Source organism: Paenibacillus paludis (genome assembly GCF_042610515.1).
GTDB lineage: Bacteria > Bacillota > Bacilli > Paenibacillales > Paenibacillaceae > Paenibacillus_AQ.
Genome location: NZ_JBGJZP010000027.1, coordinates 1 through 57,671, shown reverse-complemented (window position 1 = coordinate 57,671; position 57,671 = coordinate 1). Strand labels below are relative to the sequence as shown.

Sequence of the window (57,671 nt, the reverse complement as noted above, 5' to 3'; positions counted from 1 at the left end):
AGACGTTCGCCAGCACGAAGGAGGTCAGCGTCACATCGCCATGAAACCGCTCCAGCAGGCGGCAGTTTGCACGCTGGAGCGAGATTACGGCAACTCTGCAGCTTGCCGCATCCCCCTGCAACCCCAGCTCTTCGCACAAGGAAGGCTTCAGCTCCTGAAATGAAGCATGGCCGGAGACCAGATCCGAGAGCATCTTGTCCCAGTACAGCGGCCGCAGCACATTAAGCTGCATATTCTGCCGGTGACTCTGCTGCCGCTCCTCCTCTTCCTCCAACCACAGCTTGAAGGCATGCTCGGCTGCGGCAATCAGTTGTTTACTGTTCAGGGGCTTCAGCAAATAATCTGTCCCTCCGTAGACGATTGCCGGCTTTACATAATTGAAGTCCTGATACCCGCTAATGACAATTGTCTTCGTATTCGGGAAATGATGATGCAGCCATTCCAGCAGCTCCGCACCGTCCATCAGCGGCATCCGCATATCCGTGAAGACAATCGCCGGCTGTTGCTCCTGCATTATCAGCGTAGCTTCCTGCCCGTTGGTCGCCTCAAAAATCTCTGAAATCTGATATTTTTCCCACGGTACAAAATAGCGGATCGCCTCACGCACATGCTTCTCATCGTCTACAATCAGCACCTTCATCTCACTTGCCGCTCCTTTGGGTCCATTGCACTCCCTTAATTTGTTGGGTCCATCATATCCAGCGGAATAATAAGCGTCACCTTAACCCCGCCGCCTTCGACACTCTGCAGCAATAGCTCTGCCCCGCTGCTCATCTGCAGCCGCACACGCGCAAGTACGTTATACAGCCCAATCTCTTCGTGCTCTGTCCGGCCGCTCTGCTGAAGTCCGGCTGTAATTTCCTCCAGCCGTTCCGCAGTGATTCCTTTGCCGTTGTCCTTGACGGCAAGCTGCAGGCTGCCGTTCGGATCCAGAGCACAGGTGATGGAGATTACAGCCTCGCGGATCCCGTCCGTAAAACCATGCTTGAATATATTCTCAACAATGGGCTGCAGAATCATCTTGGGCACGGCAATCTCCAGAGCAGCCTCCTCTGCATCAATATCCAGCCTTAAGTTCTCTTCCCCGAAACGTTCCGTCTGCAGGATCACATAATTCTGCACATGCTCCAGTTCATCACGAAGCGGGACCTGCGTCCGCTCCGTGTTCATGGAATAGCGCATCATACTGCCAAGCGAATAGATGAGATCATACACCTTGGGTGCATTGTAGCGCAAGGACAGACTGGCAATGGACTGCAGGGCATTATACAGGAAATGAGGATTGACCTGGGCCTGCAGCGCCTTCAGCTGATTGGTCTTGTTGGCCAGCTCAAGTTTGTATTCCTTTAAGATAAGATCGTTGATCGTCCGGGTCATGCCGGTGATTTTGCGTGTCAGGAGGCCGAATTCATCCTCCCGTTCAGCATCCATATGCGCATCAAGCTGACCAATCTGCACTTTCTGGGTGAAGGAGATCAGCTTCTTGATCGGCCTTGTGAATCCGACGGAGATTAATACCGCGCTGAGTCCGCCAAGGATCAGGAACAGCACACCGATTCCGGTGTTGAACCGGGTGATAGTTCTGGCATCGCCATACAGATCTTCATAGGGAACCAGCTTGATGATGCTGCCCTTGAACAACGTATTCTCAATGTGGCGATACATTACAATACCCTCGAAACCATCCTTCTTCCAGGTGAAATGGCCACTGTCATCCTTCTCCGGCAGCTGGCTCCAGCCTGCAGTGACCGGTTTGCCGATCCAATCGGAATCAGAAGCAAACAAGGCCTGCCCCTGTTCATTCAAGATATAAAGCCGTTCTGTATCCGAATTGTACATGGATTTGACGATTCCCTCCAGCTCCCCCAAACGGAAATCAATCGACAGATCGGCCAGAACATCATCGCTCGGCGTTCGGTACATGGGGAAATGAGCAGTAAAAACCGGCACAGTACCCGATTTCAAATTAGGGAATCCGGACTTCATCCCGTATTGATGATCCATATGCGTAACCTCAATATAAGGCCGGTACGTTTCCTCCGTTTGGATCACCGGGGCGTAATCATCATTATTCTCCCGGCGGAATAGCCCGCCGAGCACCAGATTCGACTGCCTGGCCGCCCGGACATACAGGTGAATCTGAAAGGTGTTCCGGTCGGAGAGGAACAGGTTATACAGCTGGGTTGAGATGACCGCCCGGTTATCCGGCAACACGGAGTTTTCAGGAGCATTATCCGGATGTTTGGCCGTAAGCAGGGTAGTATAGAACGAGCTGGGAACATTGATTCCGCTGTACAGGGACATTGCCTGCTGATTTATTCCGCTGAAGTAACCGCTGAGATTGGCCTCCCCAAGCGTCAGCAGCTTCGTATTCTGCTTCACTGACTGTTCGGTTACCGATTTCTTGGTATAGAGATATGAGAACGTTACGGATATCCCCGACGGAATCACTGAGGCCAGCAGCACTAGCGCCATCAGCCGGGTCCGGATACTGTTTCTGAACATGCTCTTTTCCTCCTGCAATATAATCCACTTTTATAATCACCAAATTGAGTGTTGATGACTCCTGCCTCTTCCTATAATGAGGGTATGAACCCGTAGAAAAACTATACAAAGGAGATTCCATATGAGAAAAGCTCTGCGTTTGCAAAAAGGCTGGGGACAGCAAATCGTTTTCCTCGGACCCTGCCTGCTCTTCTTCCTGACCATTGTGGTCACACCCTTCTTTCTCGGCTTTTATTATTCTTCCACCGACTGGAACGGGCTGGATCTGGACAAGGCAGTCTGGACAGGCGCCGCCAACTGGAAACGGATTCTGAATGATGATAAGTTCTGGGAATCCCTGCTCTTTACCCTTCGCTTCACGATAGTATCTGTAGTTGCGGCGAATGTGCTGGCGCTTATGCTGGCCTTCCTGCTGATGACGACACTGAAGACCAAAAAATTACTGCGTACCATCTTCTTTATGCCCAATGTAATCGGCGGTATTCTGCTAGGATACATCTGGCAGTTTATCTTCACCAAGGGCTTCGGGACAATCGGCGAAATCACCGGAATCTCCTTCTTCCAGCTGCCTTGGCTCGGTACGCCCAGCACTGGCTTCTGGGGCCTTGTCATCGTATTTGTGTGGCAGACTGCCGGGTATATGATGGTTATCTATATTGCCTCGCTCGCCGGGATTCCGAAGGATCTGATTGAAGCGGCCAAGATCGATGGCGCCCGCGCACCCCAGCTGTTCAAAAGCGTCTATGTGCCTTTGATCATGCCGGCCATCACAATCTGCCTGTTCCTGACCACATCCAATGCCTTTAAAATGTTCGACCTTAACCTGTCGCTGACCAAGGGCGGACCGGGAACCTCCACCCAGTCGCTCGCCTATAACATTTACGCGGAAGCGCTGATCAACAACCGGTACGGTCTCGGCACAGCTAAAGCGCTGCTCTTCTTCGCTGCTGTATCACTGATCACCGTTACTCAGGTATGGATCACTAAGAGAAAAGAGGTGTCGGCGTAATGAACAGCAGCAGATACCGTCCCAGAAATTTCATTCTGGAAATTGCCGCCATACTCCTGGCCCTTGTCTTCCTGTCTCCGTTCTACCTGGTGCTTAGCAACTCTGTTAAAGGGCTTAAGGAAATTCTGACTGATGCTGCATCGTTTCCGCAGGTTTTTGTGTGGAGCAATTATTCTAAGGTCTGGGACGCCATAGACTTCCCGCAGGCTTTCTGGAACTCTCTGCAGATTACCATCCTTAGTGTTATCTTTATTGTTCTGTTCAGCTCCATGGCCGCTTATCAGATCGTTAGAAAGCCGTCGCGCTTCAATTCCTTTGTCTTCCTGCTGCTCATCTCGGCGATGATTATTCCCTTCCAGTCGCTGATGCTGCAATTGGTCCGGGTAACCAGTATCCTGGAGCTGCGCGGAGAGCTGTACGGTATTGTGGCTTGCTATCTGGGGTTCGGGATGCCTCTGTCAGTCTTCCTGTTCCACGGCTTTATCAAAACCGTGCCCTTTGAGCTGGAGGAAGCGGCCCGGGTCGACGGCTCCAATCCTTACGGCGTTTTCTTCAAAATCGTCTTCCCGCTGCTGATGCCAATTATTGTTACTGTAATTATTCTCAACACCCTTTGGATCTGGAATGACTACCTGCTGCCTGTGCTGGTCATCGGCGGTAATAAGGATCTGACTACACTGCCGGTAGCTGTAACTAAATTCTTCGGGCAGTACACTAAGAAGTGGGATCTTGCGCTCGCGGGACTGGTCATGGCCATTACACCGATTCTCCTGTTCTTCCTGACGCTGCAGCGGTATATTGTTGAAGGAGTAACTTCAGGATCCGTCAAGGGATAAAAGGGTTGCAACAATATCCACTTTTTCGAGCAAAATATTAAGTGTAAGTGTAAGGTCATATGCATTACGATCAAGTTGTAGGAACCACAGACCAGGGAGGTTATTCTATGAAAAGAAAGTTCGCGTTTGTTATCGCAACCGTTTGCACACTCATTATCGCAGGTTGCGGCAATGGCGGCAATACTAATTCCGGGAACAATGGAACCGCTACCAATGCGCCGAAAGAGTCAGCAGCAACTGAGGCGACAAAAGCCCCTGCCAAAGATGTGACGATCAAAATGTTCCAGTTCAAGGTCGAAATTGCCGAACAGCTGAACACATTGGCTGAACTGTATGAGAAAGAAACCGGAGTCAAGGTTGAAGTCGAAACGCATGGCGGCGGCGAAGATTACGGCGCATTGCTCAAAGCGGAAATCGCTTCAGGCTCGGAACCGGAAATTTTCAATAACGGCGGCTACACCGCTCTGGTTCCTTACATGGACCGCGCTACCGACTTGTCAGACCAGCCTTGGGCCGCAAAACTGATCCCTACCTCCAAAACTCCTGCTACTGTGGACGGCAAGCTTTACGGCATGCCGATGAACGTCGAGGGCTATGGCCTTATCTATAACAAGGATCTGTTTACCAAAGCTGGTATTACTGAAGAACCAAAAACACTGTCCCAGCTTAAGGACGCTGCCGCAAAGCTGAAAGCTGCCGGCATCACTCCATTTGAAGCAACCAACGAATGGTGGTCCATGGGGATGCACCTTGTGAATGTTGGTCTTGCCCACCAGCCTGATCCGAAGAAATTTGTCGATGATGTCAAAGCCGGTACGCAAACCTTTAAAGGCAATGCCGTGTTCGAGCAATGGCTTGATCTGGTGGATGTAATCTTCGGTAACGCCCAAGATAACAAAATGACTACTGACTATGCGACTCAGGTTGCTGATTTCGCCTCCGGCAAAGCGGCAATGATGATGCAGGGCAACTGGACTCAGGGTGACATCGACAAGATTGACCCTGCACTGAACCTCGGCCTGCTCCCGCTACCCATCAGTGATGAAGAAGGCACCATTCTGGTAGGAGTACCTAATAACTATGTTGTAAACAGCAAATCCGCGCATCCGGAAGAAGCCAAAGCGTTCCTGAACTGGCTCGTATCCTCGGAGACCGGCAAACAATATTTGACGAAGGAATTCAAGTTCATTCCGGCTGAAACTGATATTGAAACAGCTGCAGAAGATATCGGCCAGGTTGCCGTTGCGGTCCAAGAAAAATCCGCAACTGCACTCGGCTGGAACTGGGATATGTTCCCTGACGGGGTAACTCAGGGCTTCGGCGCTGCGATGCAGGAATATCTCGGCGGACAAATTAACCACGATCAGCTACTGGAAAAATTGGATAAATCTGTACAGGATATCGTGAAGCAATAATCAGCCTAAAGCTTATACAACCTTATGTACAAAAAGCCCCGCCTTCCGGTGTGCTGTCAGGTTATACCTGACAGTCGCCGGGGGAGCGGGGTTTTGTCTGATTCTGCATTTTAGATGAACATTTCAACAATCAGGAACAGATTGAGCGATACGACCAGCGCAGAGATGATCCAGCCCAGAACCGTAGTAATCCGGTGGTTGACCAGCCCCTTCATAATCTGGCGGTTGCTGGTGAAAATAACAAGCGGGATCAAAGCAAAGGCTATCCCGAAGGACAATACCACCTGGCTCATCACCAGTGCACGGGTCGGATTGATGCCAAAGGCGATAATCGCCAGCGGAGGAATAATCGTAATCGCCCGCCGCAGATACAGGTTGATTCTCTTATTTATGAATCCCTGCATAACCACATCACCGGCCATTGTCCCAACCGAAGAACTCGACAGCCCTGCGATCAAGAGTCCAAGGCCGAACGAAACTGCCGTTACCGGACCGGCCAAATGGCGGAACTGCTGGAAGGCCACATCCAAGTCTTCAACTACAAGCCCGTTCTTAAAGAAAAGGGCAGCGGCAACGATTACCATCGCCATATTCACAGCACCGGCAATAACCATCGCAATAACGATATCAATCATTTCCAGCTTGAAAATCTGTTTTTTCTCTTTTTCGTCAATCCCGACCACACGGCTCTGTGTCAGTGAAGAATGAAGATAGATCGCATGCGGCATGACCGTTGCCCCAAGAATCCCTGCTGCCAGCAGGATGCTGTCCACACCCTCGAATGCAGGGGTGAATATTCCGGCGATTACTGCTCCGGCATCCGGCTTAGCCATAATAACCTGGAAAGCAAAGGCTAAGACGACGATCAGTACCATCGAAGCAATCCCGGCCTCAAGCGTCCGGTAACCACGCCGCTGCAGCTCAAGAATAGCGAATGAACCGACAGCGGTAATTATTGCGGCAGGCAGCATCGGTATCCCGAACAGCAGATATAGTCCAAGGGCTGCCCCGATAAACTCCGCCAGGTCCGTGGCAATAATGACCAGTTCGCTTTGTATCCATAAAAAAATGGAAGCGCCCTTCGGGAAGCGTTCACGCGCCACTTCCGGCAGATTCTTTCCGGTAGCTATGCCAAGCTTGGCGGATAAGGACTGTATCAGCACGGCCATTAAATTCGATGCGGCAATGACCCATAACAACAGGTAACCGTATTTCGATCCGGCCGTAATGTTCGTGGCGAAATTCCCGGGGTCCAGATACGCTACTGAGGCAATAAAGGCCGGGCCCAGAAACGGAAGGAGTCTCTTCAATCCTTTGACGTCCCCGTTAAGTACTGCTTGTGCTGAAATTGTATTCTTGTGCTTCGGATTATTTATCATTTTGGGTGTTTCCACCACGTTTTGCTCGATCATTTCAAACCCTCCTCTTGCCCGGAAAAAGTTGTCTTCACACATGAAAGTTTCCCTGGTGCAACATTTAACTTATTTTTATTATAATCTGCTTAATGAAAAATGTAAATGTAATTTTCATGGAATTTTCCAATCAAACTATTACCTATTCTTAACTCAAATTATTGTCCGGCAATCATAATTAATCATATGTACCATAAGCCCAGTAAGTGAGCCTCCACTGCAAAGCGGATTTTGGGTATTTTGCGGAGCTTCCACAACATAAGATTCCACAAGTGGATACGCCTTCCCCGTCCTCAAAAGGACGGTATCCGTTTCAGCGAGAAATAGAAGAATAATTTATAGCGTGAAGCATATAAAATCTTGAATTTTAAAAAAACGGGCAAGATTCAGGATGAAATCCCCTGTTCTTGCCCGCTTCCTCAAATAGCTATTTCTTCCCCTTCCAGCTATCCTTCAGTGGAACAATTCTGTTGAATACCAGCCGGTCTCCGCCGCTGTGCTTGCTGTCGGCACAGAAATATCCATGGCGCATAAATTGGAATTTCGCCTCCGGCAATGCCCCTTCCACAAATGGCTCCAACAGGCAATTCTTCAGAAGCTTCACCGAATCCGGGTTAATGACATCTCCCCATGTCCCGGTATCTCCCTTAGGACCCTCGTTGTCTTTGAGCAGCTTCTCGTACAGATATACATCTGCCCGAATGCCGTGACCGGCAGATACCCAGTGGAGCGTTCCTTTCACTTTCCGCCCGTTACAGCCGCTTCCGCTCTTCGTTTCAATGTCATAGGTACAGCGCAGCTCAGTGATCTCCCCCGTTGCCGCGTCCTTGATCACTTCATTGCATTTGATAATGTAAGCCCCCTTCAGCCGCACCTCTCCGCCCGTCGTCAGACGGCGAAAGCCCGGAGACGGTTCTTCCATGAAATCCTCCCGCTCGATATATACGACTCCGGAGAAAGGGACCTTTCTTGTGCCTAGCTCTGGATTCTCACTGTTGTTATCTATCTCCAGCAATTCAAAGTTCTCTCCGGCTTGCCCGGCATAATTGGTGATCACAACCTTTAAAGGATCAAGCACCGCCATTACACTAGGCGCTTTGGCTTTCAAGTCCTGTCTCAGGCTATGCTCCAGCATCGAGAAGTCAACCATTGTCTGATTTCTGACCATGCCAATCCCCATCACAAAGCTCTTGATGCTCTCCGGCGTAAACCCTCTTCTCCGCAGTCCGCGAAGCGTGGGCAGTCTTGGATCATCCCAGCCTTCCACATAATTGCCGGCAACCAGCTGCCGGAGGTAACGTTTGCTGGTGACAACACCGGTCAGGTTAACCCTGCCGAATTCCCTTTGCTTGGGCGCTTCGGCGGTCTCCAGCTCATTCAGCACCCATTCGTACAACGGCCGGTGATCCTTGAATTCCAGAGAGCACAAGGAATGTGTTACGCCTTCAATGGCGTCTTGAATGGGATGGGCAAAATCATACAGCGGATAAATGCACCACGCCTCCCCTGTCCGGTAATGTTCGGCATGAATGATTCTGTACAGTATGGGGTCCCTCAGATTGATGTTGGGCGAGCCCATATCTATTTTGGCCCGCAGCACCCTGGACCCGGAAGGATACTCACCGTTTCTCATTCCGCTGAACAGGCTCAGATTCTCTTCCACCGTGCGCTCCCGGTAAGGGCTGTTCGTTCCCGGTTCGGTTAAAGTCCCTCTGAAGGCGGTGACCTGCTCAGGAGACAAATCACAGACATAGGCTTTGCCCTTGCGGATCAAGGCCACCGCGCTGCTGTAGATTTGCTCCGAATAGTCGGAGCCGTAATAAATATGCTCACCCGGGCTGCAGCCCAGCCACTCGATATCTTCAATGATGGCCTTCACATATTCCATATCTTCTTTCAGCGGGTTGGTATCATCAAAGCGCAGATTAAATACTCCATTGAATCTGCGGGCCATGTCATAGTTGGTATGAATCGCAAACGCGCTGCCGATATGAAGATACCCGTTCGGCTCCGGGGGAAACCTTGTGCAGACCGCTCTGCTGTAGACGCCGCCCTCCACATCTTCCCTGATCAGTTTCTCCATATAGTTCTCTTCATTCTTCTCTTCTGGCATCTCATTTACATTACTCATAGCTAAACCCTCCTGTGTGTGTGCAATAACCGCTCCTAAATAGTAATTCTGCGCAACAAAAAAGAACCTCACCTCCAAGACTTTGCGTCTTGGGGACGAGATTCTCGCGGTACCACCCCAGGTTTATTAATATGTCGCCATATTAAACTCATCAAGTACGGCATTGCTGAAAGCAAGGCTTATACTCTAGCTCTGTAACAGGAGCACCTGTCGTACCATCCCCGGCTGCCGGTTCCGATACGCCGCTCAGAGGCTTGTTTCAACAAAACATTCCCTGCCCCTTTTCAGCATCCGGGGCTCTCTGTGAAGGAATGAAATTATCTACTCTTCTCATCATCGCGTGTCATTATTTTGTATAGAATACCAAACAATCCCTGCCCCTGTAAAGAGGCGGCTTACCCTTCACTGAGCGCGGCCAGCAGGTCCAAGGCTTCCTCATGTTCCGGCTCCAGGACAAGGGCTTTGCGTGTATAATCCAGTGCCGCCTCCAGATCCTCCAGCTCATAGCTGCAAATCGCCAGACAATAGAGCACTGTAATTACCGGCTCTTCCTCACTCTCATGAAGCGAGCGTTCCAGGAACATGCGGGCATCGCGGTACATATCCATTTCAAACAGCAGCAGTCCGCTATCCAGCGCCAGATCATACCTCTGGGGCATTGGGTAATATCCTGCCCACATCTGCTGTATGCCATGCTGGAGATCCAGCAGTTCTTCGTCATTCGCATCCTCCAGCAGGCTGGAAATACGCTCAGCGCTCTGGATGAACAGCTCAGCATCATATCCGCCGAGACGCCAGAAAGCGAGAATTTGCTGCAGCCCGATGCTATCGAAGTTCTGATCCACCCATACCTTCAGGCTGAAGAAGTCATCCGGTCCGAACCGGTCGACAAATCTCCGGTAAGCCAGCCGGGTATGCACATGGCTCGCCGGATCTTTAAGCTTCAGAATACAGCCAACGTTCAGGTTCTTATAATGATGCGGGGTGAACAGCGAAAGTGCACCCTTTTGCTCAAAAAAGTACTGCATCGCGTGATAATTGGCCGTTAAGGAGATACTTCCGTGATGCATCAGCTTAGGGGGCTCTGCAAACTCCCAGTTCTCCAGCCGGTGATCGCCCTTGTCGGCGGTCAACAGCAGAAAGCCCGCTTGGGACAGACTGTCCAGCCGTTCCATACAAGCCAGCGCCGTAGCCGGGAACAGAATATGGGTATCCTCCAGCTTCTTCCGGTAGTAGTCCGCCACCACGTGATACGGATACGACTTCTCTTCATACCCGGCTGCACGGCTGTAATGATATTCCGGAATGATCCCCTTCAGCACCTCTGAAGTCCCCATCGACTCGGCTTCCTCCGGATACTTTAGGGAAACCTCGCATTCATAAATTTTGCCTTCGTCGATATAGAGCAGTTCTTGCTGAATGCTGTCAAAGAAATAGTTGGCGATTACCAGCAGCGGCTGCTTCAGTCCGCCCACCTGGATCACGTTGCCGCTGTGCGTCAGGTGCAGCTCGGTATCATGGACCGCGTCAAAGCGCGCGAAATCAAGGATTCCCTGCTGAACAAAAGGGATCAGGCCGGGATGCTGCTGCCAGCCGGCAATATTTTTGACCGGCAGATCGCTCATTACATATTGGAATGGAGGCAGCTTAATCCCCGCATAGTCGATCAATTCGCTTAGCTTCTGCAGCACCTGGAAGGCTAGTCTGCCTGCCCCCGCACCCATTTCCAGAATAATAACCGGCTCATCGGTCTGGCCAAGTGCATAACGGTCTTGCAGGAAGCCGAAGATCATCTCAGCATAGGCTGTTCCGATCATCGGGTTGCTCGTAATATATTGCGGAACCTGGTCGTTTTTCCAGGCTTGCAAGCCCAATTCCTCGTAATATGACCGCTGCAGCTCCCAAATCGGCGCTTCACTAAAGCGGTAGCGTTGTTGTTCGCTATTCGTCATGTTCTCTAAACCTGCTCTCTATAATTCTTGTTGAATATTAATAATTATATCCAATATCATGTCCAGTGTCCCACATTCCGCTGCCATTCATAAAAATCGGCTTCCGGCATATATATTCCCATTGATGTATTTTCGGATATGGAAAGGAGCTTAATCTATGGATTCCACTGAACAGGATTCAGCCGGAACAATGAAAATCCCCCAGCCGATAAGAAGCGACGGTGCAGGCAATATCGACCGCGGGCCGCGCGATATTATGCGGGACCGCGAGAACCCGGATATGTTCGTTCCTCCCCCCACGGACAACGGACTGATTCCGAATCTGAAGTTTTCCTTCTCCGATACCCATATGCAGCTGAACTGCGGCGGCTGGTCACGGGAAGTTACGGTAAGGGAACTGCCTGTCGCCACGACTCTGGCAGCGGTCAATATGAGCCTGACGCCCGGCGGAGTGCGGGAGCTGCACTGGCATCAGCAGGCGGAATGGTCTTATATGCTGATCGGGAGCGCGCGGATCACCTCCGTGGATCAGAACGGCCGCAACTTCATTGCCGACATCGGCCCCGGAGATCTATGGTATTTCCCTCCGGGTATTCCGCATTCCATTCAAGGACTTGCCGAAGGCTGCGAATTCCTGCTCGTCTTTGATGATGGCAGCTTCTCCGATTTGAATACACTGTCGATCTCCGATTGGTTCGCCCATACGCCCAAGGAAGTCCTGGCGGCGAATTTCGGCGTGCCCGCTGCCGCCTTTGACTGCATACCGAACGATCAGGTCTATATCTATCAGGATCAGGTGCCTGGTACAATACAGAGTCAAAAGGTGCAATCGCCTTATGGGGAAATCCCGCTGAGCTTTAAACATCAATTATTGGCCCAGCCTCCACTGAAGACCCCGGGAGGAAGTGTAAGAATCGTCGACTCCTCCAATTTTCCGATCTCCCGGACCATTGCCGCGGCACTGGTGGAGATTGAACCCGGGGCCATGCGGGAACTGCACTGGCACCCGAATAATGATGAGTGGCAATATTATCTTGCCGGGCAAGGACGGATGACCGTCTTCGGGGGAAACGGCGCAGCCCGTACCTTCAATTATAGAGCCGGAGACGTTGGGTATGTCCCTTTTGCTTATGGACATTATATCCAGAATACCGGCACAGACACGCTCTGGTTTCTGGAAATGTTCAAAAGCGACCGCTTCGCCGACGTCTCCCTGAACCAGTGGATGGCCCTGACTCCCCATCAGCTGGTGGGCAGCAATCTGAATGCCGGGCCGGAGCTGCTAAATGCATTGCGTAAGGTGAAATGGCCTGTAGTGGAATATCCGGGCTACGGATTCCCGAAACGCGAGGAGTAACAACAAATAAGGAACGGCTAGGACAATGCTGTCCAGGCCGTTCCTTATTATGCAGATTGATGATTTTATTTGGCTAATCCTTGTTTGGTCAGAATATAACCTGTTCCTTGAGCAGTCATCCCCACGGCATAGCCGCCACTGAACGATGAGGATTCTCCCGTATAGATAAGCTTGGTCAGCAGTTCGCCCTTGGTGTTGATGTAACCATATTTGTCTTTGGAATTGTCGGCCGGGTTGCTGATGCCAACTAAAGCTATGCCTTCTTTGAACGAAAAGGCTCTATTGTATTTCTGGTAACCGATGACCAGCTTGCCTTGTTTATTGATGAAGCCAACTTTACCTGCAGAATTGTATACGCTGGCCAGGCCTTCACTGAAATCACCGGTATTCTCATATTGAAAAGGAAGGCTGAGCTTGCCCTGCTTGTTAATAAATCCCCATTTGCCCTTCGCATTCATCACGGACGCCAGTCCTTCTGAGAAGTCGCTTCCCCCTTTGTACTTAAACGGAATCACTGGTTTTCCCGCCGTATTGATATATCCGTACAGCCCCGCACTGTTCTTCACAAGAGCCAAACCTTGGGAGTATCCTCTCGCTTCGGTGTATTGATAGGGAATAACCAGTTTGCCGGAAGTATTGATAAATCCGATCTTCCCGCCCTTTGGCGCGTAAGCTAATGCCAGTCCGTCCGAAAAATAAAATTCCGAGCTATATTTCTCCGTTAGTGTAGTAACCACCTTGCCTGCCCGGTCAATAAGGGCTTCGCCCGCCCCCTCTGCAAGCACCACATGGGCTACACCACCCGACAGATTTCCGGCGGATGCATATTGGCAGGGAATGGCTACAACTCCCTTCGTGTTAATATAGCCATACCGTCCGGTTGCCGAATCCATCACAACAGCCCGCTGCTCAGCAAAGTCTGTTACTGGCACTATACCCACCGGGAGGACAAAAGCCTGTTTGCCGGTACGATCATAATAAACAAGATCTCCATCAGCCTGCACTGCAAGCAGCAGCCCATGATGAAACTCTGCGTCACTGTTTGGCTTAGCGGTATCAAAGTCAAACGACGTTTGGGAGACATCAATCTGTGCCGGAGAAGGAGCTGCCCATCCGGTTCCCGCAATTGCGGTAGTAAGACTCAAAGTCAATAATGCCATTCCGATTCTTTTGAACATGTCTGAAAGCCTCCACTTCCTTATTTTACCTAATATATAGACGTGTTGATTATGGAAAAAGTTTCGTTGACTGTTGTGCAGCTTCTGTTGCATTCAATGTTAATTGGCCAAAGTTGCTGTATGAATTATTTATTTCGTGAAGTACTAACAGCGTGTAGGAGCTCATATTCTGATAATGGGGAGCGAAGCAGCATCTTGGAGAGGAGATGCCGGTCCGAAGAGCCATTCTTTCACAGGAATGGAGGTCGGACTCATGAGTACAGATCAGCTCATTGCACTGCTCGTTCTTGTCATTATGATCGTACAGCTCGCCGTCAATAAGGGGAAATTCTAAAGAAATGCACTCCTGAATCCGCTTGCTGCCCGGGGTATCACTGGGGCAGCAGGCTTTTTTTCTGATAACAATCTGCCGGACACCGGACAAGCTTCTCGAACAGCGGTTAGCTCAAGCTCGCATTCGCTTAATCTGCACTTCCACAAAAATCCGCATCTTTTTCACTTACTAAAGTTGAGAAACATTAAAAAGTATAGTAATATAAAAAGATGAAGGAGGCGGATTACAATGGCCCAAATGGAAAATAGTATGGAGATAGGAATCAGCACTTTTTTGGAAACTACGCCCGACCCGGTGACCGGCAAGGTGATGAGCCATGCGGAAAGACTGCGCGAAGCGGTCGAAGAAATTGTTCTCGCCGATCAGGTCGGCCTTGATGTATATGGAATAGGCGAGCATCACCGTGCAGATTACGCGGGCAGCTCTCCCGCGGTTGTACTCGCGGCAGCTGCGGCTATGACGAAGCAGATCAGATTAACCAGTGCTGTTACCGTTCTGTCCTCAGATGATCCGGTTCGCGTCTATCAAGCCTTTTCTACCCTGGATGGCATTTCGAACGGAAGAGCGGAGATTATGGCAGGCCGGGGGTCGTTTATTGAATCCTTCCCCTTGTTCGGCTACAGCCTGGAGGATTATGACGAATTATTTGAAGAGAATCTGGAGCTGCTGCTGGCAATCCGCGCATCAGAGAAGGTAACCTGGCGCGGCGGCCATCGTCCGGCCATCGATAACCTTGCAGTATACCCCCGCTCCGTTCAGGACCCGCTGCCGGTCTGGATCGCCACCGGGGGAAATCCGGAGTCGGCGATCCGCGCAGGGACGCTGGGGCTTCCGGTCGCTTTCGCCATCATTGGCGGAATGCCGGAGCGGTTTGCCCCGCTTGTGAAGCTTTACAAAGATGCCGCCGCACGCGCCGGACATGATCCTAGCAAGCTGCAGATTGCCACACATTCACACGGCTTTGTCGGGGAAACCACCGAGCAGGCCGCAGCCTTGTTCTATCCTTCCACCCAGGCGCAAATGAATGTCATTGGCCGGGAACGGGGCTGGAGCCAGTCGTACAACCGCGCAGCTTATGATGATGCCCGCAGCCTGCGTGGAGCTCTATATGTCGGTGACTCCGAATATGTCGCCGAGAAGATTATTTTGCTGCATAAGAACCTGGGCGTTACACGTTTCTTCCTTCACGTCAATGTCGGCACCATGCCGCACCGTGAAGTCATGCGCGCCATCGAGCTGCTCGGCACCAAGGTTGCGCCAATCGTGCGCAAGGAGCTTGCCCGCGGCTAAGTCAATCCTATTAAGTTCTCATACAAAAGGGATGTCCGGTAAGCCAGGAAATACGTGGCCGCCCAGACATCCCTTTTTTTGGGGGTATAAGAATCCATCCTTATCAGCCGCCTACGGAATCAAACACGGCTGATTTTCCGTTTTTGTGAATCTGTATACTCCCATAGTCCTGGGCATTGCCCAGCTCGAAAATCCTCATTCCCTCCAATCTTTTATCCTGATAGTCCATCGTCCCGAGTTCTTCAAGGTTTATTGTGAGCGTCTGATCTTCCGCCTCTGCTTGCAGCGAATTCAGAAATTGGGCTTCCTCTCCTTGAATTACGCTTGAATAATTAACANTCCATCGTCCCGAGTTCTTCAAGGTTTATTGTGAGCGTCTGATCTTCCGCCTCTGCTTGCAGCGAATTCAGAAATTGGGCTTCCTCTCCTTGAATTACGCTTGAATAATTAACAATCAGGTACTGATCTTCAGCGGCCGGAGAATATAAATACAACCCATTCTTTTCTTTGATCTGCTCAACAAAGCTCTTTGCCCCGTTACCTAGCTGCTCCAGCTTCACTTCATGTACCGGCTCGGCGTCAGTACGGCTGCATCCCGCTAATACCATTACGATAATGGAACAAAGGTATAATAAAGTGCCAGCTTTCTTCATGATTTAACAACTCCCGATTTCCTTGATTTCCTGATTTCCTTCATAAGCTTTAATAAAGTTCATTCATTCCCAGATTATTCGCGAAAAACCCGCAGCAAGTACGGGTTCAGGTTATCAACTAATCTACAATCTGCAAACAGTGATTTGTACAGGGGTATCACTAAATTCTTTCATTATAATCTCTTTCACTTTTTCCCATTGCAATTTATCCAGGCCGCAGCCAATTTCAGGCATAGCTATTTGATTGACGGCTTCCTGCAGACATATTTCCTTCATTGCTCTTAAGGACAACGTTAACGTATCATAAGTAGGCTTCTGCCAGTACTTTGACTTCGTTATCAAGTTAAACACTCGCTCCACTTTGTAACATTCACCTACGAGTAATTCATTCCTGTTGGCCTTCTCTTGAAGGGAGGACAGCTTGAATCTTTTCCTAAACTGTACAGCAATTCCAGCCCCCATCTTAGCATCCGCTGAAATACAATGGGCCAGACAGTAATCTTCCGGCATTGAAAACAAGTCTTTCTTTATCTCCTGAAATTCCATCGGCATTCACTCCGTGCAAGGATATAGTGAAATCTATCAATTTTCAAAATCCGTGTTATTTACTTTATTGTACTCTTCCAATAGCTCCTTGTACTTCCCTTCCTGCTGGCTTAACATCCACTCGAACAATGTTCGGACCGCTTCAAAAATATAAGGCTTAATCTTATATGGAATAGCTTGCAGAGTCATCTCATCCTGAACTAAATGCTCATAGAAGCCGACACAAATTGCATTATTCAGATACGGACTTCTCCGGTATTGGTTAAAACACCACTCCGCATAATTATAAATCTTATCTTGTTCTTTCCAATCCTTATTCCTATGTGCTTCAACAAGTCTATCTCTTAACCACACTAATAAAGAATAAATCGAGTCCTCTTTTTCATTAAACTGAAACCTAAGATCATAAAATAACTCAAGCCCTATTCTTCTCCAGGCACTCATGTATCACCTCTATTTGTATTCAGGTTCTGCTACCTTATCTTTAGGATTGTTCCCCGGGAATTTCCGAGATAAAATCCTTAGCTCCAGCCGGAAAAGATTTGGAAGCACTAAAAATCACATTACCCGCTTCGTCAAACGTACCGTATTTCACTTCCTCCATTTTCCACAGATCCATGAAATAATTGACCTTCCCGCTGTAATCAGGACGGGTTCCCCACTCTTCTCCATTGGGTTTCATCATATTAATCTTAAATCCGTTTCCGATCTGAAGTACCTCCTTCCCTTGCCATACCCCCCAGGCCGCTCCATTGATGACTTTATAGTAGGTGGAGATACCTCTGTATTCATAGATAAAGCTATTGCTTTTCCCATATTGAAAATAATAAGTTCCGCCCGCTCCGCCTTCTTGATCCGGGATTAGGTCATCCTGCAGCGTAATACGCGGCAAATCAAGCGCTGCATTTCTGGACTTGACCAGATCAGCACTGACCGAATCCTTCAACAACTCTTGACTCGTCTTATAAATAACTACAGTTTTTGTTGGCGCATCCCATACCACATTTGCCTTAATCCCTTCCCCAATCCACCGAAAAGGAACATACACCGCTCCATCTCTGATTACAGGAGGCGTCTTAAGCGTTACCCGTTCCCCGCTTACAATTGCTTCCTTGCTGCCCACTGTTAATTTCAGACTATCCTTTGTTACAGAGTCAGTTACCGTGATAGTTTTGGTTTTGCTGCTCCAATCTACATTTACATTTGGAATAATGGAAACCGTACGAATCGGCACTAACGTTACATTGTTCACTACGATGGGTTTCTGATCCCCCGTCTGCACCCCGTTTATGTTTAAGTGAAGTTCATTTTGAAGCGCAGCTGCCTGGGCAGAGTGCATCGTAAACATAGTACACCCTATAAGAGTACAAATGAGGAGCATCATTTTTCCCTTCATTTTATCTGCCTCCGCAATTAGTTTTCATTATTTATAGACGCCGCTAAAAGGAAATTTTTTCTATAAATTCAAATAGTCCCGTTGCATGTGATTAGTTCGACTATATAAATTGAATTCAAGGATTTTCCATCTTGGCGAGGACGTAACTACGGTGAATATTTGGACTTCCGGCCGCTGTTGTCGTAAGAATTTCTTGATTTAATCCGCTATTTGCGGTGGAAATCCGGTGACAAAGGCGGTCGCTATCGCTCCTACAGTTCCAAAATCCCCCTCCGTTACTTTTGCCTTTTTGGATAGTTATTAAGTTCATTCTATATAATTTGAGAAACGGCAGCAGCAATATCGCCTGCTGCCCTTCGCGCTTATGTATGATTAAGCACAGACCCAATACCTTTCCATTCATAAACTAATAGGTTCAATTCAGAACCTGCAATCTTCACCTTTTCCGTTTGAATCCATTCAGCACCAAAGGCTTCATAGAAGTAACGAGATTTGTTGCCCTCCAAAACCTCAACAAATACCCTGTTTATACTCAGCTTTTCAAATTGTAAAAATAGTATTCTTAAAAGCTGCCTTCCTATCCCCAATCCTTGATATTGTTCAAGGACATAAATCGAGGTTAAGTCCCCTGAGTTTTCTACTGTATTCGTTTCTCTTTTTCCGCCATCGGCAAATCCAATAACTTCTCCAAGGTTATTTTCTGCTACAAAGACATAATTATCATCTTTTGATAAATTCCTCATCCATAATCTGGTCCTCTGTTCATAAGACAGCTTCTCTAAAAATTCGTCAGGCATTATATTTCTATAAGTGGTTCTCCAACAATCCACATGTACTTTTGCTATCCCTTTAGCATCTGAAATCTTGGATTCTCTAATAATCATTGCTAACCCCCTCTGGATATTACCAATCCATCCAATTTTATTTAACGCATATTTTACCATGTTCAGTTAGGGCGTGTCTTCAAACCACTTCACTCGCCAAAACCTGCTGATGTATGCATTCTAAGGAATCACGGGTACAGTACCATTTTCTGATCACACGCGATGAAAGGCGTTTCGCCACTAGGTAGTTTTTTCGGTGGAGGCTTACGTCTCGGGGTTTCAGAGACTTCGCTCTTCTTCCGAAGACGTGTGTGTGTCTGGAAAGTGTATTCCTGGCAGTACAAACGGACCGATCTGCACTTATTTGGGGCTTTTAGCCTGTTACAGTAGGGAAACGGACTCCAGTGCAGTTATTTCTCCCCGATGGCCATTTTTAGATAGAATGCAGCGCAGATAAGGTCCGCTGGGTCCGCAAAAGAGAATAAACAGGGGTTTTACTCTTCATAGCGTCTCCTGAGTCCGAGTAAACGAACCCGCTGCGGGCTTGAGGGACCCTACCTTCAATACTAAATCCCTGCTTCCCCAGAGCTCTTCCAGTTTAAAGACACTCTCTAGTGCCCCCACTTAGTCAGCTTCATTTAAGAACTACAAAAAACCAGCCCTCAATGGGCTGGTTCGCTGCAAGGTTAGCTAATGGAACGACAGCCGCCCGCCAATTTGGCGGATATGGGTTACGTCGGCCCACAGAATAAAATAATTGTAGAACATTCCCCCGATTTGGACTGGGCGGGGGTATGCCCTTCATACCTCACTTCGCTGACCGGGCGCCAGTCTGAGGGATACGGAAAGGATACCCGGTACACGGAGTTTGTGTAGATGCTTTTCGGCACCCTGACACGAGGAGACCATTGCAGGGCGGTAATATGACCACCGCTGAGGACATTCACCGGCATCGGCGCTCTAATATCGACAATCCAGAGTTGAGCTGCTCTTCCTGCATCAGTGCATCCCGATAAATACGCGATTCTGCTGCCTTCCGGCGACCAGCTGACGGGAGTCGCGAAACAATCCGAAGCCGCTATAGTCTTCTGCTGCTGACCGGTACGGCTGTCCATTTGGATGAGAGAATAATAATTTGGTGCCTTATAATCGGTTGCGCTATAAGCGATGGTTCGGGAGTCCGGGGACCATGCTGGAAAATAGTTTTTGGCGAGCGGTCCCCCTTCCAGCGTGTAGATGGTGCCGGTGGCCAGATCCACCGTGGAAATGATTGAGATGCTGCTGCCGGGAAACGTATAAAGCGCGAAGGCTCCGTCCGGGGAAAGCCTAACATCATGCAGCGGCCCTTCCGTATTCTGCGTGATTTGTCTCCTGACTGTACCATCTGTCCGGATGCGGTAGAGCTGGGTGTTGCCGGTGGAATCCGGAGCAGCAAACAAAAGCTCCGTGCCCGAAGGGAACCATTGGACATCACTGGCATCCGGCTCCGGGATGCTATTGCTGTTATGGGAGAATGTATCGTAGATGACGATTCGCCCGTTTTTGACATACGCCAGAAATTTGCTGTCGGGGGACCAATCCAGCAGCGTGTAGGGTTCGATTTGGTCGATCCGGGCAGCCCTAAACGTGACGGTATCTATTAGGTAGACCACGTTGCCAACGCCAATGAAAGCGACTCTCCTGCTGTCAGGAGACCAATAAGGAACGGAAAACTCTGCACCCAGTCCCTTGGTAAGTTGAAAATTAAAACCGTCCTGCGGTCGGTACAGCCAAATGTCGAACGTTCCGGCGCGGTCCGACGTGTAGGCGATCCATCCTTGAACATAATCATGAGGAACAGCTTGCACGGCCAACATCCTCTCCTGAATCATCTTATCTTTCAAATGTATTCAGTGGAAGGCGATTAGGCTACAGTCCCGGACCGGCGGTTTATTTATAGATCAGACCCCGCCTTCATTGAACTCCTCTCTTCCAGAAAAAAACACAACGGCCTTGGTCCATGAACTTCAGGACCAAGGCCGGTTTACGGCTTTAATAAGCCTAACGTACTATTTCTCTTCCGTTCCCACGCTTGAAATGAAAAACTCATATTCAAGACTTTGCTCTGCAGGGATGGTGTATTCCTTATATACTGGCGCGCCCCAGCTATCGTCTCCGCCTACGCCCATTTGTCTTCCTGCTACTGTCACTACGGTGTAATGAACCGCCGGAAGCTCGAACGCATGGCTGGCATGCTCCAGCTCGAATGCGGTATACGGCGACAAATTACATTCCACAGGCGCGGTTGCCGGGGCCGAGATTTGCAGGCCCACTCCCGATTTATCGGTAATCTTCACGCGGCGTACACCGGTGCGGTTACCGGATTCCTGCGGAACAAGGTAACGGGACGGCAGCTCCTGTACGCTCCGGCTGAACACGCCAAGTCTGGCACCGTACGCACGGTCGATATAATTCTCTTCCGGTCCCATCGCATACCATTCCGTCTGGTCGTAGTCGGCCGGCATTTTGAAGGACAATGCCAGGATCGGCAGATCCGGAAGCCCGGCAGCACCGTTGTAGCGGGTACGCACCCGCACTTTTCCGTCGCCGTAGACCGTATAGGCGGTTCGAACCGACAGCCCGGGATGGATACTGAACCGGTAATCAAAGCTCACCGTGACTGCGCCTTTCTCCTCTGCAAGGCTCACCTCCACACATTTACGCGACAGGCTGGCAGCATACCAGCATCCGGCATTGTAGCCGAGATTGGTTCCTTTGTCGTTGTCGGTCGCCGCCCGCCAGAACAGCGGGGCCGGAGGAGCCGCAATCATTTCGCGGCCGTGGATGTTCAAGGACACCAGAGAACCAGCCTGTTTAGAGAACAGCACGGTGAAGCCCTCGCCGAGGACGCCGATTTGCACATCCCCTTCCACAACCTTCAGTTGGCCGGCTGGCTGCTCCGCTTCTGCTTCCTCTTGCACTACGAAGATGGACTCTCCAAAGGCAATTTCATATCCGGCCTTGGCCCAGAGCTCCGCATCCTTCAGCAGCAATGAGGCCTGAATGCTGTATTCGCCCGATTTTCCGTCTGCTTGCGGCAGCTCGACCGGCACCAGCACCTCGCTTTGCGGCGCGGCATTGACGTCAGTTGTCCAAGCGCCGAGCAGCTCGCCTTCACGATACAGCCGGTATTCCAATGCCAGATGTCCGGTTCCTGCGAACAAGCTCTCATTAATGAGCCGAATGCCAGTTTTACCAGGCTCCAGCTTGTAGTTCTGGTACAGGAATTTAACCTCCTGCATCTTCGGCGTCCACTGCCGGTCGGCGTAGACAATGCCATTGCCGCAGAAGCTGTAGTCCGTCGGACGGTCCTGGAAATCACCGCCGTAAGCAAAATACTCGCGGCCGTAGCGATCCTTAGTAATAATCGACTGATCGATATAATCCCAAATGAAGCCACCCTGGTACATCGGGTACTTATTCTCCAGCTCCGTGTACTTATGCATGCCGCCCACCGAATTGCCCATCGCATGCATGTATTCGCAGCTGAGATAAGGCTTGTCCGGGTTGCTGTTCAAATACTCTTCGATATCCGCCGGTTTGGCATACATCCGGCTCTCCATATCGCTTGTGGCATTGTAATTACGGTCATAGAACACACCTTCATAATGGACAAGACGGCTATTATCACGGCTGCGGAACCAATTCGCCACATCCAGAATGACCTGACCCGCATACGACTCGTTGCCGCAGGACCAGATTAGAATGGATGGATGATTCTTATCCCGTTCCAGCATAGACTCTGCCCGGTCCAGCACGATATCGCGCCAATTCGGATCGTTGCCGGGAATGTTCCAAGAAGGCTCAACAGCCCCCATCTTTTGCCACGAACCATGGGTTTCCAGATTCATTTCGTCGATGACGTAAATGCCGTATTCATCGCACAGCTCATACCATAGTGTTTGGTTGGGATAATGCGACGTACGTACGGCGTTAATGTTGCTGCGCTTCAGCGTACGAATATCCCACAGCATGTCCTCGCGGGTAATCGTCCGGCCGGTGCGGCAGTTGAATTCATGCCGGTTGACGCCTTTGAATACAATCCGCTTGCCGTTGATGCACATCAGCTTGTTCTTCAGTTCGAACCGGCGGAACCCCGTCTTCTGGACAATCGCTTCAATGAGCTTCCCCTGTGCATCGAGCAGCGAGATGCAGAGTGAATACAGATACGGATTCTCTGCACTCCACGTCAGAACATCCGCAATGTCTCCAGACAAGGTCAGTTCACGTCCGATGAACCCGCCCTCCGCACTCAGACGGACCTGTCCTGCTTTGTCCTTGAGCTCAATTCTTGCGCTAACGTTCTCCTGCAGAGTATCCAGCAGCTGCATTTGAACATTCAGGCTTCCTTGCGTATAAGTATCGTCAAGCTCCGCCCGCACCGCGAGATCCCGGATATGTTGCTTCGGAACAGTATACAAATAGACGTCGCGGAAAATACCCGAGAACCGCCAGAAATCCTGATCCTCCAGCCAGCCTCCGGTACTGCGCTGGTATACCTCGACGGCCAGCTTGTTTTTGCCTGTACGCACATACGGGGTCAGATCAAATTCCGACGGCGTAAAGCTATCCTCGGCATAGCCGACAAAATCCCCGTTAAGCCAGACATAAAAAGCCGACTCCACCCCTTGGAAGGAGATATAGAGCGGTCCGTCCTCCAGGTTCGCCGGGAGACGGAATTCCTTCACATAACTGCCGACCGGGTTATGCTCCTGCGGGATATGCGGCGGGCGGACATCACTTAGTCCATCCCACGGATACATCGTATTGACATATTGTGGCCGGCCGAAGCCCTGCAGCTGGATATGTCCGGGAACCCGGATGCTGTCCCATGCGGAGCAATTATAGGATTCCGCAAAAAACGGCTCTACACGGCTGGCCGGATTCGGCGCATAGCTGAATTTCCAGCTGCCGTTCAGGCTATAGCGCATATCCATCGGCGCACCCGCCTCTGCCTTAGCCATGCCTGCATAATAACGGTGGTCCGAATGGGCCTCGAGCCGGTTCACCTTGAACACACCCGGGTCCTCCAGCCAGCTCAAACTTGGGGTAACTGCCAATTTCATTTCCTCCTTTAGAACGTGAACATAAGAATGTTAGCTGCTTCATTCTTATGTTCAGCTTATTAGTCATTGTTATTTCACGGAACCCACCATGCCGGCAACGAACTGCTTCTGCATCAGGAAGAAGACAAGTGCTGTCGGAAGCGTTGAGATGACAACCGCGGCCATAATCACGCCGAAATCCGGCGAATAGCTGGAGCCGAGATTGGAGATCAGCAGCGGAATTGTCCGTTTCTCCGGAGTCTGCAGCACAATCAGCGGCCAGAGATAATTATTCCAGCTGGACATGAACGTAATAATGGCGGCAGCCGAGTAAGTTGTCTTCATGGTCGGAACATAAATTCGGAAGAATAATCCCAGCTCCGACAATCCGTCCATCCGGCCGGCTTCCAGAAGTTCCCGCGGAAACATCTTGGAGCTCTGACGGAAAAAGAAGATCAGAAACGCCGTTGTGAAGGTCGGAAGAACGACCGCGGCCATCGTGTTGACTCCAATGAGCGGAGCTGTAGCGGACAGCTTTGAGAACATTTGATAGAGCGGTACCATCAACGCGGCGAAAGGAATCATCATGGATAACAATAACAAATTGAAGACGATATCCTTTGCTTTGCTGCGATAAATTTCGAATCCGTATCCGGCCAGTGATGAGATCAGCAAGGCCAGAATCGTTGTCGTCACAGAGATTTTGAGCGTGTTCCACAGAGCAGGCACAAGATTGATTGAATCCGTCAGTTTCTTGATATTCTCGATCAAATGACTTCCGGGAAGCATTCTTCCCTGAGTTACATCTACCGAAAGGTTCGTCGCACTAATAATCATCCACAAAAACGGGAAGATCGAAACGATCGCTACAATGGACAGAAACACATAAATAGGTGCGCGGCGTAAGGTTCTCATTACTTATCATCACCTGCCAATTTGATTTGAAGGAAGGCCAGTACAATAATCATGACAACGATGGAGTAAGACACAGTAGCTGCGTATCCAAAGTCAGGGGTGTACTTGAACGAAAGGTTATATATATATTGGGAAATGGAGAGTGTCGCGTTGCCGGGACCTCCCTTAGTAATATTCATGATTTCATCGAACAATTGCAGCGTCCCGATAGTCGAGGTGATCGACGTAAAGAGAATAATCGGCTTAAGCAACGGAGCGGTGATCGAGAAAAATTGTCTGACCCCCGAGGCGCCGTCAATCCGCGCGGCTTCATAAATGGAGTTGTCGATGTTCTGCAGCGACGAGAGGAAGAAGATCATGTTGTATCCCGTCCACCGCCATGTAATTGCGATAATAATTGTGACCTTTGCCCAGAAGGGATCGGAGATCCACTGAATCGGTTCGGATAACAAATGCATGTTCATTAAAGCCAGATTCACCAGTCCGTCATTACCAAACAGATATTTGAATACGACGGAGTATGCCACAAGCGAGGTTACGCAAGGCAGGAAAATAGCGGTACGGAAAAACCCTTTGAAGCGCAGCTTACTGTCATTAAGGAGCACCGAAATAATCATCGCAAAAGTGATCATGAGCGGTACTTGCACAATCAGGAACAGAAAGGTATTCTTTACGGCGGTAAAGAAGGTTTTGTCGCTGAGCAGCCGCTTATAGTTGCTTAATCCGTCAAAATGAAGATTGGCTCCTGCGCCCGTTTTGAAGGAGAGCAGCAAAGCCTGAATCATCGGATAAAAGTAGAACAAGCAAATCATGAGGACGGCCACAGCAATAAATAACCAGCCGGTAAGCTTAGCGCGGTTGCGCATGGTATGGTTCACAGCTCTCAATCCTTTCTCTATACAGGCGTGAATCGGAAAACGGATAAGCCGCCGTCCCCCCGAAAGGCTTAAATCGGCCGGTACGGGGGGACAGCGGAGTAGTCAGGTCCTACAAGGGGTTACTGGATTTGAGACTCCGCTTGGGACTGAGCATCGCCGAGCGCTTTATTTATATCCGTACCGTTCAGGTAATTCTGCATTTCAACCTTGAGGATATCCTCGATAGCATAGGTGTGCATGCCGTAGTTAACATTCGGAATTTCCGCAGTCCATTTTGCGAAGTCGGAAATGACCTTTTGTCCGCCAAAGTAGTTGTCTGCGGCAGTGTAAGCTTCGCCTTCAGCAGCCGGCTTATAGGTTCCGATAACGCCAACGTCGGTCACAAGCTTCTGGTACAGGTCAGTGTCGGAGCCGAGTGTTGCGCCCAGGAATTCAATTGCCGCTTCTTTCCCGTCGTTGTTAAGTACATACCAGGAGCTGCCGCCCAGGTTGGAGGCATGCACGGAGCCTGTCGCATTTTTCAATTTAGGGAATGGAACAACCGCCCATTTACCGGACTGGTCAGCTGCCGATTTCACCGATGGTGTAATCCAGTTGCCTGTTGGAATGGATGCAACGGCACCGCTGTTGAAGCCGGCGAGGAACGAGCTCCAGTCGGAGTTAACCTTAACGATATCCGCAGACATCAGCTCTTTATAGCTTTCGAACGCTTCCTTCAGTACAGCATTGTCCTTCAGGTCAGGTGTTGTACCATCGCTCTTCAGATACCAGGAGCCGGCGGATTGGATCATCATCCGGATCAGCCCCAGATCGTTCGGGTCCTGGGTCAGCATATCTTTGCCGGTTTTAGCTTTTACCGCTTTGCCGATCTCAATGTACTTCTGCCAGTCGATATCCTGCAGATCGTCAACTGTGTAGCCCGCTTCCTGCAAATAGTCTGTGCGGACATACAGGCCTACAACCCCGGAGTCGAAAGGAACGCCATATTGCTTGCCGTTAAAGCTGGTTGGTCCGATCTTATAATCGGCGAAATCAGCGGGTTTAATGGCATCACCGAGCTCCTGAAATGAGTCTGGATACGTTTGCAAAAAGCTTTGAGCACGGTAATCTTCAATCAGAACGATATTCGGCAGACCCGATGCGCTTCCCGAGTTGAGGCCGGTGTTCAGCTTCTGGATAATATCATCCTGGGCATATTCGATAACGTTGATTTTAGCATCCGCGTGGTCTTTCACATACGCATCCTTCGCCAGATTCATCGCGGCGATATTAAAGTTTTTGTCCCATGCCCAGACCGTGATTTCCTTGGAGGTGCCTGTAGCTTCCCCCTTGTTGGTATTTGCCTGGTTATTGGCGTTACTGGAGCAGGCTGTCAGCAGCATAAAGCCGGCGAGCAGAAGAGCAGTAGCTTTTTTCTTCATGATGTATATCCCCCTAACGTATATTTGAAAGTGCTTTCTTTATCAAGAATATCATCCTGGTCCTTCATTTCGTTAGAAATTAATTTAGTTAAAATAGTGATAATATTGTCTTTGTATCCGCTTCCACGGAGAGTGAATTAGCATTTATTTTCTCCTTTCGCACTTTTTTTAGGTAAATCCCCGTCCAACAAACATCGCACATACAAAAAACCGGCGCCGTTTATAGGGCGCCGGTTCATGGCGTGGCTTGGATAGTATGCTGCAAAAACACCGGTTCAATCCGTAGTCAGCAGGGAATTTTGATAGAAACCTTCGTCCCCTGCCCCGGTGTGCTGGAGATGGATACGCCGTAAGGCTCACCGTACAGCAATGTCAGGCGGTCATGAACGTTGCGGATGCCGATGCCGCTGAACAGCTGCCTGCTGACGGACGAGGCAGGAATCGAATCCTTGTTGTCCAGGTCCATCCCGTCTCCCGTATCAACCACCTCGCAGTGCAGCGTATCCCTGTCCTTCATTATGGTGACATAGATATAGCCGGAGGTTTTGATATTGAACGCGTGAAAGAAGGCATTTTCGATAAAAGGCTGAAGAACCAGCTTGGGCACTTTAGCAGACATGCAGTCCGGTGAAACGAAGTAATCCACCTTAATGCGGTTGCCGTTGCGAACCTGATTAATATATACATAATGCTTCAGGTTAATAAGCTCCTCTTCCACTGTAATCGTCTCGTTCACATTGCTGATGGTATTCTGGAGCAGGGAAATCAGCGCATGAATCGTCTCCGTCGCCTGTTCCTTGCTTCCTCTCTGCACCAGAATATTGACTGACGCCAGTGTGTTGTATAGAAAATGGGGATTGATCTGCTGTTGAAGCGCAGCCAATTCCGCCTTCCGCTGCTCCTTTTGGGTCTCCACAAGCTGACCCACATAATCGTTCAGCTCTTTGAGCATATAGTTGTATGCGGTGCTGAGCTGTCTTGTCTCATAGGTACCGGTAACCGACATGTAGTTATGGAAACTTTTTTTGGTCACATTGGACATTTTTTTGACCAGTGTGCGCAGAGACTGCGTCAGCCTCTTCGTCAGAAAATAGATGACGAGTACGGCTACGGCGGCGATTGCTGCAACGATCAGAAAAATCGCCTTTTTGTCCAGCAGCGTGCCGATTGTCTGTTTCTTATCAATCAGATTCACAATATACAGGTTGTACGAAGGCAAATAGTCCGCCAGCACGATGACCTCCCGCCCGCCGATGGAGAGCTCCTGGCTGGATTTGCCCACCTCGGCGATCTGCTGCGCACTCTCCAGCAGGTCGGGAGACATGCTGCCGATTTGCTCCGTCCGATTACTGGACACGATCAGGCCCGATGTATCCAGAAACATTACATCGTTTCCCTGACTCGTAAAGCTGGCGTAGTTCTTGCGGAAATCACTTTCACGGGTGAACATATACAATGTGCCGTACGGCTTGGATAAACCCGGGGCGGTCAACGCCTTGGCGGCGACAAGATAACGGCTTTGTGAATTGAACGGGCTGGCGTCCATAAAGCTGTAGAAGAGCTGCCCATTGCGTTCCTGAGCGGCCTTTGTAATGGGATTGTTCTTCAACTCTTCTGAGGAGCCCGACCAGTAGGTAACATCGCTGGTGTAGCTTCTTCCGTTCACACCCAGAATGGAGAGGCCGATATTGGTTCCTCCGATACCGGATTGAATGCGGTCCATCTGATCCCGCATACTGTAATACCGCTTGAAGTTCGCCAGTGAATTGATATCCTTCTCCGTCATGAAGCTTCTGATCACGCCGCTCTGCCCGACTTCAATAGCGCTGTTGACGGTTGCATAATGGGAGTTCTCCAGCGCACTTTTGATCTGGTCGATAATCTTGGAATTGGTGATGCTGAAGGTTTGCACGAACAGCTTTTGGGACATTTGTACGGTCACTCCGGTAATCAGGACGGTAACCAGAATGATGCTGATGACCATGACGGCGAATATTTTACTGAACAGGCTTTGATCCTTGAGCTTTGTGAGCCATTTCTCCGTTAGTCCCATTTCGGGCTCCTTCCCGCTGCATTAGCCTTTCCGGTATTGACTAGGCGAGCTTCCCATCAGCTTGCGGAATACTCTGGTGAAATAGCTGTGGTCTGAGTAGCCCACAAGACTGCTGATTTCAGAAATGGATAAACCGGCATTTTCTTTCAGCAGCAGGCACGCTTTTTCGATCCGCACCCGGTTTAAATATTCGTTGAAGCCCTCTTTGTTATGTAGCGCAAAATAATTAGACAGATAGGACGGGTTGAAATGAAACTGCCTTGCCACTTCGGTCAGCGTAAGCTGGCGTGAATAATGTTCGTCGATATACAGTAAAATTTTTTGAATGGCCGGTACTCCGCCGCGGTTCTTGGTTACGCATTCCGTCGCAGCTTGCAAAAACTGCTCAAGCCGTATCTCCGTTTCACCGATATGCCGTGCCTCATGAATGGAGCGGAAGAACTCATATTTGCTTTCGTCCAAGGCGCGGGCCTCGTAATGGAAATGCAGCAGCATTCCGATGATCTGAAACATACTGTGGCATAAAAACGATTTGAACTCGAACATCCCTGTATCTCTCCGGCCGGACATGGACGCGACATATGCGCTTAAGCGGCCGAAAGCCAAGTCGAACTCCTGCCGGTTCAGCTCTGCACCGAAGGCATCCTGATCGAAAGCGGGACCCTGCCGCCCCTCCTCGCCGTTATCTACCAGCAAACAGTGATCCGGGAGAAAGAAGCGGCGGTCCAGCAGCTTCATCAGATCATCCGTATAGATCGTATGCAGTTCACTCAGCTCAGTGAAAACCCGGCTGACCGCGAGATTCAGGAACATATTTGCACGGATGCCCGCGGTGAATACCTGATCTGCAAGACGGACGAGCGCCTCATACCCAGCCTCCTCCAGATTAAACAACAGGCGGACATGCCCCTCCAGCGGAGACAGCCGGCGGAAGGTCACCCTGCTGCCGCTGCTTTGCAGCAGAGAACGAATGCTGTTCTCCAGCCACTCCTCTTTGCGGCTATTCGCAGCGGGTTCGTCGCCCGTATCAGCAATTAGCAGCACAAATCCCGGAAAGGGGAATGTTACCCGCAGCGCTTCCTCGTCGTACTCCACTGGAAAGCCGGAAACCAGTTTGTCCAGAATATAGTCCGCAGATTGCCGCTTGTCGCTTCTCCAGTCCACATGCTGAAGCAGCGGAATCCGCTGCGCCGTTTTTTTCAGAACGGCAAGCAGTGAAGCGGCCTCCAGTCTGGGCTTCAGGATATAATCGGCAACCCCGCTTTGGAAGGTCGAACGCACATATTCGAACTCACTGAAGCTGCTGAGCACGATCACCTCAATTTCCGGATACATCCCCTTGACGAGCCGGATCAGCTCTTCCCCGTCCATCACAGGCATAACGATATCGGTCAGGATGATATGCGGACGCTGTAATTCAATTAATTCAAAAGCCTCTCTTCCGTTGGAGGCCTCGCCCGCAATCTGAAACCCTTCCCCTTCCCAGTCCAGCAGATGGATTATCCCCTGCCGTACCAGCATTTCATCGTCCACCACCAATATTTTGCAGAACGTTGTGTCCATGGCTTCTCCTTTTTACGAACAAAAATACACTAAAAAACAAAATGAAACCCGCTTGATTAAGGGGTTCCATCTCATTGAAACAAACTTATCTATCAGAAATGAAACAGCTTTCATAATCTGATTTACATTATAGGTATACGCCCGGAGACTGTCAATTGAGAGGGAGGAGGGCGATTAGGCTATAGTCCCCGACCGACAGTTTATTTATAGATCAGACCTCCGCCTTCCTTAAACTCTTCTGCTTTGTCCCGCATCCCTGCGGCAATCATCTCTTGCTCCGGTTCTTCTTGTCCATCCTGCAACCTCGCCGTATCGCGGATACCATGAGAAATGCGCATACTACAGAACTTGGGTCCACACATAGAGCAGAAATGAGCCGTTTTGGCCCCTTCCGCCGGAAGGGTCTCATCATGATATTCCAGCGCCCGTTCCGGGTCGAGTGACAAATGGAACTGATCCCGCCAACGGAACTCGAAGCGCGCTTTGGAGAGTGCGTTATCCCGATCCTGCGCCCCCTTGTGTCCTTTGGCCAAGTCGGCTGCATGGGCGGCAATTTTATAGGTGATGACGCCTTCCCGCACATCATTTTTGTTAGGCAATCCTAGATGCTCCTTCGGGGTAACATAACACAACATCGCCGTGCCGAACCAGCCGATCATCGCCGCTCCAATAGCCGAGGTGATATGATCATAGCCGGGTGCAATATCCGTAGTCAGTGGACCCAGTGTGTAAAAAGGAGCGCCATGGCAGAGCTCAAGCTGTTTATCCATATTCTCTTTGATCAGATGCATCGGCACATGGCCCGGGCCTTCCACCATCACCTGAACATCATGCTTCCAGGCAAGCGAGGTTAATTCACCCAACGTCTCCAGCTCGGCAAACTGGGCTTCATCATTAGCATCGGCAATGGAGCCTGGCCGCAGCCCGTCACCCAAAGAGAACGCCACATCATAAGCCTTCATGATTTCACAAATATCCTCGAAATGTGTATAGAGAAAGTTCTCCTGATGATGGGCCAGGCACCAGGCCGCCATAATCGAACCCCCTCTGGAGACGATGCCCGTCATTCTTTTGGCCGTTAATGGGATGTAACGCAGCAGTACCCCGGCGTGAATGGTGAAATAATCCACTCCTTGCTCCGCCTGCTCGATCAGAGTGTCCCGGTATACCTCCCAAGTTAAATCCTCAGCCTTGCCGTTTACCTTTTCCAAAGCCTGATAGATAGGCACTGTCCCGATAGGTACCGGAGAGTTGCGGATAATCCATTCACGGGTGGTGTGAATATTTTTGCCTGTCGACAGATCCATAATATTATCCGCTCCCCAGCGGGTAGCCCATCTCATCTTCTCAACTTCTTCATCAATGGAAGAGGACACCGCCGAATTCCCGATATTGGCATTGATCTTCACCAGGAAATTCCGCCCGATAATCATCGGTTCACTCTCAGGATGGTTAATATTCGCTGGAATGATCGCACGGCCGCTGGCTACTTCCTCTCTAACAAACTCAGGGGTTACATTTTCCCGGATTGCGATAAATTCCATCTCCGACGTAATCAGGCCTCTGCGCGCATAATGCAGCTGGCTGACATTGCCGCCTTCTCTGGCTCTCAAGGGCCGACGCTGCAATCCCGGAAACACCTCTGCCGCCGACTTCTCCGTGAGATTCCCGTTATCCTCCGGCTTGACCGTTCTTCCTTCGTAAGATTCGGCATCTCCCCGCTCCGCGATCCACTGAAGCCTGTGAGGCGTTAACCCCTTGCGGATATCGCTATAGGCTTCATCGTTAGTATAAGGCCCGCTTGTATCATAGACACGGACAGGAGCATTCTCCGCTTCTCCGGCCGTACCCGAGGTTCGGCTTAATGTAATCTCGCGCATCGGAACTTGAATATCAGGCCGTGAGCCCTCCACATACACCTTGTGACTTCCCGGAAAAGCACACAGATCGACCTCATGTTTCTTCTCTTGATTCGGCATCTTATTTCCTCCTTAAGGTTTGAGTAAATAAGAAAACGCGCAAAAAAGCCGCTCCACATGGAGCGGCTCAAAAATCCATATAAGGCTAACGCCAACAATGAAATAAAGGTCCGGCTCCACTTTCCTACGCTGGTATGATCCAGATCAGGTTCAAGGGTCCGGGAATGCATTTTTCCCGTCTCAGCCTATTCAGGCTCCCCTAGTGGTTTCTTATTTAGTTATGTTTAAGTTACAGAGAAATCCAGCAAATGTCAACGGTGTTCTTAATAGAGCTTTGGATAAACATGTCCTCTTTTATGAAAAATGCTGAGCTATATTACTTAGATACTCTTCCTCAACCGTATTTTTCTTCATGCTTATGAGCATTTTCGCATCTTCTCCCACTACATAACGGAATTTGCTTGTACCGTCTGTGGCCGCTTGATAAATAGTGTCAGCTACAAGTTCTGGTGCCGAGGCATAGTCTGGAGCTTTTTCCATTTCCCCTAATTTACCCAGAAAGGCAGTAGTAAATGATTTATAATCCGTTAAGCCATCATTAAAAAAGAACTCCATCGATCTTCCGCCAAAGTCCGTGCTAATGGCTCCTGGTTCAATCAACTTTACTTTGATGTTTTGTGATGCTAATTCAAAAGATACGGATTCAGAAAAACCTTCTACCGCGAATTTAGTGGAGTGATACAGAGACATCGTAGGAAAGGTCACGATCCCTCCCATTGAAGAGATGTTGATTAGCAACCCTTCCTGATTAGATCTAAAATGAGGCAGCATGGCTTTAGTCATACTAATAAGACCAAACACATTCACTTCAAATTGTCTGCGGATCTGCTCATCCGTAGCTACTTCTATAAGCCCCATTGACCCATATCCGGCATTGTTCAGGAGAACGTCAATTTTACCAAACCGCTGAATAGCTTCAGCTAATGCAGATTGAATGGTATCTGTTTTCTCAACATCTAACCGCAACACCAACACATTGTCCAATGTAATGAATTCAGTTTCTTTTTCAGGTGCACGCATCGTGGCTACTACGTTCCATCCTCTTTCAGCAAAATGTTTTACTGTAGCTCTCCCAATGCCAGATGAAGCACCCGTGATAAAAATTGTTTTCATTAAAATTCCTCCTAAAAGTATCTGAATTCGCTAAATACTGCTCTTCTCTTCCTCTAACTGCTCCATGCTTAACAATCCCTCGGCAATGGTTGCAAGTTTAGCTTTATATTCTGCTATCCCAATCTGGATGCAAATGATCTGGGCCGGGTGCATTTCATCTTTATAATGTGAATACTGCTCTAATAACTGATCTAACTTTTTTTGTGATTCCTCTTGTACTTGCTTCAACCAGAAAATCACCTTGTCATACCCCACAAATCGGCCAAAATATAGCCTCATCATAAAATCGGATTTCTTACTACTGTCTCCCTCTAGTGGCGCTAGTAAATAGTCGTTAAAACAATCTCGCCCTTTAGCCGTTATGTTATAAACATTCTTGTTTGGCTTACCTTTCTGGGGCACAATTTCCTTGGTTATTAATTCTTCCTTCTCCATTCGGGCAAGCGTAGGATAAATCGTGCCATAACTAGAGCTATAGAAATTAGACAACACATTCTCCAATAACTGCTTTATTTCGTAGCCAGTCAACGCTTCTTTCATGAGCAAGCCTAAAATAACATCCTGACTGTTCAAGAATAGCTCCTCCTTATTTAAAAACATCTACATATTACACTCAGTAATATATCAGACCAATATATATCACGTCAATATATAATATTTAAGCAAAAAAAACCGAGTGAAGTCAGCAGTGAATGCCTGAAATCAACTCGGCTTGTCATTTGTACTTAATTTGCTGAACTAAAATATTCTGATAAAATCCCCACCAAAACTTGCTTATAATCATTTAAGTCATAAGAAGAGTTATTTACTTTTTTCTTGGCTATGTTTATGCCGTTAAATATTTCTTCTTCCAATTCCCTTCTTGCCTTTAGTACCTCCAAGGTTCCTTCTAAACCTGTATAACCCTGTTTTTTTCCATACCCTTGGTTAGTATAATATTCAATAAATCCCTCCGACCATTCTTTAGGTCTTTCCTTAACGGCCTTTCTGAAAGAATGATCAAGATCATTCTGCTCTACGTAAAGCAGCAATGGATTCAGCCGCTCCACAATCGCTGCCAGTTCTAGAACATAATTTATAACGTCTTCCTTCTGTGCACCATATTTAATCATTCCAATGGTCACAGGGTTTTGTATAAAACAACAATCAAAAATAAAGGTGTCTGAGTCATTTAAAACACTCGCCGAAAATCCCTTCCAACGCTCTGTTATCAGTTTCCTGTTTTGAGCTAGCGACAATTCATAAACATCATTTTTGGCAACTGCCTGCAATAACTCATCTGGGAAATCCGGCCCATATTCATTTGCGATTTTTCGATATTCCAGGAAAGAATGGCTACCTTGTTTAATCACACGATTATTCAACAAATCCCGAAACTTCTCATGGGTACCCAATAATTCATCGAATTCATTTTGCTCGAGACAGGCGACTCCCTCATAATCCGCTGGATGCTCCAAATCCCCTTCTAAAAACAGCTGAGATTTAAGGTTCATTTCCGTAAGAATTTCATGAACTAATTGAGCCGTTGTTGTTTTCCCGAATCCTGGTAATCCCTCAATCAAGACTAACTTCGGTTTCATAATAAAATCCCTCCAATCATTAGTAGGAGGATATGTAGGTTAGGAGCGATAGAGATGCGGTTTCCCACGACAATAAAAGCGGATACCCTAAGGTATCCGCAGAATGGGTTTAAATTACACCTTTCCCTGCATACCCTGTAAGATTAAAGAAAAGCATGCCGAATAAAATAGTGTAATCACTATTACAGGCATCCTTTCGCATTGTTAATCTTTACAGAGTAATCCACATGATCAGGTTAACGCTCCTTTGTATGCATCTCTATTAGTTAGATTAACATTGAGCAGAGATAAATACAATCCGGGAGCCTTCTTCAAACCTCCCCCGCTAGTCTAGTTGATACAGATTCCACTTTTGCGCGTTTGTACCATTGTCATCCCAAATTTGAACGTTGGTTCCATTTGCAGTACCAGCAGCAGCAACATCCAGAGCTTTCCCACTGTTGCTGGCAATCAATTTATAAGCACTTCCAACTTTAACAATGCTCCACTTCTGATTGGAACCGCCGCCATAACTCCATAATTGCACATTCGATCCATTGGCAGTCCCCATCTCAGCTACATCCAAACCTGTATTACTATTGACGTTAATAACCTTATACAATCCTCCGCCAACATCTGTGATTATCCACTGCTGAGCACCCGTTCCGTTATCGTCCCAGATCTGTACATTTGTGCCGTTTGCAGTGCCTGCAGCAGCTGCGTCCAATGCTTTACCGCTGCCTACGTTAACCATTTTGTAGGTTTTACCAGAAACGATACCATCACTTGGAGGCGTTGCTGACTTTATCTGCTCTCTGACAAATTTACCGGATGCCGTTAACTGCGCGTCAGACCATCCACCATAAGGGCTTGCGCCAGGCGTCAATGCAGCGGAGGCTTCCGTCTTATCACATAACGACCAGTTGGTCCAACTCAGTTTTCTGTCTTTCATAAAATCCGTCCATACTTTAGATTCGGCAAGGAAAGGACCACCATCTCCGGAAGCGTCACTCGTTCCCCACTCTGTGATGAATACGGCCACACCTTTGCTCCTTGCATAATCAATACGATCTCTCAGCAATGAACCGTGAGTCCCGGCATAGAAATGTGTTGTATACATAATGTTGCTTTGGGCGATAGGGTTATTGGCGGCATCATGCACATCCTGGCTCCATGTTCCGGTTCCTACGATAATGATTCCATTCGTATCAATGGATCGGATAACCGGGATCATTTCCTCTGCATATGGCTTAATGTGGCCGTTCCACGTAGCATACCCATTAGGCTCATTGGCGATTTCATAGATCACATTCGGATAATCCTTATACAAATTGGCCATTTCTGCAAAAAAACCTTTTGCCTGTTCTTTATAAATATTCGGATCCTTTTCACCCAGCACATGCCAATCGATAATCACATAGATTCCCAGATCAATCGCAGCCTGTACAGCTTCTTTCACCTTGTTTTTTTGCGAAGGATCATTGATATAGCCGCCATCTTGCGTATACATAGCTGGCCGGAATAAAGTTATTCCCCAATTGTCTCTCATCCATTTCATGCTATCATAATTCACGTACTGCCCAAACCATTGCAAACCATGGGAACTCATCCCCTTTAATTGGATCGCTTCTCCCGCCTGATTCACTAATTGGTTCCCAGAAACTCGCAATTGGCCATTTTGGGCTACGACCGAATTAGCTTCGGCATTCACCTTTTGCGGGGGGACGAAAGATACAGTCATGAAGGTGATAATTAATGCACAAAAAACCGCAATCATTTTTTTGAACATATAAAGCTACCTCCTTAAATGGTTTGCTGTACTTTCCCGTGCTCTATTTTCCGAAAAGATCCATCCCCCTTCACAAAGTTTGCAAATCTATGGGGTATGTCTTGGTGTTTCATTAACAATGTAAAAGGGTGAAAGGAATGGCTTGAGGGATGGTAGTTATCTAATCGTTAGGGTGTAGTCGATAGGCATTATGAGGTGCATTAGCATATGGAGGCGGTTAGATCATCAGATCTAAGAAGAATTATCGTTCTAGCATAGCAGATATGATTAAGACACATAACATATGGGGGTTTCTTATGAAATCCCTATGCTCAGAAAACGCTTACATATTCTGTTATATTATACAATCATCAATCGGTTTTTAATACCAAACGACATCAAATTTCCATAAAAAAAGTGAAGCGCTGTTTCATTCAGCACCTCACTTTTACTATGATGAAATTCAAGCAACACGCTCATATCTTGACGACTTTATTTCCGCCAAAAGCTTGAACAGTCTGCCTTATCCAAAATATTAAACTCGATCATCTTCTCAAGTAATGAGAAATCAACCGGACTCTCCCAACGGATACGTACCAACTGCTTGGTATGATCATAGCCAGCCTGCACAATTTCAGCAGAAAAATGATTAATCCCTGCGATTTCAGGGGCAACAGCCATATGATGTTTGGCTACGCTAAAGCCAATAATGTATGTGCCATGATCGGTGAACATAGGCTGGTTCCAGCCAATCTTCGGCATTAGGTTTGGAAATTTCTTGATTACCCAAGCCAAAACCTCTTCCACTCGGTCCCGATGTTCCGGGTTATCAATTTGCGCTAAATATTCTGCAAAAACTTCCATGTCATGCCCCCTAAAATAAAAATTTATTTAATGCATTAGCAATTATCCGTTTTTGATTTTTTGTAGGCTAAGGGTGTCATATTCATCTCCTTTCTGAATCTTTCTATAAAATAGCTGGTGCTGTTGAATCCAACCTTATAGGCAACTTCTGTAACATTAGATTCTGCTTGTTGCAGTAAGACTAAGCTTTTTTGTATTCGATAATCCATAACATAATTCAACGGAGTTATCTTTAACATTCGTTTAAAATATCGGCAGCATTCAGAACGACTCAGTTGGCCTGCTCTTGCAATATCATCTAAAGTGATTTTTTCAGCGTAATGCAAGTATATCCAACTCAACATTTGCTTCATCCGATGGCTCTTTACCATTTCCATCTGGTCGTACTCTAATTGAAAGCCATTGATGATTAAGTTTTTCCAAATTAGTGCCAGGTGCATGGTAATATCAATTTCAAAGCAGGGGGATTTTTGTTGAATCCATTGATTTATTTTCACAATGGCATCTAATATATTTTTCCCCCAAGGCTTATCAGCATCTATAAATAAATAGGGTAAATTAGTCGCTTGAATATAAGGAGTTACATAGGTTGTATACAGCTCTTGTGATAAAACGAAATGAGGAGAAACATTTAAACAGATATAGACACAACCCGATTTTTTCTTTTCTTCGGCCATGTGTAGGCAGCCACTATTTATAAATACCCCATTACCTTGTGGTACTACTAATTTATCTTCATTTATTTGAAAGATTGCTTCCCCTTTTATAACCAGAACAAACTGAATTTCATCATGCCAATGAAGCGGTATATATCCATTTATATTTTGATTAATCGTTGTTTCGTAACATGCAACCGGTAGTACGACCGTTCGATGCTCAGTAAGCTCTTTTAAGCTTTGATCAATCATGAAATTTTTAATTTGCAAATGACCACAACCTCAATATATTTATACTTTAACATCCAATATAGATATAATAAAAAAGATTTTTCACCTATTATAACACTATTATTATATTATAAGGTGGGGAATCATCATGGATAGATCAGCCAGAAGAACAGGATTGTTTCTTGTTATAACAGGGGCTATATTTTGGGGGATTAGTGGTACCGTTTCAAAAAAACTCTTTCAGCAATTCACAATCGATGTAAATTGGCTTGTAGCAACACGTTTGCTCATAGCTGGTGCTTTACTCTTAACCGTTCAGTTTTTCATAAAAGACCGTTCACAACTATTCAGTGTATGGAAAAATAGAAAGACAGCTTGCCAACTCCTTGTCTTCGGTTTGGTTGGTATGCTCTCCGTTCAATACACGTACATGGCATCGATCAAATCCGGTAATGCTGCTGTTGCAACACTATTACAGTGTTTAGCCCCTATAATGATTATCATCTATTTAATTCTTCGCAAACACATTGTCTTAACACGAAATGATTTGGTAACTATTTGCCTTGCTTTAGTTGGTTGTTTCTTCTTACTAACAAACGGCTCGATCTCTCAACTATCCGTGCCAAAAATCTCAATAGTTTGGGGGCTTTTATCAGGAATATCCCTAGCTTTTTATACCCTATACGCAATTCCTCTCTTGAAGCAATACGATTCCCTCGTCATTGTCGGTTGGGCTATGATAATCGGTGGTTTCGGATTAAGCCTTATCCATCCACCTTGGCAGTCAGACTTTAAAAACTGGACGCTAGAAACCTATTTATACTTAATCTTCGTTATTCTATTCGGCACAATGATAGCATTCTGGTTCTATATAGAAAGTTTAAAGAGCCTTTCAGCAAAAGAAACAAGCCTTCTAGGTAGTTTGGAACCACTAGCTGCTATATTAACAACTGTATTTTGGTTAAAAGAGCCTTTTGGCTTTTTCCAATGGATTGGTACAGCATGTATCATCGGACTGATTTTGTTAATGACATTGAATAAGAAGTCTACTTCAAATAATCTATGATTTTAAATATGAGGAATTCACCATCAGGTCTCCCAGAACAGACGGTTGCCCGAGGCGAGCTGTGCGGTGACCGGCCACACTGAATCGTTGAAAATTCGTGAAGATTCTGCAATACTATCTATAAAATTATGAATTACGGGGGATTCGATTATGGAAACCGTTGCGCCTAAAAGATATGACACACTGGTCGGCGCGCCGGCCGCCATCGCGGCGGGTTATCACCATACCGTCGGGCTTAAATCAGACGGCACTGTGACGGCTGTGGGTGATAATAAATATGGCCAATGTGAGTTAAGCGGCTGGTGCGGCATCCAAGTACCCGCAATCGGATTTATTTAATGGATTATCGTTAGGTACTCAGTCTACAACTTTATTTTCCTAGTCTACTGTATTTTCTCCGAACACCTATTTTCTCTTTGTAAGCATAAAAAAGTCGCTCAAATGAGTAATTACAATCTATTTTTTCAAGACACAAACCTTATTGTTAAGTTACTCACATAAATGACAATTAATAACTTTAATGTAATACTACAACTGAATAAAGAAAATAAAGTTGTAGACTGGTCGTGGGATCGAACAGTGTTATAATGCCAAAGTTTTATAAATAGAAAAGCCACATTAAGTATTTAACTCTAATGTGGCTTTCAGACACGATCACGAACCCTCACTGGCTTAAGGGGCTTAGCCCCAGGTCCGACGGACTTAGCCAGTGCAGGGTTATCTGCTGAGTTCACTTGCCCGAAAAATCTCTTACAGACCAAGGGCCGTATGGGCTGCAGCGTGAATACCTTGTTAGATGATGTATCTGCCTTCTTGAACTACAGGCATAAGGTCTATATGGTGTTATAATAAATGTTCTTCATGTATTTTTGATCCCCATAACGAATCTCTTTTGGATACTCTTCGCTGTTGATCTCTAACTTCAGTAAATCATCATTACTCTCTTTTATTTTACTTTTAATCTCTGCCCTTGAGTGTATATTATTAAGTATATTCCTTACCCGCTTATCGTTATCATGTTTAATTTCACAGCGGACTCCTAATTTCACCATGTTATGCTGATCAGTAAAGTCATTAAACAAATCTATTAATATAAAACTATCCCTATCGTCTTTCGTAAAAAATACAAAAACATCTCCCTTTCCTGCTCTGCTAGGTCCTTCGCCATATGATAAATACTGGTCACATAATTCCATGAAATTAAATCTTATATTTAATTGTCTCATTAATTCTTCTAAACTAAATACCTCAAACGTGTCATCTATCAAATCAAAAAACGGTAGATAAAAAGAAAATTCAATATATCTTTTCATTCTTAATTCCTTTCATTATTTAATAAAGCCTGCCGGACCGAGGGGTGAATGCCCGAAGCGTGAACATGGTGTTATGCGATGGTGCCGGCTTCTTTGAGATACATTCAAGATTTTCTTTTGTATAAATATGTAAGATTATTTAAATGGTCATATTCAATTGTTATATCTTCATATCCCTCAATCTTTTCCAATTTAATTGGTACAACTAGTCTTTCGTAGTTATTTTTGTTGTTGATTACCATAAAATACGCCATTAATATTCCTTTTATCATGTTTTCGTGCATTGGTTCTCTAACTAATAATTCAGAAATAAAAACATCTTTATCACTATCTCCACAATTCAGGGCAACATGATAGTCCCAAAAAGGAATTGTACTTTTGCTTCCTGCAGAACAAACAATAGGATACTTTGCACTAATAAAATTGAAAACGATTGAATTAACCTCGTCGATTGTTAGATTCTTTGGTTTTTTTATTGAATGGGTTTCATCGTTGTGAATTATTATGCAATAAGGGATTTTTGAAATATGATCTTTAAACTTTGTAACTAGTCCTTCCCTAAGATATATCGGGCCTATCAAGAGGATTCCTCCTTAATAAGATTTACAGCACTTTCGCATAACGTCTTATTTACGAACTTCGTAAATAACTCTATGTAGAGTATTCGCGAAATTATTGAGCTATCCTGCCCGTTCGTTTAATCCCCTCGACGGTCTAATACTTTATTTTCTCAGTCTAAAATATTATTTTCTCCTTACACTTCCATTTACAAAAAAAGAGCCACCCTGGGATTTTAGGACGGCTCTTGATATCTGTGTTGCTTTTCCACTTATTCTGATGGTGATAAAAATCCGTGAAACTAATTTAATTAACTGAACTTTCGCAGACCAGCTTGTTTTCTTTGATAAACGCTCAAAGCTGCTCTTTTATCCAGACTCTAAATTCAGTCAAATCCAGCAATGCATGTTGCCTCAGCTACATCGAAGCTTGTTTGCCAATTAAGTGCTGCGAAGTTCCTTTCAACTATGTATTCTTCTGCTTGGCAACTTGCATACCGCCGATGATAAGCATGATAATCCCAATTACTGCTAGAATAATCCGAACTAAGAATGGACTCAATGAAAACACAGTTTCACCTTGCCAGTACAATCCGAACAACCTTTCATTCAGCCCCACAATCGCCAATAATGGCTTAAAAAACAAACTCAGCGCTAATAATACTATCCCGCAAATAATATTGCTATTCATTGATTCAAAACCCCTTTTCCAATTAAGATAAATGAAGATTATTTCACAATAATACTTACCCTTGCATCAACTCTCCCCGTTTACGCACAATTCTGGCAGCATCAGCACTTTTTTGATCTACCACAATTGTTTCTATGTTCATTCACGTCCTTACCTTTTCATTCATCAACGTAGACTTCCCAGCCCCATTAGGTCCTAGCAACCCAAACATCTCACCGATCCTGAGTTTAGTCAGAAAAAAGTCGCGTCACGGTGCACCTGTGGAAGTTAATTTTTCAGCAATGGTCTATTCTCTTGTTGCTCGAATTATTGAACGCATCCCGACGGGGATTTGCTTAGTTGCCGCACAATATATTGCCAAAGCAAGTTCAACAATCCAAGCGATGATTAATAGTAAAGCTCCCATAAGACTGCTCCTCCTCCAGTTATTCTAATGAACTCATCATAAAAAACTGCGAAAAGGATGTATATAGAAAAACGACAAGCTGCATCCACGAACCAATAAGATGCAAAAAAGCAGTAAGCATAGAGCTTCCGCCTTCTCTTACAGAGCCTTAGGACAATAGACGAACTATGGCATAAACCACTGCAATTTCGATTGCAAGAGTGAGTGCGCCGGATACACTACTTACAGCACCAATTAAGCTGCCAAGAGAAATCAAAAGGATCTCTAAGGTGAAGAAATCTTCTCACTTATTCCAAAAGGAGCATACAAAATAATTCCCATTTGGCATGATTTAAAGGTACTTAGCAGTCGGAATAAGGAGTCAGTATATTCTTGGAGGCTTGCTTTCTTCTGGGGATTTAAATGACAGAAAAGCTGCAATTCCATTATTGAAAGGGATCACTTCACAGTATCCAAACTACACATTTAAGTATGCAACTTTGGATGCAGGTTATGACTACGAAGCAATTTACCAAGAAGTGCGTAAAACTAAAGCACTTGCTATTATTGCATATAACCGATAGCGAGAAGCTGAATTACTTTAGCTTGTGACCGCATAAACAAACAAGCTCAGTTTAATGCAGCATAAAATTCAAAAAATGAAGTTGATGAGATTGGAGTAGTCTATTGCTCTTTAAGGCAATGCATTATGAAATTGATTCATCTATGTATTCTTTATATTTGAAATTTTTAATCCCTATGAACTCGACCCTTTCTTATAATTTAGTGATCTTTCATTGATTAAGAACAAATTGAATGATGGGAGCTTATTTCCGAAATCCCTCGGGCAGACCGAGGGACGATAACCCCAATGCTTGAATATGGTGTTATCTGATGGATACGCCATCTAGGAAACACTAACATTTCTTTTACGTAATTTCTTAAATACCGAATATTCCTTATTGGACTTAATAAAACTTAATATCTTTTCGGCACATTCTGTTGGATTCATCTCTTCCGTATTTACTTCGAGGTCATATTCATCAAAGCAATATACTTGGGTAAACTGTGAATCTGCTAGTCCAATCGGTCTATCTCCTCTTGTTTGCTCTCTTCTTATGAGTTCTTCTTTCGAGCATATTACACCTGTAAATAACGTAGGCTGATCGAAAAATTGATCAAGAAACTCATTAAACCTCTTTTCAGTGTTGATTATGGTATCTGCTATTACATTAAAACCCAATTCTAATAACAATTTAATTGTCGAATGGTACACAGTGAATATAGAATCATCAACTATTTGAGAGACAACTTGATGATCTATTGCTTTTGGAGGTTCATCTGGAAATTTATTGTTAATAAAATCATTGTAATTATTAAAAAAATCATCAATTGATAAATGATAAAAAAGAATCTCTTTCTGATTTATCAGTTCAGTCGATATGGAGGTCTTTCCGGAACTTGAAGTTCCATTTAAAAAAACTAATATCCCTTGCTTCAATTTAATCATCCCTTCAAAAAATAATTATTTCGTATCTTTCAGAAAACGTTATATTCACAAAGTTCATAGAATTATCCAACTCATAAAATATTCGAGAAATGATTGAACTATCCTGCCCGTTAATGAAGCGCCCGCCAGTCTAATACTTTATTTTATTTGGACACTGACTACAATCCCTTCTAAAAAAAACAGCCCCGATGACCTAAAAAAGCATCATCGGGACTGTTGTAGAAGTTCCACACATTTTTTACTGGTTCCATAGTTTTTTAACTAGTTCTATACTTTCTTTACTGGTTCCCTACTTTCTTATCACCAGACAAAGAATTCGTATCAAAACCTCTACTACTCCACCGTAACGCTCTTCGCCAGGTTACGTGGTTTATCCACATCGTGGCCCAGGGCCAGCGAAGCATAGTAAGCCAGCAATTGCAGCGTTACTACGGACAAAGCAGATGTCAGCAGCGGCAGGGTCTTAGGAATCACGAATGCCTGATCTACCGATCTCAGCAGGTCGGTTACATGCTCTTCATGAGTGATTGCCAGCACGTCTGCGCCGCGGGCTTTCACTTCTTTGATGTTGCTGACTGTTTTCTCCAGAACGGATTCCTGGGTGGCCAAGGCAATGACTGGAACGCCTTCTTCGATCAGTGCCAGGGTACCATGCTTCAGTTCACCCGCAGCATAAGCTTCGGAGTGAATGTAGGAGATTTCTTTCAGCTTCAGCGAGCCTTCCTGAGCTACCGCATAGTCTACACCGCGGCCGATGAAGAACAGGTGTTTGTGCTCGGAGATTTGCTCAGCATAGGTTTTAATTGCTTCTTTCTGTGCCAGAATTTCTTCCACTTGCTCAGGCAGTGACTGCATAGCGGCGAGAATCTCGGCAACCTGTGCTTCGCTTTGTGTTTCGCGTACTTCAGCCAGATACAGACCAAGCAAAGTGAACGCGATAATCTGCGAAGTATATGCCTTAGTGGACGCTACAGCGATTTCCGGTCCAGCCAGTGTCACAAGCACGTCATTGGCTTCACGGGCGATGGAGCTGCCCACTACGTTGGTGATTGCCAGTACATGCGCACCGTTTGCTTGACCTTCACGCAAAGCAGCCAGTGTATCAGCAGTCTCACCGGATTGGCTGACTACGATGACCAGTGTTTCCGGTGTTACGATTGGTGAACGGTAACGGTATTCCGATGCGATATCATTCTCTACCGGGATACGCACCAGGGATTCAATCAGGCTGCGTCCAACCAGACCCGCATTGTAGGCTGTACCGCAAGCCACGATCTGGATGTTGCGGATATTCTTGATTTGCTCAACGGTCAAGTTTAGCTCCGGCAGAATAACCTTGTTGCCTTCGGCATTCATGCGGCCGCGCATAGTGTCGCGGTAAGCCTTAGGCTGCTCGTGAATTTCTTTCAGCATGAAATGCTCATACCCGCCTTTTTCTGCGGTAACTGCATCCCAATCGACAGTAATCATTTCCCGAGAAATAAAGTTGCCTTCAATCGTCATCAGTTCGACAGCATCCCGTGTCAATACAGCCATTTCGCCGTCGTTCAAAATATATACGTTGCGGGTGTATTCCAGCAGTGCTGGAATATCAGACCCGATAAAGTTTTCGCCTTCGCCAAGGCCGATAATCAGCGGGCTGGCTTGACGCACAGCTACCAATTTATCCGGCTCATATTCAGTCAGAACACCCAGTGCAAACGCACCGCGCATGAAAGTGATCGCTTTTTGAACAGCTTTTACGATATCTCCTTCATATTCACGGGCGATCAGGTGAGAAATAACCTCTGTATCTGTTTCGGAAGTGAAGTGGCATCCGCCGGCAATCAGCTCTTCTTTAAGGTCCAGGTAGTTTTCGACAATCCCGTTGTGAACTACCGAGAACTTCTGGCTTTCATCGGTGTGAGGATGGGAGTTCTCATCAGAAGGTTTACCATGAGTCGCCCAGCGGGTGTGCCCGATTCCGGCACTTCCTGTCAGCGGAGTGGTTTCAAGTCTCGACTCCAGGTTTGCCATACGGCCCTGAGCCTTCACGACCTGCAGTCCTTCCTTGGTAAATACGGCAATACCTGCCGAATCATAACCACGGTACTCCAGCTTCTTCAATCCTTCAACCAAGATCCCCTGCGAATTCTGATTACCAATATATCCTACAATACCACACATTATATTTTCCTCCGTCCATTTTATCGTAATGTGGGCGGCATAAGGAAAGAAACGTGCCGTGCGGCATGTTACTTGAGAAAAAGCAAATATTCTGTTGTAGTCATAAGTCCAACAAAATAAACCTGTCACCTGCTAGGTGTTCATGAAATGCACAGTCTTCTCCTCTGCCGCAGCAGACCTCTGTTTACTTTCCAGATCGCACATACCCATGAAATAACATTTCTAATTTGCACCCATAGTCGCGTTGTAAGAGTGGTCGCCCGCTCATTTTCCGCTTCCATTTACGGCTCTGGTGCATCACCGGGAGGTCCCCGCCGAACATTTCGAACGCCTCCACCTCGTCAGCTTACATCTGCCGTGATCCGTTCAAGCCTTGCCCTGATTGGCAACTTGCAGGCTTTCCCTTCTCCCCCGCGCAAGATCAAGCTCTGGCGCTTGCTATTGCAGTAACCTTACTATCCCCGCTTTCCTTCTGGAATGACACTTAATCATTATATGCACCTTACATCACTTTGGCAATGCTATAACTCGTGAAACCTTTTGGAACGCTTCAACAAACTGGATATATTGATCAGGAAGCCGGTGAATAAATCTGTCGATTACATCCACCAGCTGCCAGTAGAAATAATAAATTAGACCAATTCGCGCTGTACTACATCAACAATCTGACCGACAAAAAGATCCAGTTCAGCCTTATCCGGTCCTTCCGCCATTACACGGATCAGCGGTTCGGTTCCGGAAGGACGTACCAGCACACGGCCATTATCGCCAAGCTTGCCTTCTACCTCATTAATCGCCGCTTCAATTGCCGGATTGTTAGGGTAGTTGGTCTTATCCTGCACACGTACATTCACAAGCACCTGCGGATATTTGGTCATCATTGATTTCAGCGCACTCAGCTTCTTCCCTGAGGCCTTCATCGTATCCACCAGCTGAATCGCCGTGAGAATGCCGTCTCCGGTTGTATTATAATCGAGGAAAATGACATGCCCGGACTGCTCTCCGCCCAGGTTGTATCCTCCGCGGCGCATTTCTTCCATCACGTAACGGTCGCCGACAGCTGTCTTGGCTGTGTTGAGCGATAATTTCTCAGTCGCTTTGTAGAAACCGATGTTACTCATTACTGTAGAGACAATAGTTCCATCCTTCAGCTTACCTGCACGGTTCATGGCATCTCCACAGATGCAAAGGATAAAGTCACCGTCAACCTCGTCGCCCTTCTCGTCGATGGCAATCAGGCGGTCGGCATCGCCGTCAAAGGCAAGTCCTAAATCCGCACCTTGGCGCAGTACTTCCTCACGCAAGGTTTCAGGGTGGGTGGAACCGAAGCCATCATTAATGTTCAGCCCGTCAGGCTCTGCTCCAATGGCAATGACCTCGGCGCCAAGCTCTCTGAATAGCCGCGGGGCCAGCTCATACGCTGCACCGTGAGCGCAATCAAGCACCACTTTGATTCCTTTGAAGCTTTGGGAAATGGTTGTCTTCAAATATTCCAGATAAAGATATTTAGCATCGTTATCTACCGTAACTGTACCTAAGCCAGATCCAACAGGACGGGGCAGCTCATCCTTCTCCGCATCCATCAGTTCTTCAATCCGCAGTTCCGTCTCGTCAGTCAGCTTGAAGCCGTCTCCGCCAAAAAATTTAATGCCATTATCCTCCACCGGATTATGTGACGCAGAGATCATGACGCCCGCATCGGCCTTAAGCAATCTTGTAATATATGCAACAGCAGGTGTACTCACTACACCCAGACGTATAACATGGGCCCCAATGGACAACAGGCCGGCTACAAGCGCCGATTCCAGCAATGGACCGGAAATCCGTGTATCCATCCCTATGACTACCTTAGGCTTCTCTACGTTACCCGCAAGCACATACCCTCCGCAGCGGCCAATACTGTAGGCCATTTCTGCTGTTAATTCCCGGTTTGCAACTCCGCGTACACCATCTGTTCCGAAATACTTACCCATCTTTATTTCTCCTTTGATTACGCTGGTTCAGCTTAATGAATTATTGTATGAAAGTTTAATTATTCCGTGTACCAAAATACATCTAAATAGACGTATTCCAGTTTATAAAGTTACGTTCCGCCTGTGCTTCCGGCATTATTGCTATTCCCGTTGCCAGTGGGGATACTGCTGCTTTCTGCCGTACTCTCAGTCGGGGACGGTGTGGGCGTGGCTGCACTATCGCCGTTGTGAGAGGGGGAGGGCTCGGCAGTAATTTCTTCACCGGCAGCGGGCTCAGAACTCGGCTCAGGAGTGACTGCCGACTCGGTAGCTGGCGCCTCCGTACTTTCTGGCGTTGAAGGTACTTGCAGATCCACTGTTGCTGTAAGCGGCTGAGCGGAATTCACCAGCGAGATGAACCTTGGCAGTGAGACCTGAAGGGTTATCTGATGAACACCGGCGGCATAACCGCCGACATCCGCGACCACACTGATATTGTCCTGATCCAGTTGATCCAGCAGGGTAGGTGCCCCGGATACAGTCAGTGACACAGTTTTGCTGGACGGATCCGTCATCAGGGCTGTAAGTCCGTTGGCCACCCCTTGCAGCTTAATGGGAACCGCCTCAATCGTCCGCTGGGCAATTTCTGCGGTCGTCACCGACACCTTCACCGTTCCCGGATCGACCTTCGTGGCTCCCTCAGGAGGCTTAAGCTCCAGTGGCAGCTGCTGTGTACCCGCAGAAGTGATAGAACTTAAATCCAGGGTCGCCTCATAGGAGGACAGCCCTGCCAGCACCTCCTTGTTCCCAAACACATTCACCGCATCGACCTCAGGAGTTACCCTGGATACGACGAGGGAGCCGGGAAGCTGACCGCTGAAGCTAATATCCAGCGGCAAGCTTTTGAAAGGCAGGGTGATCGGCAGCTCCACAGATACGGAAGCAGGCTCGATCACTGCATCTTCTATTTCCTTGCCGCTGCTGTCATAGGCATACAACTTTAGTTTCTTCTCTTTGAAGGTTTCACTTTCGCCATCCAGCTCGATGATCCCCTGCACCTTAGCCACCCTGCTCAGCTCGCTGTCAGCCAGCGTAACCTCAGCCGTCTCCGGCTGAATCACCGGGGTGCCGACCTGATAACCCGCCGCCGGCTCGCCCTTCGTACTTATTGTGACCGGAAATGACTTTGTAGTCCGCAGTTCCACATGCACATTCACTTGTTTAGGCTCCATGGATTCATACATCACCCCGCTGGGCAGCGAATAGTTTAGCGGCAGCGTTGTATCCCCCGGCTGTAATCCGCTTAAATCCACCGAAACCTTATAGGCATCCGACAACTTAAAGTTAAGGTCGGATCTTTTGCCCCGAACCTCCAGCCTTACGCTGTCAACGTCCATGGTGTAGATATACTTTTCGTCATCAAATCCGCTTCTCGCTATCTTAACATTCTCAATGATTTTCGATTCAGTATTAACTGTAGTCTGGTTCGTAGGCTCCGTATCCACATGTACAATGGTCCATAAAATCACACCGAAGACAAGCGCAAGAATTTTGTTGAAGTTATTGTTCTTCATCCACTTATCCATTGCTCTTGCCCCCTCTCCGTTTCCAGAAAGCAGAACTTTTCTCCTTCAGCGGGGAAGTCGCACTAAGCTCCTGGTGCAGCTTCGAGATGAGCGATTCTTCCTTAATGTCCCTTACAATTTGCCCGTTAATCGCCAGCGAAATTTGCCCGGTCTCTTCGGAGACCACAACAGACACAGAATCCGCGACTTCGCTGATCCCAATGGCTGCCCGGTGACGTGTCCCCAGCTCCTTGCTGATGAACGGATTCTCCGACAACGGCAAATAACAGGCTGCTGCGGCGATTTGACCATCCTGCATAATCAGCGCACCGTCATGCAGCGGGGTGTTGGGAATGAAAATATTGATCAGCAGCTCAGAGCTGACAACAGAACGCATCGGAATGCCGGATTCAGTAAATTCATTAAGTCCAGTCGCCCTTTCGAAGACAATTAAGGCCCCTATCTTTCGCTGGGATAAATAATTCATGGCTTTAATGACTTCACCGATTAATTTACTGACTTCCTCATCATTCTCCGAGGTTCGTCCAAAAAATTTCCCCCGTCCAAGCTGCTCCAGTCCCCTTCGCAGTTCAGGCTGAAAGATAATAAAGATCGCAAAGATCCCAAAGGTATAAATCTGATTCATCAGCCATTTCAGGGTATACAAATCCAGCAGGGTGCTCAGCGCCCAAATAATAACCAGCACCAATATCCCCTTCAGGAGTTGAACCGCCCGCGTTCCGCGAACCATATTGAGCACTTTATAAATAATATAACTGACAATCAGAATATCGATTATATCTTTAATGGACTCTTTCCATGTAAGGTCAGTAAAATAACTCATTGCCTAAAACCCCCGTCATTTCATATTAGCTGGGTTTATGTAAAATGTCTGTAAGTTCTGTATCAATATCTAGGTTATAACGTTCACGCTCAGGTTGCAAGTTTAGGTCGTTGGGGTTTTATGTTTCAGACGTTTAAAGACAACAAAAAAGCGCCATCTTTCCGGAAAAAGAGGCGCAAATGAGTTTTCTGCTAAAAGCAACCATATCTAATTAACGGTAGGCAACTTCAGAGAACATGTTCGTCACTTTATACCAGAGCCAACTTACCGCTTGGTCTATGCTTTTGACTTGCCCGGAAATATGAGCGGTTGAAGCCTTGTACAGAGTGCCGTCGATCACAGTCACATTGCCGTTGACTTCCCCATATACTTGAGTTTTACCGTTCTCCACCGTAAGATCGCCGGAAATGATTTTGCCGGAAGGTACGATAACCGTATCTCCTTTGATGACAACCTGATCGAGGTCGCTTCCTCTGACTACAAGCTGTCTATCCTGATTCCAAAAAGTAACGGAGCTCATCAACATCACAAAAATAAACAAGGACGCCGCAGTAAGCGCGGGATGTCGCTTGATCCAGGTGATGAAGGCTCTTTCCTTCTTGGATTTCGGTAATGAATTCATAATCCGGCCTACAAGATCCTCCGAGGCAACAGGGTTCTGGTGCATCAGCGAGAACATCAGCATATCGGTCTGTTCCAATTCTTTGAACTTCGCACGGCAATCCGGACAGGATAGAAGATGCTCCTTCAATTCCCTCTGCTGCAGTTCGGGCAAGTCGTCATCCAGGTAGTCGTGCATCATAGAGACGGCCAGTTTGCATTCCATAGGAGCCAATCCTTTCATGAGTGCTATTTAATTATTTCAAAACAAAGAGACAGGGCGCATAAGACTTGCTTAACTTACATACGTCGCTCCCTGAAGGACGTTTCATAAAAATAAATCTATTTTTACATTTTAGGGCCTAATTTTTTACGTAAAAATTCACGTCCGCGGTGAACCCGTGTCTTGATCGTCGTTACGGGCATATCCAGCACGTCACTGATCTCCTGAAGCGACAAATCCTGCAAATAACGCAAAATCATCACGGACCTGTATTTGACGGGCAAACTGTCGATAGCCTCATAAATCAGCGACTGTGTCTCAGAGAGCAAAAGCTCTGTCTCTGGTGTTACATTGTCGCTGGGAATCATCGAATAGCCGTCAATACCTTCCTGATCGTTCATCTCGGCATCCAGCGAATACGTTGGTTTGCGCTTGCGCAGCCTATCAATGCAGAGGTTCGTGCCAATCCGGTAAATCCAGGTTGAGAACTTCTGCTTATCATCATAACGGTCCAAATTTCGATACACACGCAAAAAAGTCTCCTGAACGATATCCTCCGCTTCATGGCGGTTGTTCAGCATCCGGTAAGCCAGATGATATATCTTGTCTTTATATAGTTCCACAAGCTCGGCAAATGCCCTTTGGTCGCCTTTCAAGGCGAGCTTTGTCAATCTGCCTTCCAAATTCTCCACCTGTTAACTCCCCCAGACTTGCCGCCCTTGGTATTTCATCTCTTGAATGTCCACGGTACAAGCATTTAAATCGTAATTCATGTTCCGGCAAAAATCAAGGATTGTATTGTTACCTATAGGTATATTGGGCAAAATCCACGCATTGCTTAGACGGTGATTAATCGCAGCTGCGGGAAACATTTGGACTTCTAGTCGCTGTTATTGTCAGATTCCCTGATTTGAACCGCTGGCAGCGGTAGGAATCCGACAATAAAGGCGAACGCTACCGCTCCTCCAGTTGCAAATTTCCTCTTCGCTGCTCCATCACCGGTATTGGAATGCCATGTAATTCAGCCCAAATTACATTTCAGCAACAAAGGCTGAGAGGCATGGGGCTGGAGCAGCTTCAGCTAATGTAAAGGGAACAAGATCTGGTTCTCTTGCCTGGCCCTTAAGGCCGGCTACATAGAAAACACAAAAACCCGTCCGGCCTCCATACCAGAGGTGGACGGGTTTGAAGGAAGCGGCTTTGCCGGCTTCGAAAAATCAACGACTAAGAGAGTGACATCATGAATATTAACTACAGTAGATCAACTTCAAAGATCTACTTCTTGAAGATCAAATATTGCAAACCATCAAGTCAGATCAGAGTATCAGCCCGTGTTCCGCAGACCGGCGGCAATACCATTGATCGTGAGCAGCACCTCACGCAGCAGTTCGGCGTCATCGCCTTCAACCTCGCGAAGAGCTCTCAGCTCGGACAACAACTGCACCTGCAGGTAGCTGAGTGGATCAACGTATGGATTGCGCAGCCGGATAGATTCCTGAATCACAGGAACGTTATCCAAAATATCCTGCTGGCCGGTAATTTTGAGAATGAGTTCTGAGGTCAGCTTGAATTCGGCTTCGATCTGGCCGAATATCCGCTGACGCGCTTCCTCATTCTTACCCATGCTTGCGTATTCCTTGGCGATAATCAGATCGGCCTTGGCAATAGCCATTTGCAGGGTGTCAATGAGCGTAGTAAAGAAGGAGAAGTTCTCATACATATGCTGCATGATCTTCAGGTTCTCTTCCTTATCCTCATAGAAGCTCTGCAGCCCTGTTCCAGCGGCGTACCAGGCCGGGAGCAGATAACGGCTCTGCGTCCACGCAAATACCCATGGAATGGCGCGCAGATCCTCAAAACGGTCACTATTCTTACGCTTCGAAGGACGGGAACCGATATTGAGTTCTCCAACCTCGGGCAGCGGTGTTGATTCTTTGAAATAAGCAAAGAAATCCGGATCACGGAAGATCAGATCCTGATATTTATTAAGCGAGACTTCGGAAATCCGGGCCACAATCTCTTCCCACTTGCTTTCGTACAGATCAGCCTCAGGCATTCTGGCATTAATAGCTGCCGTCACAAGCGCCGAGGTTGCCTGCTCCAAGCTGCGGTAAGCAATACCTTGCATCGAATACCGGGAAGAAATAACCTCTCCCTGTTCCGTAATCTTGATGCCACCGCCAATGGTTGAGGCCGGTTGAGCAAGAATACTGCGGTTCAGCGGCATCCCGCCGCGTCCGAGCGCACCACCACGTCCGTGGAAGAATTTCAGCTTAATCCCGAATTCCTCTGCAGTAGCCGTAATTTGCTTCAATGCAACGCGCAATTCCCAGTTCGCGGTAACTACCCCGCCGTCTTTGTTGCTGTCTGAATAGCCAAGCATAATTTCCTGCACATCGCTCATCGCACTAACAGCATCACGGTAGATCGGCATACTAAGCAGTGTACGCATAATTTGTGGCGCATCATGTAAATCATCAATGGTCTCAAACAGCGGGACTGCCTGCAGTGTACATACGACAGTTCCATCATTATCTTTGCGGAACAAGCCGACTTCCTTCGCGAACACCATAACCTCTAAGATGTCGCTCGCTGCTTCAGCCATACTGATCAGATAACTGGTGATGCATTGCTTGCCGTATTCCTCCTGCGCAGTGAAGATTGTACGGTACACCGCAAGACATTCCTCTGTGCTCTCACTGTAAGTCTGATAAGGTGAAGTCAGCGGACGAGGATCATTCAGCAGATTCTCCAGAATTCGAATTTTTTCATTTTCCTCTAGTTTAGCGTAATCCTGCGTGATGTTCATTTTGGCCAAAATTTCTGTCATCGCATTTTCATGCTCCTGACTGTGCTGGCGAACATCCAGTGTAGCCGTGTGGAAGCCAAACAGCTCCACCTGGCGGATCAGCTTCTTAATGTAGGTATCCGCTACATAATCCGCATAGTGATGACGCAGACTGCGGTCTATCACGTTCAAATCATCTATAAATCGTTCTGGTGAGGAGTAGCGCTCAGGCGTACCCTTTTTCTCATCATCCAGCACGTTCTGTATCTTGGAGATCATGTAACTTAGTTTAATCCGGTACGGCTCGTTGTCATTGCGCCAGGCATCAACCCGGTTAAGATTGATAATGTTGCGGTCCTGTTCAATGGAATCCACCAGTTCCTGCGTCACCTCAACGATGCTTGTACTAAAACTCAGGTACTGCATGAGTTCGCGCATGATACGCTGATATTCCCGGATAGCCAGCTTGCGCTGCAAGCGCAGCGTCTGCAGCGTAACCGCAGCAGTCACTGAAGGGTTGCCATCGCGGTCCCCGCCGATCCATGAGCCAAAACGCAGATACGTCGGTACATGCCAGTTCTGGCCTGGATAGTATTTGCTCAGACATCGCTCAAGCTCTTGGTACACATCCGGCAATACTTGAAAAATCGTCTCATGGAAATAATACATTCCATTACGCACTTCATCGAGTACCGTAGGCTTGCGGTCACGCAGCTCATCGGTCTGCCACAACGTGATGACCTCGTTCAGCAGCTTCTCGCGTAACTGTTCGCGTTCCCGGAAGGTCAAGGTAGGATTATCCAATCCCATTACATCATCGGAAATCCGTTTATGAATATCAAGGATCGCCCGGCGCATAGCTTCCGTAGGGTGAGCCGTCATGACCAGCTCTAGTGAGAGGCCATTCATGATTTCATGGACATCCTCATGGGAGAAGTCACGCTCGCGTAGTTCCTGAATAGCGCTTTCTATGGACCCGGGCTGTACAGTCTCCCCGGCTGAACGTTCATAGTCGCGTTTTCGGCGAATGCGGTGATTCTGTTCGGCGATATTCACCAATTGAAAATAGATGGCGAATGCCCGTATCACCAGGTGGCGATTCTCCGGATCCAGTGAATTAATTAGCTCTTTAAATTCATTGTGCAGTTCAGGCAAAAACAATGAGCGCAGCGATTTACTGGTCTCGCGGATCTTCTCCACGATTTCCAGCAATTCGTTACCGCCTTGATGAACCAAGACTTCGCCCAGAATATTCCCCAGGAACCGTACGTCCCGCCGCAGCAGATTGTTGGAGTTGCTTTTGCTAACGGTAGTCGTAAGTTCGGTCATGCTGCTCCCCCCATCCTCTTCCGGATCAATGTTCTTAACATTGTCTATTTGAAGCTTTCCACATATCATACAATAAAACCGCCCGGAAATCTTCAACTTATTGCGCTGTAAAGCGTCGCAGTAATTACGATTATACACCAATTTGGCGTTTTATACAGTCATAAAATACTTATTATATTGGCTAACTAACAGGGTATTTATGTAAAGACAATGGCTGGCATAAATTTATATAATCTATTCATATAAAGGGCCATTAAAATTGGGGGTTTTCATTTCGTGGCATTATGAGGATTTCCTGACGCCCTAGCATTCTAATAACAAGACCCTGTTCAATCGAACAGAACGGCTTGGATTGCCTAACCTTCCAAATACCTAAACCTATCATAAAGCACGGTCAGAGAGCCTTGAGCGAGTTCTCCTGCCACATCAGGCGGATGTTAGGTCCTCCCCGTCCAAAGCGCGCATAAAACCCACTTGGGTTATGGAGAGCTTCATTATCACTCTATCATTCACTTAAGTAAACAAAAAACTCCTACCGGAGTAAGAGTTAAATGTCAGCTGATTAGCTGAGTATCGGGATGACACGATTTGAACATGCGACCCCCTGGTCCCAAACCAGGTGCTCTACCAAGCTGAGCTACATCCCGAAACTATGAAATTATGGAGCGGGTGATGGGAATCGAACCCACGCTATCAGCTTGGAAGGCTGAAGTTCTACCATTGAACTACACCCGCATAGGTGTACAATCGGGATGACACGATTTGAACATGCGACCCCCTGGTCCCACACCCGGTGCTCTACCAAGCTGAGCTACATCCCGTTAATATGAAAAATGGCGCGCCCTGAGAGATTCGAACTCCCGGCCTTTTGATTCGTAGTCAAACGCTCTATCCAGCTGAGCTAAGGGCGCAAAAATTATGGAGCGGACGACGGGAATCGAACCCGCGACCCTCGCCTTGGCAAGGCGATGCTCTACCGCTGAGCCACGTCCGCAAATAAGTGGTGCGCGTGAAGGGACTTGAACCCCCACGTCGTAAGACGCCAGATCCTAAGTCTGGTGCGTCTGCCATTCCGCCACACGCGCATAATACTAATAAAAGTGAGCCATGAAGGACTCGAACCTTCGACACCCTGATTAAAAGTCAGGTGCTCTACCAACTGAGCTAATGGCTCGCATTTGGCAGGGGATATAGGATTCGAACCTATGATGACGGAGTCAGAGTCCGTTGCCTTACCGCTTGGCGAATCCCCTATGATGGATACCTTTATAATGCCCATAATTTCTATAAATATCAAGAAGTTTATGGTGGAGGCTGAGGGGATCGAACCCCCGACCCTCTGCTTGTAAGGCAGATGCTCTCCCAGCTGAGCTAAGCCTCCATATGTATGCCTTCAAAGGGTAATGATAAGTATTGTTGGTGACCCGTATGGGATTCGAACCCATGTTACCTCCGTGAAAGGGAGGTGTCTTAACCCCTTGACCAACGGGCCATGTAAATCTGTGGAGCTCTCAACCGGATTCGAACCGGTGACCTCTTCCTTACCATGGAAGCACTCTACCTACTGAGCTATGAGAGCATGGCTCCCCGAACAGGACTCGAACCTGTGACAACTCGATTAACAGTCGAGTGCTCTACCAACTGAGCTATCAGGGAATATCCGCTTGGCGGCGTCCTACTCTCCCAGGACCCTTCGGTCCAAGTACCATCGGCGCTGGAGGGCTTAACGGTCGTGTTCGGGATGGGTACGCGTGGAACCC

Annotated in this window: 44 protein-coding genes, 12 tRNA genes, 1 rRNA gene, 1 pseudogene, 1 riboswitch and 1 other annotated feature (1 of these 60 running past the window's edge); of the genes and pseudogenes, 9 read left to right on the top strand and 49 right to left on the bottom strand. The window is 47.3% G+C overall.

Annotated features, from left to right (window positions below; translation table 11 throughout):
• Together ACAN56_RS31730 and ACAN56_RS31725 are read right to left on the bottom strand one after the other, a co-directional pair.
• Window positions 1-640 carry the 5' portion of a response regulator gene (locus tag ACAN56_RS31730; protein ID WP_038596728.1) on the bottom strand. It extends 941 nt beyond the left edge of the window, so the window shows 640 of its 1,581 coding nt (coding positions 1-640); the start codon lies at window positions 638-640; its stop codon lies beyond the left edge, outside the window.
• Between the two features lie 35 nt (window positions 641-675).
• Window positions 676-2,505 carry a sensor histidine kinase gene (locus tag ACAN56_RS31725; protein WP_379147790.1) on the bottom strand — a complete coding sequence of 610 codons (1,830 nt, stop codon included), beginning with the start codon at window positions 2,503-2,505 and terminating at the stop codon, window positions 676-678.
• Between the two features lie 121 nt (window positions 2,506-2,626).
• Between ACAN56_RS31725 and ACAN56_RS31720 the strand changes: the two genes are divergently transcribed.
• From ACAN56_RS31720 to ACAN56_RS31710, 3 genes are all read left to right on the top strand, one after another.
• On the top strand, window positions 2,627-3,514 hold the full coding sequence (locus tag ACAN56_RS31720; RefSeq protein ID WP_379147788.1) for a carbohydrate ABC transporter permease: 888 nt from the start codon (window positions 2,627-2,629) through the stop codon (window positions 3,512-3,514).
• Complete coding sequence (locus tag ACAN56_RS31715) at window positions 3,514-4,350, top strand: carbohydrate ABC transporter permease (RefSeq protein WP_038596735.1); 837 nt, start codon at window positions 3,514-3,516, stop codon at window positions 4,348-4,350. The genes ACAN56_RS31720 and ACAN56_RS31715 overlap by 1 nt, the downstream gene beginning before the upstream one ends.
• 107 nt (window positions 4,351-4,457) lie before the next feature.
• The gene (locus ACAN56_RS31710) at window positions 4,458-5,765 is read left to right on the top strand and encodes an ABC transporter substrate-binding protein (RefSeq protein ID WP_038596738.1); all 1,308 of its coding nucleotides are present in this window, start codon (window positions 4,458-4,460) and stop codon (window positions 5,763-5,765) included.
• Between the two features lie 110 nt (window positions 5,766-5,875).
• Here ACAN56_RS31710 and ACAN56_RS31705 read toward each other — a convergent pair whose 3' ends face one another.
• The 3 genes from ACAN56_RS31705 to ACAN56_RS31695 form a co-directional block, all read right to left on the bottom strand.
• Window positions 5,876-7,144, bottom strand: a complete 1,269-nt coding sequence (locus ACAN56_RS31705) for an Nramp family divalent metal transporter (protein ID WP_144024483.1) — start codon at window positions 7,142-7,144, stop codon at window positions 5,876-5,878.
• Between the two features lie 460 nt (window positions 7,145-7,604).
• Complete coding sequence (locus ACAN56_RS31700) at window positions 7,605-9,308, bottom strand: glutamine--tRNA ligase/YqeY domain fusion protein (RefSeq protein WP_379147785.1); 1,704 nt, start codon at window positions 9,306-9,308, stop codon at window positions 7,605-7,607.
• Between the two features lie 88 nt (window positions 9,309-9,396).
• Window positions 9,397-9,654, bottom strand: a binding site (T-box leader).
• 49 nt (window positions 9,655-9,703) lie between these two features.
• Window positions 9,704-11,260, bottom strand: coding sequence for a tetratricopeptide repeat protein (locus ACAN56_RS31695; protein ID WP_379147783.1), 1,557 nt, complete (start codon window positions 11,258-11,260; stop codon window positions 9,704-9,706).
• Between the two features lie 157 nt (window positions 11,261-11,417).
• On the opposite strand from ACAN56_RS31695, the gene ACAN56_RS31690 reads away from it, so the two are divergent.
• Complete coding sequence (locus ACAN56_RS31690) at window positions 11,418-12,617, top strand: oxalate decarboxylase family bicupin (RefSeq protein WP_379147781.1); 1,200 nt, start codon at window positions 11,418-11,420, stop codon at window positions 12,615-12,617.
• A 65-nt stretch (window positions 12,618-12,682) separates the two neighbouring features.
• On the opposite strand, the gene ACAN56_RS31685 is transcribed toward ACAN56_RS31690, so the two are convergent.
• Window positions 12,683-13,795 (bottom strand): WG repeat-containing protein, encoded by a 1,113-nt coding sequence (locus ACAN56_RS31685; RefSeq protein WP_379147779.1) that lies wholly within the window; start codon window positions 13,793-13,795, stop codon window positions 12,683-12,685.
• 175 nt (window positions 13,796-13,970) lie between these two features.
• Between ACAN56_RS31685 and ACAN56_RS31680 the strand changes: the two genes are divergently transcribed.
• Together ACAN56_RS31680 and ACAN56_RS31675 are read left to right on the top strand one after the other, a co-directional pair.
• Window positions 13,971-14,129: a hypothetical protein gene (locus ACAN56_RS31680; RefSeq protein WP_156130961.1), complete on the top strand. Its 159-nt coding sequence runs from the start codon at window positions 13,971-13,973 to the stop codon at window positions 14,127-14,129.
• 228 nt (window positions 14,130-14,357) lie between these two features.
• Window positions 14,358-15,419, top strand: coding sequence for an LLM class flavin-dependent oxidoreductase (locus ACAN56_RS31675; RefSeq protein WP_379147777.1), 1,062 nt, complete (start codon window positions 14,358-14,360; stop codon window positions 15,417-15,419).
• A gap of 776 nt (window positions 15,420-16,195) precedes the next feature.
• On the opposite strand, the gene ACAN56_RS31670 is transcribed toward ACAN56_RS31675, so the two are convergent.
• The 18 genes from ACAN56_RS31670 to ACAN56_RS31585 all read right to left on the bottom strand — a co-directional run bounded on the left by ACAN56_RS31670 (window position 16,196) and on the right by ACAN56_RS31585 (window position 38,961).
• A complete protein-coding gene (locus ACAN56_RS31670; protein ID WP_379147775.1) occupies window positions 16,196-16,618 on the bottom strand; it encodes a macro domain-containing protein in 423 nt (140 codons plus the stop codon).
• Window positions 16,619-16,654: 36 nt separating this feature from the next.
• Window positions 16,655-17,062, bottom strand: coding sequence for a DUF7674 family protein (locus ACAN56_RS31665; RefSeq protein ID WP_038596762.1), 408 nt, complete (start codon window positions 17,060-17,062; stop codon window positions 16,655-16,657).
• A gap of 40 nt (window positions 17,063-17,102) precedes the next feature.
• Window positions 17,103-17,966 (bottom strand): copper amine oxidase N-terminal domain-containing protein, encoded by an 864-nt coding sequence (locus tag ACAN56_RS31660; protein ID WP_379147773.1) that lies wholly within the window; start codon window positions 17,964-17,966, stop codon window positions 17,103-17,105.
• A 410-nt stretch (window positions 17,967-18,376) separates the two neighbouring features.
• On the bottom strand, window positions 18,377-18,898 hold the full coding sequence (locus ACAN56_RS31655) for a GNAT family N-acetyltransferase (RefSeq protein WP_379147771.1): 522 nt from the start codon (window positions 18,896-18,898) through the stop codon (window positions 18,377-18,379).
• Between the two features lie 671 nt (window positions 18,899-19,569).
• Window positions 19,570-20,694 (bottom strand): hypothetical protein, encoded by a 1,125-nt coding sequence (locus ACAN56_RS31650; protein WP_379147769.1) that lies wholly within the window; start codon window positions 20,692-20,694, stop codon window positions 19,570-19,572.
• Window positions 20,695-20,886: 192 nt separating this feature from the next.
• Window positions 20,887-23,943 carry a beta-galactosidase, LacZ type gene (gene lacZ / locus ACAN56_RS31645; protein WP_379147767.1) on the bottom strand — a complete coding sequence of 1,019 codons (3,057 nt, stop codon included), beginning with the start codon at window positions 23,941-23,943 and terminating at the stop codon, window positions 20,887-20,889.
• Window positions 23,944-24,012: 69 nt separating this feature from the next.
• On the bottom strand, window positions 24,013-24,837 hold the full coding sequence (locus ACAN56_RS31640; RefSeq protein WP_038596768.1) for a carbohydrate ABC transporter permease: 825 nt from the start codon (window positions 24,835-24,837) through the stop codon (window positions 24,013-24,015).
• Entirely contained in the window at window positions 24,837-25,703 is an 867-nt protein-coding gene (locus tag ACAN56_RS31635; RefSeq protein WP_038600839.1) for a carbohydrate ABC transporter permease, read from the bottom strand. Before ACAN56_RS31635 ends, ACAN56_RS31640 begins: the two co-directional genes overlap by 1 nt.
• 131 nt (window positions 25,704-25,834) lie before the next feature.
• A complete protein-coding gene (locus ACAN56_RS31630; protein WP_379147765.1) occupies window positions 25,835-27,136 on the bottom strand; it encodes an ABC transporter substrate-binding protein in 1,302 nt (433 codons plus the stop codon).
• A gap of 286 nt (window positions 27,137-27,422) precedes the next feature.
• Window positions 27,423-29,189 (bottom strand): sensor histidine kinase, encoded by a 1,767-nt coding sequence (locus ACAN56_RS31625; protein WP_038596773.1) that lies wholly within the window; start codon window positions 29,187-29,189, stop codon window positions 27,423-27,425.
• Window positions 29,190-29,210: 21 nt separating this feature from the next.
• Window positions 29,211-30,752: a response regulator transcription factor gene (locus tag ACAN56_RS31620; protein ID WP_038596775.1), complete on the bottom strand. Its 1,542-nt coding sequence runs from the start codon at window positions 30,750-30,752 to the stop codon at window positions 29,211-29,213.
• 200 nt (window positions 30,753-30,952) lie between these two features.
• Window positions 30,953-32,731: a phosphomethylpyrimidine synthase ThiC gene (gene thiC / locus ACAN56_RS31615; protein ID WP_038596778.1), complete on the bottom strand. Its 1,779-nt coding sequence runs from the start codon at window positions 32,729-32,731 to the stop codon at window positions 30,953-30,955.
• Window positions 32,732-32,835: 104 nt separating this feature from the next.
• Window positions 32,836-32,942: riboswitch (TPP riboswitch) on the bottom strand.
• Window positions 32,943-33,025: 83 nt separating this feature from the next.
• Window positions 33,026-33,844 (bottom strand): SDR family oxidoreductase, encoded by an 819-nt coding sequence (locus ACAN56_RS31610; RefSeq protein ID WP_076113993.1) that lies wholly within the window; start codon window positions 33,842-33,844, stop codon window positions 33,026-33,028.
• A gap of 30 nt (window positions 33,845-33,874) precedes the next feature.
• Window positions 33,875-34,417, bottom strand: a complete 543-nt coding sequence (locus ACAN56_RS31605) for a PadR family transcriptional regulator (RefSeq protein WP_179091870.1) — start codon at window positions 34,415-34,417, stop codon at window positions 33,875-33,877.
• A gap of 152 nt (window positions 34,418-34,569) precedes the next feature.
• A complete protein-coding gene (locus ACAN56_RS31600) occupies window positions 34,570-35,424 on the bottom strand; it encodes a P-loop NTPase family protein (RefSeq protein WP_379147761.1) in 855 nt (284 codons plus the stop codon).
• A gap of 325 nt (window positions 35,425-35,749) precedes the next feature.
• On the bottom strand, window positions 35,750-37,192 hold the full coding sequence (locus ACAN56_RS31595) for a cellulase family glycosylhydrolase (RefSeq protein ID WP_379147759.1): 1,443 nt from the start codon (window positions 37,190-37,192) through the stop codon (window positions 35,750-35,752).
• Between the two features lie 471 nt (window positions 37,193-37,663).
• Window positions 37,664-38,035, bottom strand: a complete 372-nt coding sequence (locus ACAN56_RS31590; protein WP_379147757.1) for an iron chaperone — start codon at window positions 38,033-38,035, stop codon at window positions 37,664-37,666.
• A gap of 35 nt (window positions 38,036-38,070) precedes the next feature.
• On the bottom strand, window positions 38,071-38,961 hold the full coding sequence (locus ACAN56_RS31585; RefSeq protein ID WP_379147755.1) for an AraC family transcriptional regulator: 891 nt from the start codon (window positions 38,959-38,961) through the stop codon (window positions 38,071-38,073).
• Between the two features lie 109 nt (window positions 38,962-39,070).
• Here ACAN56_RS31585 and ACAN56_RS31580 point away from each other — a divergent pair, with 109 nt between their 5' ends.
• On the top strand, window positions 39,071-39,988 hold the full coding sequence (locus ACAN56_RS31580) for a DMT family transporter (RefSeq protein WP_038596788.1): 918 nt from the start codon (window positions 39,071-39,073) through the stop codon (window positions 39,986-39,988).
• Between the two features lie 201 nt (window positions 39,989-40,189).
• Window positions 40,190-40,327 (top strand): annotated as a pseudogene (locus ACAN56_RS31575) (RCC1-like domain-containing protein); the annotation flags it as partial.
• 494 nt (window positions 40,328-40,821) lie between these two features.
• On the opposite strand, the gene ACAN56_RS31570 reads toward ACAN56_RS31575, so the two are convergent.
• The 4 genes from ACAN56_RS31570 to ACAN56_RS31555 all read right to left on the bottom strand — a co-directional run bounded on the left by ACAN56_RS31570 (window position 40,822) and on the right by ACAN56_RS31555 (window position 42,784).
• On the bottom strand, window positions 40,822-41,301 hold the full coding sequence (locus tag ACAN56_RS31570; protein WP_038596794.1) for a hypothetical protein: 480 nt from the start codon (window positions 41,299-41,301) through the stop codon (window positions 40,822-40,824).
• Window positions 41,302-41,405: 104 nt separating this feature from the next.
• Window positions 41,406-41,882, bottom strand: coding sequence for a hypothetical protein (locus tag ACAN56_RS31565; protein WP_379147753.1), 477 nt, complete (start codon window positions 41,880-41,882; stop codon window positions 41,406-41,408).
• 442 nt (window positions 41,883-42,324) lie between these two features.
• Window positions 42,325-42,549, bottom strand: coding sequence for a hypothetical protein (locus ACAN56_RS31560; protein ID WP_342437305.1), 225 nt, complete (start codon window positions 42,547-42,549; stop codon window positions 42,325-42,327).
• Between the two features lie 142 nt (window positions 42,550-42,691).
• A complete protein-coding gene (locus ACAN56_RS31555; RefSeq protein ID WP_379147841.1) occupies window positions 42,692-42,784 on the bottom strand; it encodes an ATP-binding cassette domain-containing protein in 93 nt (30 codons plus the stop codon).
• A gap of 524 nt (window positions 42,785-43,308) precedes the next feature.
• Between ACAN56_RS31555 and ACAN56_RS31550 the strand changes: the two genes are divergently transcribed.
• Window positions 43,309-43,518, top strand: coding sequence for a transposase (locus ACAN56_RS31550; protein ID WP_156131047.1), 210 nt, complete (start codon window positions 43,309-43,311; stop codon window positions 43,516-43,518).
• A 323-nt stretch (window positions 43,519-43,841) separates the two neighbouring features.
• On the opposite strand, the gene ACAN56_RS31545 is transcribed toward ACAN56_RS31550, so the two are convergent.
• The 21 genes from ACAN56_RS31545 to rrf form a co-directional block, all read right to left on the bottom strand.
• Window positions 43,842-44,435: a chloramphenicol phosphotransferase CPT family protein gene (locus tag ACAN56_RS31545; protein ID WP_038596801.1), complete on the bottom strand. Its 594-nt coding sequence runs from the start codon at window positions 44,433-44,435 to the stop codon at window positions 43,842-43,844.
• A 342-nt stretch (window positions 44,436-44,777) separates the two neighbouring features.
• Window positions 44,778-46,610, bottom strand: coding sequence for a glutamine--fructose-6-phosphate transaminase (isomerizing) (gene glmS, locus ACAN56_RS31540; protein ID WP_038596945.1), 1,833 nt, complete (start codon window positions 46,608-46,610; stop codon window positions 44,778-44,780).
• Between the two features lie 632 nt (window positions 46,611-47,242).
• A complete protein-coding gene (gene glmM, locus ACAN56_RS31535) occupies window positions 47,243-48,583 on the bottom strand; it encodes a phosphoglucosamine mutase (protein WP_342437318.1) in 1,341 nt (446 codons plus the stop codon).
• Window positions 48,584-48,693: 110 nt separating this feature from the next.
• On the bottom strand, window positions 48,694-50,148 hold the full coding sequence (locus ACAN56_RS31530) for a CdaR family protein (protein WP_379147749.1): 1,455 nt from the start codon (window positions 50,146-50,148) through the stop codon (window positions 48,694-48,696).
• Window positions 50,141-50,971 (bottom strand): diadenylate cyclase CdaA, encoded by an 831-nt coding sequence (gene cdaA, locus ACAN56_RS31525; protein WP_038596954.1) that lies wholly within the window; start codon window positions 50,969-50,971, stop codon window positions 50,141-50,143. Before cdaA ends, ACAN56_RS31530 begins: the two co-directional genes overlap by 8 nt.
• Window positions 50,972-51,182: 211 nt before the next feature.
• Window positions 51,183-51,797: a zf-HC2 domain-containing protein gene (locus ACAN56_RS31520; protein ID WP_038596956.1), complete on the bottom strand. Its 615-nt coding sequence runs from the start codon at window positions 51,795-51,797 to the stop codon at window positions 51,183-51,185.
• 122 nt (window positions 51,798-51,919) lie between these two features.
• A complete protein-coding gene (sigW, locus tag ACAN56_RS31515) occupies window positions 51,920-52,486 on the bottom strand; it encodes an RNA polymerase sigma factor SigW (protein ID WP_038596958.1) in 567 nt (188 codons plus the stop codon).
• 632 nt (window positions 52,487-53,118) lie between these two features.
• Complete coding sequence (gene ppc, locus ACAN56_RS31510) at window positions 53,119-55,911, bottom strand: phosphoenolpyruvate carboxylase (protein WP_038600882.1); 2,793 nt, start codon at window positions 55,909-55,911, stop codon at window positions 53,119-53,121.
• A 573-nt stretch (window positions 55,912-56,484) separates the two neighbouring features.
• Window positions 56,485-56,558: transfer RNA gene (locus ACAN56_RS31505), tRNA-Pro, on the bottom strand.
• A gap of 14 nt (window positions 56,559-56,572) precedes the next feature.
• A tRNA-Gly gene (locus ACAN56_RS31500) sits at window positions 56,573-56,646 on the bottom strand.
• Between the two features lie 12 nt (window positions 56,647-56,658).
• Window positions 56,659-56,732: transfer RNA gene (locus ACAN56_RS31495), tRNA-Pro, on the bottom strand.
• A 13-nt stretch (window positions 56,733-56,745) separates the two neighbouring features.
• Window positions 56,746-56,822 (bottom strand) — tRNA-Arg (locus ACAN56_RS31490).
• Window positions 56,823-56,830: 8 nt separating this feature from the next.
• A tRNA-Gly gene (locus ACAN56_RS31485) sits at window positions 56,831-56,905 on the bottom strand.
• A 7-nt stretch (window positions 56,906-56,912) separates the two neighbouring features.
• A tRNA-Leu gene (locus tag ACAN56_RS31480) sits at window positions 56,913-56,996 on the bottom strand.
• Window positions 56,997-57,012: 16 nt separating this feature from the next.
• Window positions 57,013-57,085 (bottom strand) — tRNA-Lys (locus ACAN56_RS31475).
• A 5-nt stretch (window positions 57,086-57,090) separates the two neighbouring features.
• Window positions 57,091-57,164, bottom strand: a tRNA-Gln gene (locus ACAN56_RS31470).
• A gap of 52 nt (window positions 57,165-57,216) precedes the next feature.
• Window positions 57,217-57,292 (bottom strand) — tRNA-Val (locus tag ACAN56_RS31465).
• Window positions 57,293-57,328: 36 nt separating this feature from the next.
• Window positions 57,329-57,403: transfer RNA gene (locus tag ACAN56_RS31460), tRNA-Glu, on the bottom strand.
• An 11-nt stretch (window positions 57,404-57,414) separates the two neighbouring features.
• Window positions 57,415-57,490: transfer RNA gene (locus tag ACAN56_RS31455), tRNA-Thr, on the bottom strand.
• A 1-nt stretch (window position 57,491) separates the two neighbouring features.
• A tRNA-Asn gene (locus tag ACAN56_RS31450) sits at window positions 57,492-57,567 on the bottom strand.
• Window positions 57,568-57,573: 6 nt separating this feature from the next.
• Window positions 57,574-57,671 (bottom strand): 5S ribosomal RNA (rrf, locus tag ACAN56_RS31445); the annotation flags it as partial.

Coding starts and splice junctions, on each gene's coding strand:
- ACAN56_RS31725 (WP_379147790.1), bottom strand. CDS start 2,505: ATGTTCAGAAACAGTATCCGGACCCGGCTGATGGCGCTAGTGCTGCTG.
- ACAN56_RS31720 (WP_379147788.1), top strand. CDS start 2,627: ATGAGAAAAGCTCTGCGTTTGCAAAAAGGCTGGGGACAGCAAATCGTT.
- ACAN56_RS31715 (WP_038596735.1), top strand. CDS start 3,514: ATGAACAGCAGCAGATACCGTCCCAGAAATTTCATTCTGGAAATTGCC.
- ACAN56_RS31710 (WP_038596738.1), top strand. CDS start 4,458: ATGAAAAGAAAGTTCGCGTTTGTTATCGCAACCGTTTGCACACTCATT.
- ACAN56_RS31705 (WP_144024483.1), bottom strand. CDS start 7,144: ATGATAAATAATCCGAAGCACAAGAATACAATTTCAGCACAAGCAGTA.
- ACAN56_RS31700 (WP_379147785.1), bottom strand. CDS start 9,308: ATGAGTAATGTAAATGAGATGCCAGAAGAGAAGAATGAAGAGAACTAT.
- ACAN56_RS31695 (WP_379147783.1), bottom strand. CDS start 11,260: ATGACGAATAGCGAACAACAACGCTACCGCTTTAGTGAAGCGCCGATT.
- ACAN56_RS31690 (WP_379147781.1), top strand. CDS start 11,418: ATGGATTCCACTGAACAGGATTCAGCCGGAACAATGAAAATCCCCCAG.
- ACAN56_RS31685 (WP_379147779.1), bottom strand. CDS start 13,795: ATGTTCAAAAGAATCGGAATGGCATTATTGACTTTGAGTCTTACTACC.
- ACAN56_RS31680 (WP_156130961.1), top strand. CDS start 13,971: ATGGGGAGCGAAGCAGCATCTTGGAGAGGAGATGCCGGTCCGAAGAGC.
- ACAN56_RS31675 (WP_379147777.1), top strand. CDS start 14,358: ATGGCCCAAATGGAAAATAGTATGGAGATAGGAATCAGCACTTTTTTG.
- ACAN56_RS31670 (WP_379147775.1), bottom strand. CDS start 16,618: ATGGAATTTCAGGAGATAAAGAAAGACTTGTTTTCAATGCCGGAAGAT.
- ACAN56_RS31665 (WP_038596762.1), bottom strand. CDS start 17,062: ATGAGTGCCTGGAGAAGAATAGGGCTTGAGTTATTTTATGATCTTAGG.
- ACAN56_RS31660 (WP_379147773.1), bottom strand. CDS start 17,966: ATGTTTACGATGCACTCTGCCCAGGCAGCTGCGCTTCAAAATGAACTT.
- ACAN56_RS31655 (WP_379147771.1), bottom strand. CDS start 18,898: ATGATTATTAGAGAATCCAAGATTTCAGATGCTAAAGGGATAGCAAAA.
- ACAN56_RS31650 (WP_379147769.1), bottom strand. CDS start 20,694: ATGTTGGCCGTGCAAGCTGTTCCTCATGATTATGTTCAAGGATGGATC.
- lacZ (WP_379147767.1), bottom strand. CDS start 23,943: ATGAAATTGGCAGTTACCCCAAGTTTGAGCTGGCTGGAGGACCCGGGT.
- ACAN56_RS31640 (WP_038596768.1), bottom strand. CDS start 24,837: ATGAGAACCTTACGCCGCGCACCTATTTATGTGTTTCTGTCCATTGTA.
- ACAN56_RS31635 (WP_038600839.1), bottom strand. CDS start 25,703: ATGCGCAACCGCGCTAAGCTTACCGGCTGGTTATTTATTGCTGTGGCC.
- ACAN56_RS31630 (WP_379147765.1), bottom strand. CDS start 27,136: ATGAAGAAAAAAGCTACTGCTCTTCTGCTCGCCGGCTTTATGCTGCTG.
- ACAN56_RS31625 (WP_038596773.1), bottom strand. CDS start 29,189: ATGGGACTAACGGAGAAATGGCTCACAAAGCTCAAGGATCAAAGCCTG.
- ACAN56_RS31620 (WP_038596775.1), bottom strand. CDS start 30,752: ATGGACACAACGTTCTGCAAAATATTGGTGGTGGACGATGAAATGCTG.
- thiC (WP_038596778.1), bottom strand. CDS start 32,731: ATGCCGAATCAAGAGAAGAAACATGAGGTCGATCTGTGTGCTTTTCCG.
- ACAN56_RS31610 (WP_076113993.1), bottom strand. CDS start 33,844: ATGAAAACAATTTTTATCACGGGTGCTTCATCTGGCATTGGGAGAGCT.
- ACAN56_RS31600 (WP_379147761.1), bottom strand. CDS start 35,424: ATGAAACCGAAGTTAGTCTTGATTGAGGGATTACCAGGATTCGGGAAA.
- ACAN56_RS31595 (WP_379147759.1), bottom strand. CDS start 37,192: ATGTTCAAAAAAATGATTGCGGTTTTTTGTGCATTAATTATCACCTTC.
- ACAN56_RS31590 (WP_379147757.1), bottom strand. CDS start 38,035: ATGGAAGTTTTTGCAGAATATTTAGCGCAAATTGATAACCCGGAACAT.
- ACAN56_RS31580 (WP_038596788.1), top strand. CDS start 39,071: ATGGATAGATCAGCCAGAAGAACAGGATTGTTTCTTGTTATAACAGGG.
- ACAN56_RS31570 (WP_038596794.1), bottom strand. CDS start 41,301: ATGAAAAGATATATTGAATTTTCTTTTTATCTACCGTTTTTTGATTTG.
- ACAN56_RS31560 (WP_342437305.1), bottom strand. CDS start 42,549: ATGAATAGCAATATTATTTGCGGGATAGTATTATTAGCGCTGAGTTTG.
- glmS (WP_038596945.1), bottom strand. CDS start 46,610: ATGTGTGGTATTGTAGGATATATTGGTAATCAGAATTCGCAGGGGATC.
- glmM (WP_342437318.1), bottom strand. CDS start 48,583: ATGGGTAAGTATTTCGGAACAGATGGTGTACGCGGAGTTGCAAACCGG.
- ACAN56_RS31530 (WP_379147749.1), bottom strand. CDS start 50,148: ATGGATAAGTGGATGAAGAACAATAACTTCAACAAAATTCTTGCGCTT.
- cdaA (WP_038596954.1), bottom strand. CDS start 50,971: ATGAGTTATTTTACTGACCTTACATGGAAAGAGTCCATTAAAGATATA.
- ACAN56_RS31520 (WP_038596956.1), bottom strand. CDS start 51,797: ATGGAATGCAAACTGGCCGTCTCTATGATGCACGACTACCTGGATGAC.
- ppc (WP_038600882.1), bottom strand. CDS start 55,911: ATGACCGAACTTACGACTACCGTTAGCAAAAGCAACTCCAACAATCTG.